Source organism: Candidatus Dormiibacterota bacterium (genome assembly GCA_035544955.1).
GTDB lineage: Bacteria > Chloroflexota > Dormibacteria > CF-121 > CF-121 > CF-13.
The window spans coordinates 1-56179 of the sequence record DASZZN010000012.1 but is presented as its reverse complement, the minus strand read 5'-3'; the positions used below and the strand labels follow the sequence as shown (position 1 = coordinate 56179).

The following is a 56179-nucleotide window of genomic DNA, read 5'->3' as shown; positions in this document are numbered from 1 at the left end:
CTGGTTGCCCCACTGGTGAACTCTTATAAGCGTTTCGTCGCCGGCTTCGAAGCACCGGTCGCGATCAGCTGGGCCCAGATGAACCGTTCGGCCTTGATCCGCGTGCCGCGTGCCGGCAGCGGCGATCGCGCGTCCGTGCGGATCGAGTTCCGGGCGCCGGACCCCTCGTGCAATCCTTACCTCGCGTTCGCCGCGATGCTCCACGCCGGCCTCTCGGGGATCCGTCAGAAGCTGCCCTTGCCGCCACCGGTCGAAGAGAATCTCTATGCGTTCGATCCCGAGCGCCTCGCCCGCCACCAGCTCGGCCACTTGCCCGCCTCGCTCGCCGAGGCCCTCAAGGACCTCCGCCAGGACGAGGTGATGCGCGATGCGCTGGGTGTCCACCTCCTCGAACGTTTCATCGAGGCGAAGGAGATGGAGTGGCAGAGCTATGAGAAGCAGGTCACCCCATGGGAGCTCGACGCATACCTCGAGGCTTACTAGCCGGCTTCACGGCCCCCTGCTGATCGCGGTCGTCCTGGTCCTCATCGTCCTGGCAGGGTTCTATGTCATCGAGGCGTTTATCGCCACCAGTCCGCTGCTCCGCATCGTGCTTCGCACCCTGCCGGTGCTCCCGGTCGCGATCTGGACGTTGTGGTTCGATCGGTCGCGTCCGTTCGAACGGCAGGCGCCCGTCCTTCGGCGGGTCGGCCGCGTCGGGCTACTGCTGGTGGTGATGGCGTTTGCGGTCGCCCTGCTGGGCTTGGGCTTGAACTGGCTGTACGATCCGGCTCGATTTATCTAGCCTAGAATGGGCGCCTGATCCGTCGGCACGAGAGACCAAGGAGGTCGGCAAAATGGCGCACCATCTCAAAGATCTGACGATCGAGCTCGACGAAAAAGTGGGAACCGTGGCGGCTGCGGCCGAAGCGCTGGGCAAGGCCGGCGTCAATATTGAGGGGATCTGCGGATTCGTCGTCGGTGGCAAGGGCGTGGGCCATGTTCTGGTCGAGGATGCCGGGAAGGCGCGTCAAGCGTTGCAAAGCGCGGGCGCTCGAGTCACCGGCGAGCAGGACGCCCTGGTGCTGGACATCGAGGACAAGCCCGGATCGCTTGGGAAGCTAACCCGGAAGATCGCCAATGCTGGCGTCAGCCTGAACGCCGTGTACCTAGCGACGAAGACACGTGTCGTGATCGGGGCGCAAGATATCGAGAAGGCGCGAGCTGCCGCAGGGGAAGGCGCCGCCAGTCGTCGATAGTCTCCAGCCGGAAGCCTGAGGGCTTGCAGAAAGCCGAAAGCCTCACGGGGTGAACACCGTCACGAATGAGTATACCCCACAACAAGGCACGTCGGGGCGCTTTGACGTCCCTCCATTCTCAGGGTTGAGCTTGAGCCTGGCCCTTCAAGGTCGATACCTCAATCAGTGACGACTTCCTAATAGGGAGCCGGACAAGGAGACATCAGATGTCAACAGAGCAGAACAAGGCGATCGCCCGGCGCATTCCCCTCGAGGTGTTCGAGCAGGGACGCCTTGCCGTAATCGACGAGATCGTCGCGCCCGATGTCAAAGAGCACGGCGAACCCCCGCCTGGCATGCCCGCAGGCCGCGAGGGACTCAAGGCGGTCGTATCGGAGATGCGCAAAGGATTTCCGGACCTAAAGTTCAGCGTCGATCTCCAGGTTGCCGAAGGTGACTTCGTGGCCGGCTATTCGACCGTCAGCGGCACCCATAAGGGTGAGGCCTTTGGGATGCCGGCCACCGGGAAGCGCGCGGAGTGGGCGGAGACGCACATCGTGAAGATCGTCAACGGCAAGATCACCGAGCACTGGGGAGTCATAGACCAGCTTGGAATGCTTCGGCAACTCGGCCTTGCCCCGACCCCGCAAGCGGTGACGGCCGGCCGCTAGAGAACCAATCCGCGCAAGAGGGGCGGTCAGGAGACCGCCTCTCTTAGGCACCAGCTGATGCTGGCTAACCGGAAGGCGCACCACGTCGCCGGCGAAGGCGCCGCCAGTCATCGATCGTCATCGCCCACCGCTGGTGATCGCGCCAGCGGCCCGCGACCTTCAAGTAGCGCGGCGAGAAACCTTCCAGCCGGAAGCCAGAGCGCTTGACGAGGGCAATCGACGCGGCGTTTTCCGGCTGGACGTTCGCCTCGACGCGGTGCAGCGTCATGCTCGTAAACGCATGTCGGAGCACCAGGCGCATACCGTCCGTCATGTAGCCCTGTCCGTCATGCGGCCGCTCGGCATAATAGCCGAGGTAGGCGCTCTGAAACATTCCGCGGACGATCTGACTCACGACGAAGACGCCAACAATTGCATCGTCGACGAGCCGGCAGACGATGAAGCACTTGACGTTGGGCTGGCGGCAGCGGGTCATCCACCTGGTAAAGGCTTCCGCGTCGGTGGGCGGCCGCACCCAGCCCCGATGGAAAGCGCGGCTCAGCCGGTTCGCCGCAACGATCTGCGGCCCCTCGCGCTTCGTGGGCTCGCGGAGGTAGACGCGTTCACCGACCTCGAGGGCCGTTTCTTGATCAGGTTTCGGCACGTCGTGCCCACCATCCCAGAATCCCATTCACGGCCCAGCCGGCGAGCCAGTTGGCAGCCAGACCGGCACGATCCGGAAACCAGGAGATGTAGACCGAGCGCTGATTGCTGGCAACCGCCTGGGCGACACGCCGCGCGACTTTCTCGGCTGACACCGGCGGCAGCACCTGGTGTGCCTGGCGGCCGCGGGTGCCGAGGCGGTTCTCGCCGAAGCTGGAACGTGTCGTCCCCGGGAAGACATTCATCACCTTGATGCCGCGATGCGACTCCTCCATCCGCAGCGCATCGCCGATCGCAGTCAGCGCGAACTTGCTCGCTGAGTAGTACCCGATCCGCGGAACGACTATGCGGCCGGCCATCGACGAGATGTTGATGATCATGCCGGAGCCCTGCGCGCGCATGATCGGGATCACCGCGCGGATGGCGGCCGCGGCGGCCAGTACGTTGAGCCTGAACAGCGTCTCCACGTCGGCGCTTGACGCATCGCTGATCGTCGCACTCATACCCTGGCCCGCGTTGTTCACCAGGATGTCGATCCCGCCGAGCTCGCGAATCGCCTCATCCGCCATCTGCTCGACGGCGCCCTCCTCCGTCACATCCGTCGGAATCACGACCGCCGTGCCGCCCTCCGATTTGATCTGCGCGGCGACCGCGTCCAGCCCTGGACGGTTACGCGACGCGAGCGCGGCCCGTGCGCCACGCCGGGCGAATTCGAGCGCGATGGCGCGGCCGATCCCGCTCGACGCGCCGGTTACGATGACGCGTGCGTTCTTCAGGCGCACGCGCTAATGCTGGCAGCCTCGACAGAAATCGGTCGCCTCGCCCCGCGCCGTCAGCTCCGAGATCCGATGTCCGCAGCGCGGGCACTTTCCCTTCGCCTTGCCGTGCACGGCCATGAAGCTCCGATCCTGCTTGTGCGGCTCGTAGCCCGGCTGCGCCTTTATCGATTCGATGGCCGAGCTCAGCACTTTGTGCGTCGCTGCGTAGAGCCGTGACAGCTCGTCGGGCTTGAGCGTGGTTCGCTTACGCAGAGGCAGGAGTTCGGCCTCATGAAGAATCTCGTCGGAGTAGGCGTTGCCAACTCCGGCGATGAACGCCTGGTTGCGGAGCAAATTCTTTAGCTCGCCAGGGTGACGGCGGATGCGCTGCGAGAATTCGGAGAAGGTCGCCGTTAACGCGTCCGGGCCGAGCTCCGCCCATCCCGGAATCGTCGGCAATGCCCCCGGCACCACCCAGTAAACGCGCCCCATCTTCACGGTGTCCAGAAAACGCAGCTCGTCGCCACCTTCGAGCGTGATGCGAAAGACGGTCGAGGCCGCGACTTTCTCGGAGGCCTTCGTCCACTGGAGCCGGCCGCCCAGCATCGGGTTGATGACCAGGTGCTGCCCGCTGATATCGAAGATCAGAAACTTGCCACGGCGCCAGACTCGCTCGAAGGTCCCGCCCACCAGTTGCCGGGCGTACTCGTCCGGCGGCGTCCGAAGCAGGAAGCTCAGCTTGGGCGAGGTCCAGACCTGGGCAATCTTCCTCCCCTCGAGTCGCGGGCCGAGGTATTCGCGCAGAACTTCGAGTTCCGGGAGTTCAGGCACTGGCGGTCAGGCTACCGCATAAATGGCGTGTAAATCTGTTGCTTGACAAGACTGGACGTCCAGTCTAGTCTCGTGACGACAGAATATGGCTCCAGCCAGGGAGCGGATCATGAGCGAGGCGACGCGGCTGCTGTCCCGCGACCTACAGGCGTCGGTGGACGAGATCGCGGCGGCGGCGGGCGTGTCGCGAACCACCTTCTACCGGGCCTTCCCATCACGCGCCCAGTTGCTGCACGCGCTTGAAGTGCAACCGGAGCCGGATACGCGACAGCGCGTCCTCGATGCATCGATCCGCTTGCTCCGCGCCCAAACCCTGAACGACCTGTCCATGGATGCGCTCGCATCTGAAGCCGGCGTCTCCCGCGCGAACCTCTATCGCCTTTTCCCCGGCAAGTCGGCGCTGTTCAAGGCCATCCTGCTTGCGTACTCTCCATTCGAGCCGGTCATGGCGGTCTTCGCCCGTGCCGGTGACCGCCCGCCCGAAGAGGTCATCCCCGAGATCGTGCTGACGGCGTATCGAACCGTCGCGGGACACACGGGCATCGTTCGCACCCTGCTGCTCGAGGTCACATCCATGACCCCGGAGTTCGCCCAGGCCTTTGCCGAAACGGGCTTGCGCGCCTTCGGAACGTTCGCTCAATATCTTGCCGGCCAGATGGCCGCCGGGCGCCTCCGGCGCATGCATCCGATGATCGCGGTGCAGAGCCTGGTTGGCGGCGTGATGTTTCACATGCTGGCCGCGCCCGTAATGAGCCAGGCGATGGTCGACGTTCCCGCCGGTGAGGACGTCGTGCTCCAGTTCGCCAGTGTCTGGCTGCGTGGCATGGGACCGGAGGCGCCGACTCGTGGCAACTGAGGCCTATGCGGTCGACACTGAGGATGTCGTCAAGCGGTTCGGCAGGCAGACAGCCCTCGACGGCGTCAGCCTGCGCGTCCGGCGCGGCGAGGTCTACGGACTGCTCGGCCCGAACGGGGCCGGCAAGACGACGCTGATTCGCAGCCTCGTCGGGCTGGTCGCCCCAGAGGAGGGCACGGTCACCGTGCTCGGCCGCCGCATGCCCCAGCTCGAGGTTCTGGCGCACGTGGGCTACATGACGCAGCAGGCCGCGCTCTATCCGGATCTCTCGGCCGAGGAGAACGTCCACTTCTTCGGCGCCATCAACGGGCGTGTCGACGGCGTTCGCGAGGCGCTCGACTTCGTCGACCTCTGGGATCGTCGGAAATCGGTCGTGAGCACGCTCAGCGGCGGGATGCGGACGCGATGCTCGCTCGCCTGCGCCCTGGTCCACAAACCGGATCTGCTGCTCCTCGACGAGCCAACGGTCGGCGTCGATCCGCAGCTGCGGGTCCAACTCTGGGACGGCTTTCGCAAGATGGCAGCCGGCGGGACCTCCATCGTCGTCTCGAGCCACGTCATGGACGAGGCCGAGCGATGCGACCGTCTTGGATTGATCCGCTTCGGCAAACTGCTCGCCGAAGGGACCGTCGCCGAAATCAAGGCGAGGGCCGGCGTCGATCGGTTGGAAGATGCCTTCCTCAAGCTCTCCGAGGCGTCGCTCGGATGAGCGCGAGCCGCGTCCGCGCGATCACGCAACGGCTCCTGCACCAGTTCCGTCGGGATCGTCGCACCCTGGCCCTTCTGTTCGGGGCGCCGCTCATCATCCTGGCCCTCCTCGGTTACCTACTCCGCGGCGGCGGCGACGTGCCGAAGATGGGCGTCGTCAACCTCGACGGTGGCGGCCTTGGCAGCGTCGTCGCCTCGGCATTGGAGAGTTCGAAAGCCGTAGCCGCGTCAGCAATGTCGCAGGTGGACGCCGAAGCCAAGCTGCGGTCGGGCGACATTGCTGGATATGTGCTGTTGCCGTCCGACTTCTCGGTTCAGGCCCAACAACATCACGTCATCGCCCCGGAGGTGCACCTTGAGGGAAGCCAGCCGGGCCTCTCGCAGAGCGTCGTGCAGGCGGTCAGTCAATCGTTCGTCGCCCTCGCCGGCCAGGCCGGCGGCATTCAGTTCGCACCGCGGATCACCTTCCTCTACGGTGGGCCTAGCTTCGACACGCTCGACTATTTCGGCGCCGCCTTCATCGGCCTGGTGGTCTTCTTCCTGGTGTTCGTCATCACCGCCGTGGCGTTCCTCCGCGAGCGCGGTCAGGGAACGCTGGAGCGTTTGATGGCGAGTCCGCTTCGTCGGGCGGAGATCGTACTGGGCTACATGCTCGGCTTCACGGTGCTGGCACTGGTGCAATCCGCTGAGGTGCTCGCCTTCAGTCTCGTCGTGCTGCACGTCCACAACGTGGGCAACGTTGCTTTGATCTTCCTGCTCGAAGCGTTGATGGCGATCGCGGCCGTCAACCTGGGCATCTTCCTCAGCATGTTCGCCCGCACCGAGTTCCAGGCGGTGCAGTTCATTCCCCTCGTCATCGTCCCGCAGATGCTGCTCGCGGGCATCATCTTCCCCATCAGCACCGAGCCCGGGCCGCTTCAGGCGCTGTCTCGCGTGCTGCCGCTGACCTATGCCGTCGAGGGGCTGCGGAACATCATGATCAAGGGCGCCGATCTGAGTTGGTCATCGCTGCAGCTTGACGTCGGGGTGGTCCTGGGCTTCTGTGTCCTCGTCATCCTCGCCGGCGCCGCAACTCTCCGCCGCCGCATCGCCTGATCGCATCTGACGGTACGTCTAACAGCGGCTTCTGTCGCACAATCACCTGGATCCCGCGCTGAGCGCACGGCGGTATAGATTTGGGTCGAATTGGTCCCTTTCGAACTGGCTGTCAATGGGAAGCTCCTCTGGGATCAAGAGGGAAACTTCGGTGAGCTGCGTCCGAAGGCGGACCGCACGCTCATCAGCTTCCTGCTGATTCATGACGACGAATATGCCGAAGGGCAAACTCTCCATGAGCGATGGACCTTCCGGAGCGAAGGGAGCAGCGATCGAGCGCGGGTCATCGCAAGGACCGCCCCTGATGAGGCTGAGGTTGCGATCTGTTCGGTGGAACCCCCCAGGGCCAGCATTGAGCTGTCGAACGGGGGAGGATTGCGACTCTCTTCCTCCTTCTGGAGGTGGCAATGGTTTTTGCGAGATGGTGACGAGACGGAACTCGTCCGGATTCGGCCCACCTGGGGACTTGGAAGCTGGCGACGAGCGAGCGTAAGGGTTTCCGAGAAGGGCAAAGCCTTGCGTGAGTTACCCCTACTCTTGCCCCTGACCTGGTTTCTATATTTCTACTACTTGGAGTTGGACAGCGAGTAGGGCATCAGCCATCGTCGATTGCCTGGCCATCACTATCGATAGTTGCGCGAGGTAGGGAAGACGTCTTCGTCGGGCAGGGACGGCGCGGCCTCGACGTGATCGACGAGCACGCTGAGCACCCCGTCCTGCTTTTGCAGCCTCCCGTCCATGATCAGGATCGGCTCCAGGTTGGCCACCTGCCGGTAGCGCTGATAGATCGGCGGCCGCAGGATGACGTCGACGTGGCCGAACTCATCAGCCAGCGTGAAGAACTTGAATTCTTTTCCCGTCGATGGCGATTGCCGCGTGATGACCAGGCCGCCGACGCGCACCTTCGCCCCATCGCGAACGCTCGACCGGATCGTCTTCGAGTCGATCACGTGCAAGGCATCGAACTGCGGCCGGTAGAAATGAATCAGGTGATCCGTGGTCGTTAGCGAGAGCATCCGGTAGTCGGTCGCGACCCGCTCGCGGTGGGTCATGGGCGCCAGGCTCACTGACTCTGACGGCTCGGCCAGCATCGGCGAGCGCTGCCAGTCGTCGGCATGTTCGTTGAAGCGCCAGACCGCCTCTCGCCGGTTCGGTTCCAGCGTGTCGAAGGCGCCGGCCAGCACCAGGTTCTGCACCTGTGCCCGGGTCAGGCCGTTCCGGGATTGTGTCGTCAGGCGGATGCGGCGGCAGAACTCCTCGAGGGAAACGACCGGACCTTTGAGCTGCGCCTCCTCGAGGACCTCGAGCGCCTTGTCGCCGACGCCATGCACGTAGTTGAAGCCGAGCCGCAGCGCGCCACCTTCGACGGTGCAGCGCACGTAGCTCTTGTTGATGTCGACCGGCAGGATCTTGACGCCGTGGTGCTTGGCGTCCTCGACGAGCACGTGCGGGTGATAGAAGCCCATCGGCTGGTGGTTGAGCAGCCCGGCGTAGAGCGCGGGCGCGTGATGCAGCTTGAGCCAGGCGGTCTCGTAGCAGGTGCGGGCGAAGGCGGCGGCATGCGATTTCGTGAACCCGAACTCGGCGAACGCGGCCAGCTTGGTGAAGATCTCCTCGGCGATCGGTTGCGGGATCTCGTTCTGGGCGCAGCCGCTAAGGAAACGCTCGCGGATCGCCGCCATCAAGTCGTGGGAGCGGTGGCTGCTCATCGCCCGCCGGAAGCGGTCGGCTTCGGCGCTCGAGAAGCTGGCGCAGTCCATCGAGATCTTCAAGATCTGCTCCTGGTAGAGGACCACGCCGAGCGTCTCCTCGAGGATCGGCTTCAGGCGCGGGTGGATGTACATCACCGGCTCCTTGCCCTGCTTGCGCCGGAGGTACGGATGCACCGCATCACCCTGGATCGGGCCAGGGCGGATGATCGCGACCTCGACGACTAAATCGTTGAAGGTCTCCGGCCGCGAGCGCGGCAGCGTTTGCATTTGCGCCCGGCTCTCGATCTGAAAGACCCCGATCGTGTCGGCCTGCGTACAGAGGTCGTAGACGGCCGGGTCTTTCAAGTCGAGCGCGTCGAGGTCGGGGCGCACGCCGGTATCCGCCTCGATCTGGTCGAGGGCTTCGGCCACCACCGAGAGCATGCGCAGGCCGAGCATGTCCATCTTGATCAAGCCCAGCTCCTCGACGTCGTCCTTGTTGAACTGCACCACCATGCGGCCCGGCATGGTCGCGCGCTCCACCGGCACGATGTCGATCAGCGGCTCGCCGGTGACCAGCATCCCGCCGACATGGATCGAGAGGTGACGCGGGAAATCGAGGATCTGGGTAGCGAGGTCGAACAATTGCTGCCAGGGCTTCGCGGCGTTTGCCGTCGGATAGCCGGCCGCCTGCGCGATCGTCTCTGGGCTTTCCGGGTGCCAGGCGGACGCCGACTTCGCCAGGTGGTCGATCGTCTCCTCCTTGAAGCCGAGCGCCTTGCCCACCTCGCGGATCGCCGACCGCTGACGGTAGGTCACGACGTTGCAGACCATCCCGGTGCGCTCCGGGCCGTACTTTTCATAGACGTACTGGATCACCTGCTCCCGGTGCGCGGTGGAGAAGTCGATGTCGATGTCGGGCGTCGTCGTCATCTCTTCGTGCAGGAAGCGCTCGAAAAGCAGGTTGTGCTCGATCGGATCGACCCGGGTGATACCGAGCAGGTAGGCGACGATACTGTCCGCCGCCGAGCCACGCCCCTGGCCCGGGATGCCGCGCGCCTGCGCGAACCGCATCAGGTCCCAGTTGATCAGGAAGAACTCGCTGAAGCCGGTCTTGTTGATGACGTCGAGCTCTTTCTGCAGACGGGCCGCGACCTCGGAAGTGACCGGACGATATTTCTCGCGGACGGCATCCTGGCAGAGCCGGTACAGGAAGGAGTACGGCGTCTCCCCCGCCGGGACCGGAAAGCCGGGAAAGCGTGCGCTCACCAGGTCGAAGCTGAAGCGGCAGCGCCCCGCAATCTCCGCGGCGGTAATCATCCCTTCGTCGACAACCTTCCGCGGGTACCGACTGAAGACCTGGCGAAGCTCGGCCCCCGATTTGAGGTAGTGCTCGGCATTGGGGTGCAGGTAACGCTGCGCCTCGTCGAGCGTGGTGCGATGACGGATCGCGGTGAGGACGTCGTGGAGCTTGTGCCGGTCGGGCGTCGCATAAAAGACCTCGTTGGTGATGACCAGCGGCGCCGCATACTGCCCGGCCAGGTCGAGCAGCCGCTGGTTGCGCGAGCGATCGTCCGGAGCCAGGTGGTCGTGCAGCTCGATGAAGACCCGATCGCGGCCGAAGATTTCCTGGTAAAAGGGCAGCCGCCCTTTGGGATCGGCGACCAGCGCGATCAAGTGCCCGCTCAGGGGCGCCAGCTGGTCCGCCGGCAACCGTGCCATGCCTTTCGCGTTGGGCATCTGCGCCATGCTGATCAAGCGGCAAAGGCTCGTGTATCCGAGCTTGTCTTCCACGAGCAGCAGCAGCCTGTCTCCCCAGCGGTCGTAATCCACCCGGTCTTTCGGCGGCGTGGTCCCGTCGTCGATCGTCAGCTCGCTGCCGACGATCGGCTGGATACCCGCGCGTTGTGCCGCGCCGAAGAACTTGACCGCGCCGTAGAAGCCGTTGCGGTCGGTGATGGCGAGCGCCGGCATCTCCAGGTCGCGGGCACGCGCCACCAACTCGTCCGGATGCGATGCGCCCTCGAGGAAGGAGTAGTTGGAGTGGCAGTGGAGCTCGGCGTAGGCGCTAGTCATAGACGCGCTCGACAAACCATTCCGCACTGGCCCGGTTGCAATAGCACTCCAGCGCGAGGTCATCGTCGATCAGCAGCCGCCAGTACTCGCGCGAGACCGGGCTGCGCCACCAGTCGCAGTCGATCCGCCAACGGTTGAGCACGCGGGTCACTGGCTGCCACCCGGCCGCCGACTCGAGATGCGTCGGCACGCCATCGGCATCGATGAGCACCCGGACCGGCCGTGCCGGCGCCAGCAGTTCCGTCACGCGGGTTTCCACAGGATCCGGTGGTCCGGGAGCGGCGCCGCATCGCGGCGGACCTGGGCACGCTGGATCAGGGACGGGCCGTATTCCTCCTGCAGGCGCGCGACCGCATCGGCGATCGCTTCCTTGAATGAGTCGCTGCGAATCAGCAGCCCGGGTTGGCGAACATAGGCCGCTTCCAGCCGGCCCGCGCGCAGCGTGATCCGGTCCAACGGCGCGACGATCGATGCGCGCAGCAGGCGCGGACGGATCCCGTCGAAAAGCTCGCCTGCTGTCGTCATCGGGTAGGCAAAGCGCGCCTCGATCACCAGCGCCGGCGCCGACTCCTGGTTGAGGGTGATGCGGACCGCGCGTGTCCCGAGTCCTTGCGAAAGTAGTGAGGCGCTCACCCGCTCGGCCAGCGCGCGGGCGATGAATTGCAGCGCCTGGGTGTTGTCGACCGGCGGCTCGAGTGGCTCGCTTTCCTCGATCCGGACGGCCGGCCGCCATAGCCGCAATCGGCGTCGGTCATCGCCCAAGGCCAGGTCATAGACCACGAGGGCTTTTTGGCCGAACTGGCGGCGAAACGCGGGGCGAGAGATCGCCTGCAGACGACCGATCGTCTTGATCCCAAGGAGCTCGAGGTATTCGCGCAGGTCGTCATCGAGCGGCAGGACATCGATCGGGTAGCGCGCGAGAAAGGCTCGCGTGTTCTCTTGCTCGACAATCACGGGGGCCGCAGCGGTCGCATGAGCGGCCGCCACCGCACTGACGAACATCGACGGCGCCACACCAATCGCCGGCTTGACGCGGATCGCGGCGTCGATGGCACGGCTGATGGCGGCCAGCAACTTTGAACGGTCGGGCCAGCGCAGGGCCAGGCGGTCGAGACGGAGGAAGGCACAGCCAGGATCCTCGCCGGCAGCCACGTCGGGGGTGAAGTGGTGCAGGGTCAGGAGCAGGGACTGGCGGACCCTGGCTGTGGCCTCCTTGTCGACCGGTTGAAAGGTAGCGTCGGGCGCAAACTGTTGAGCCTGGTTGAGACTCATCCCCTCGACCACGCCCTGCGCCCGCGCTTCGGCCGATGCGGTCGTCACCGAAGCGCGCTCGTGCGCGAGCCCGCCGAGGATCAGTGGACGGCCGCGCAACGCCGGCGCCGTCAACCAGGCGGCGACCAGCGATGGGTGGGGCGTGCGAACACAGCAAATCATGGGATCGGGTATGGAATGATCCATCGGGCCGTGAGGCCCGGTGGCGCCAGCCGGTTCTTGATGACGGCGGCATCGACCTGCAAGCCTTCCAGATCGCCGTCGCGGCGAAAGACCCAGGCGCTGCGCTGGAAGCTCAGGATCAGGCTGGCGTAATAGCGGATCGCGTCCTCGGCGTCAGCGTCGTGGATCAGCAAGAGCGTGCACTCGGCTTCAGCGGCGCGGTGCAGCAAGTGCGGCAGCTCGGCATCGAGCCCCGAGGATCGAGTGCGCGGCAGATCGATGACGATGAAGTCGACGCCGGCACGCGCCAGCACCCGCACACTGGCCATCGCTTCTTTGATGGACTTCGGTCGCACCACCAGCAGGTGGTCGAGCCGCGCATCGAAGTGGCTCAGAAATTCTGGATCGAGACGGCCTGGAATGTCGACGTAGGCAACCGGTCCCTCCCGGCTGGCGGCGGCGATGCTGCGCTGCGCCAGCGTTCGTTTGCCCGAGCCCCTCGGTCCCGCCAGCAAGCTCAGCCGGCCCACCGGCCACCCGCCGATCCCAGTTAACGCATCGAGCTCGGGGATCCCGGAGGATCGTGCCGGACACGGAGGTGCCGACGGGCGCGGCGCGGCGCTCCCGAAACGGGTCTGGAGCACCGTAATGGCTTGTTGCAGCCGATCTGGCATTTGAGCACGTCCCTAAGGAGAGATGGCGAGAACCGCTGTGACATCAGGCCTCCCCGGGGACGCAAGACCAGACGCTGAGGCTGGCTAGATCTTATCGAACAAATGTTCGCTCGTCAAGATAGTTCGACTTCGCTACCCGCGTCCGGCTAGCGCGCTTCCTGCAGTCCGACGCTGAACATCGCCTCGAGGTCGTGCTTCGAGTAGACCTTGAAGGCGACGTGCGTATGGGTCTTCACGATCCCCGGCACCTGCGACAGCCGCGAGGTCACGACGTCGGCGATCTCCTCGTGATTCTTGACCCGAACAATCACCACGAAGTCGAATTCACCAGTGACAGAGTAGGCCTCGGCGACGCCTGGCACGTCGGCGAGGGCGGGCCCGAGCTTCGCGATGGCAGACCGTTCCGCCTCGATGAGGACGACGGCGGTGACCACGAAGGGGATTCTCTCACCTCGTTTGGTAGGTCTCAAACTCTTGACACTACGAACATATGTTCGTATAATGTCATCGTGAAGATGGGGGTAGGGGGAGTGTCGGCGAAGACCAACTATCGGCTCGAGGATTTGGCGGTAGCCCTTGACGAGCACATCCGTCGCACCAACCAGCGGATTGACGACGAGCCTGCCCGGGTCAGCCGGCTCCGCCGTGCGCGGCGCCAGCTGGAGCTTCGGATGTGGAAGACGTCACCGCTCTTTTGCAAGACTCGATGAGCGTCGTCGCTAATCTGAGCCGCGACTCGGTTGACGTGCCGCTCCGTCGCGACGTCGATGAGTTCTTGGACTTGATTGTTTGCGGCCTGCCCCAGGGCGATATCTCCGGCAGGCTCAAGCGGCTCGGCTACGTGCGCGATCGTCTCAATCTCACCTTCTCGAAGGAAGCGGCACGCCTGTCGGCAGAGTTTCGTGAGGAGGAAACAGCGGACCGGCTCGACGCGCCGACCGCCGGCGAGTGGATCCGGCATAACTGCAAGATGAAGAGCGGCGCGGCCTACGACTGCATCAATGTCGGCGAGCAGCTACCCCGGATTGCGAAATGCGCGCAGGCCATGGTCGATGGTGAGATCGGTTTCGCCCACCTGTCGGTTATTGCCCGCACGGCGACCGCCCTTTCGAATACCACCCCTGAGTCTGTCTTCCAGGAGGATGACGTCCTCGAGCACGCCCGGGAATCGTCAGCCGGACGGCTCTGGCATTACTGCGAACGCCTCCGCCATGCGCTGGACCCGGAAAGCGTAGAGCGGGATCATCGCGTTGCTGTCGAGGAGCGACGCCTGAAGCTGAGCGTGTGGGAAGACGGGTCGCTCGAAATCAGCGGACAGCTGGACCCCGTTGGCGGCGCTGCGTTCCGCACTGCTCTCGAGCCGCTGGCGCAACCGATGGGCCAGGGTGACGAACGCTGCCTCGAGCGACGCCAGGGCGATGCGGTCGTCGAGCTATCGCTTCACTCGCTCGATGCCGGGCTCGTGCCGCAGCACGCGAGCCAGCGCCCGCATCTCCAGGTGACGACCACCCTCGAAACGCTGCAAGGATTGCCTGGATCCCCCGCAGCTGACCTGGAGTTCTCGACGCCGGTCTCATCAGTGACAGTGCAGCGGCTGGCGTGCGACGCGAGTATCGCGCGTGTGGTGTTTGGTCCAGGCTCGGTGGTGGTCGACGTCGGCCGTGCGGCTCGCGTGGTCTCCGGCGCGACCCGCCGCGCGCTGAACGCCCGCAACCAGCACTGCCAGTGGCCCGGCTGCGAACGCACGGCTTCCTGGAGTGCCGCTCACCACCTGGTCCACTGGATTCAGGGCGGGGCCACCGACCTATCAAATTTGATCCTGCTGTGCCACCGCCATCACTGGATGGTGCACGAAGGCGGATGGAAACTGGCCCGCTCGGATGACGACCGACTGCTGGCAATTCCACCGGTCTACGACTACTACTCGGCGCGCGCGCCCGATACGGTCCCCGTCGCCTGACCTCGACGCCCCTTCGCACAATGATCATCGATGGCAGGCGCAATCCGAATTGGCTGTTCGGGCTGGTCGTATCCGCACTGGCGGAAGCTCTTCTATCCAGAGAAGATGCCGGCGCGAGAGCACTTCGTGTTCTACGCGCAGCACTTCAACACGGTCGAGCTCAACAACTCCTTCTATCGGCAGCCCCCGCGGGAGCGCTTCGAGGCCTGGCGAGAGCAGGCGCCACAAGGCTTCCTGTTTGCGGTCAAAGGCAGCCGCTACGTCACCCACATCAAGCGGCTCGCGGTCGAAAAGAAGTCGATCGACCTGGTCGTCGACGCGGCACTCGGGCTTGGTGACAAGCTGGGGTCCGTCCTCTTCCAACTCCAGGCAAACTTCCATCTCGACCTGGAGCGCCTGGAGCACTTCGTCGCCATGCTGCCCAAGGACGTGCGCTTCACGCTCGAGTTCCGCCACGACTCATGGCTCGTGCCGGCGGTCTTCGACCTGCTACGCGCCCACCGGATCGCACTCTGCATCCCAGACCACCCCAGGATGCCCAAGTCGCTCGAGATCACGAGCGACTTCACATATATAAGGATGCATCTCCCCCCTCGAGGCCTTGGTTATGGCCGCAGCGTGCTAGAGCCGTGGGCCGACCGCGTCCGCGACTGGAAGCGCCAAGGGCTCGATGTGTTTGTCTATTTCAACAACGACATGGAGGGCCACGCGATCAAAGATGCGCAGACGCTGACCTCGCTCGTCACGGGTAGAGTTGGTGAGACGCGATGACCACGCCGAACTCTGGACCGGTCGCGTTCCGATCCTTTTCTGGTTAGAAGGGCGGCGTACCTCCGGTGTGGGTGAATACCTTGTTCACAATCGTCCATGACCTGTCGAGGCGGATCAGGGAAAAGTAATCGACAAAGGAAACGCTTCCCCAGCAACCTTCCTCTAACAGCGTCGCCACCGCGACATCGCCGACCTGGTCCACTGAGGTGATCCGCGCCCGGTAACGGCCGTCCGTGTCCATTGGTCCCTCGGCCGCCATCTTGAAGAGCTCCTCGATCGGAACATCGTAGCGGTGGCCGGCCAGCGCGCCATACATTCGGGCATCCGCGTGGAAGGCTCGTTCCAGTTTGGAGCGATCGCCCTTGGCTGAGCCGTCGACGTACAGCTGGATGACTCCCGCAATCGCCTCGTAATCGTCGATCGACGTGTCTGCGAGGTTCGCCGCCAATGTGGCCATCGTCGCTACCTCCTCCGCAAATCGGTGGATTTCCCCTCGCGAAAGCCTACGCCGATGGACAAGGCGTGAAGTACGGGAAGGCCGGGATTCGAACCCGGGGAGCGGAAACACCCGCTCAAGCGCTTAGCAGGCGCTCGCATTCGACCACTCTGCCACCTCCCCGCGGAGGCGGTAGCCAGTTTACCCTGTTTCTATGAAAGCTTCCGTCGATGAGCAATGGGCCTGTTACGGGCGCGCCCTGATCGGCTCGATGAGCGAGGTGCTGGGCGAAACGCCAGATGATATCCATGCCAATCTCCTCGAAACGGCCGACTACTGGCTGTCGGTTGGCCTCGTGCTCGGACTGCGGGAGCCCGACCAGGCGCAACAGCTCCTCCAGTTGATCGAAGCCTATGAGGCGGAGCGCGGCGAGCTGGCGCGAGACGCGAAAAGCCTCATCGGCCAGGTCTTCGAGTGAGGCGTCGCGGGCTCGTCTCGCAGATGTACGCCGCGGCCCGGCTGGCGAACGACGTCTCGACGCTGGCATCGGGCAATCCGCACCGGATCGCTCGACGGGCAAAGAACAAGATCGTAGGCCGGGCGCTCGGCCGCGCCGGCCTCTGGCGATCGCTCTGGCGCTGACCTAACGCTGCCGGGTCTCGCTTACTTGCCGGCGGATTCAACCGGGAGACTCAGCACGAACTCGCTCCCCTCACCGAGTTTCGACACGCACACGATTTCACCCTTGTGCAGGCGGGCCAGCTCTCTCGCCAGGTACAGGCCCAGCCCGGTGCCGGGCACGTCGTTGAGGGGAGCCAGCCGGCTGAAGCGCACGAAGAGCCGATCCATGTCCTGAGCGGCGATCCCGATGCCCTGGTCTCGGACGCTCAGCATGGCGACGTCGCTGGAGGTGGACAGTTTCGCCGTGACATCGCCTCCATTCGGCGAGTACTTGATGGCGTTGTCCAGCAGGTTGGCGATGATGATCTCGAGCCGCAAAACGTCACCGAGCACCCATAGCTCACCGCCGACGCGGTCGTCAAAGCGGACGCGATGCCGCGCCGTGGCCGTCGTTTCCGCAGTGACAACACTTCGACGGACGATCTGGCTCAGATCGACGCGCTTGCGCTTCAGCTGCACCCGTCCGTCTTCGAGCCGCGCGGCCTCCACCATCTCGTTGGCGAGGAGGTTGATCTGGGCGGCTTTCGCTTTCAGCATCGGCAATACAGGACGCAACCGCTGTGGGACCGGCCCCAACGATTCGTCTTCGATCATCGAGAGGTAACCGCCCAGCGTGGCCGCCGGTCCGCGGAGCTCGTGTGACGCCAGCCGTAAGAATTCCGACTTCGCCTTTTCCAAACTGGCGAGCTGGTCCGCCTTCTTACGCAGCCGGTTGGCTTCGAGTTCTTGCCGGCGTCGAGCCTCCAATTTTTCTTGCGTCTGCGCGGCTAGGACCAGGACATGGCTCACGCGACCGACCTTCAGCAGCGGATAGGCATCGATGTTCAGGATCCGGCTGGTGCTGGGGCCTTGCCCGCCCTCCGAGGTGAAGTAGCTCTGCGGTTCGCGGCTGACACGCACGAGCCTGAAGAGCTCGATGACGGCGTCATGCTCCGCCCGATTGAAAACCTCACCGACCAGCTGCCCCTCATCCGGCATTTGGTCGAGACCCAGCACCCGGGCGAACACCTGGTTGCCGTAACGGAACCTGAACCCGTCGGCCTCCAGCTCGAACAGCGCTATCCCGACCGGCAACACGTCCAGCACACGGGGCAGCAACCCGTTCGCCGGGCGTACCTTTCCCCGGGTGGGAATGGGGCGCTCCGCGGGAGCTGCGTCTGGGTGAATCGTTGTATTCAACACCTGATATCGCTATTCTAATCTTTTCATATAGGTGCGCGATCAAGGTCGGGGGTTATGGAAGCCGGACGCCACTGCTGGCTGTCGGAGGATGTGACATCAATCATATAAGATTCTGCAAGAATACCGAAGCGCGGGAATTCGACCGCCAGTACACTGTCGTGAGTGACGGACGCCTCGACGCCGCAGCGGCTTGCTCCCACCACTGACGGAGGCCCGGTCGGGCCGGTCATGGTCATCGGCGGCGCCGAGGACAAGCTGGGTGAGCGGGTCATCCTGTCGCGCTTCGTCCAGCTTGCCGGCGGCGATCATGCCCGCATCGCGGTGATCAGTACCGCCTCCTCCCTCGGCGACGCGGCGACCGAACTGTATGGCCAGATCTTCGCCCGGGTCGGTGTGGGCAAAGTCACGGGCCTCCGTCCGGAAACTCGCGAAGAGGCCAACGATCCGCGGATGGTCGAGGCGCTCAAGGCCGTCACCGGTATTTTCATGACCGGCGGTAATCAGCTGCGACTCTCCTCCGTGATCGGCGGAACCAAGCTCGGCGCCGCCATTCTCGACGCCCACGGCCGTGGGGTCGTGGTGGCCGGGACATCCGCGGGCGCGAGCGCGGTGGCGACCCACATGATGGCCTTCGGCAGCTCGGGCGCCACCCCGAAATACCGGATGGCGAACGTCTCGGTCGGCCTGGGGCTGGTCGTCAACGTCGTGGTCGATCAGCATTTCGAGCAGCGCACACGGCTCGGCCGGCTGCTCGCCGTGGTCGCGCAGTCGCCTTCGCTGATCGGGCTGGGCCTCGATGAGGACACCGCCGCCATCATCGACGCGAACGACGTGCTCGAAGTGATCGGCCGCGGCTCGGTGACGATCGTCGACGGCACCGATGTGATCACCGACGCCTTCCAGACGACCGGTCACAAGCCGATGATGGTATCGAACGCGCGCCTCCACTCCCTACCCTCCGGTTATCGATTCGACCTGCGCGCGCGCCGCGTCCTGCCCCTGGTCGTCGCCAAGAACGAGCACCTCGCCCAGCTGGCGCAGGGCCGCGTTCGGAAGATGGTGCGCCGTCTCGAGGATCGAAAGGCCTCGGAGTGAGCGAGTCGCGCATGGACACGCGAGTCGAGCGCGACGAGGACGCCAAGCACGAGCCTGTCGAGAACAAACCACCGCTAAAGCCCGACCTCAAGATCCTCGAAAGCCAGGTCCTTCGTGGCCCTAACTTCTGGTCGTACGACCCGGCGATCCGCCTGCTGGTCGACCTCGGCTCGCTCGAGCACTGGCCCTCCAACACGATTCCCGCCTTCAACGATGCGCTGATCGACCTGCTGCCGGGTCTGCAGGATCATGGCTGCTCGCTCCATCGCCCGGGCGGCTTCATCGAGCGGCTGCGCGACGGGACCTGGATGGGCCACGTCGCCGAGCACGTCGCACTCGAACTCCAGCGCGAAACCGGCGGGACCACGACGCGAGGCAAGACCCGGCGGGCCGGAACGCCCGGCTACTACAACGTGGTCTACGGCTACAACGAGGAACAGGTCGGGCTGGCGGCCGGGAAGCTCGCCGTCCGTCTACTCAATCACCTGGTGCAGGCCAACCCCACCTTCGACTTCGTCGCGGAGTTGGAAAGCCTGGTGCTGCTGGCCGACAAAGCGGCCTTCGGCCCCTCGACCCAGGCGATTCTCGACGAAGCCGCCCGCCGGGACATTCCCTACATCCGGCTGAATGAGCAATCCTTTGTCCAGCTCGGACAGGGCAAGTACCAGCAGCGGATCCGCGCCACCATGACCTCCCGCACCTCGGCCTTGGGCGTGGACATCGCGGGCGACAAGAAGCTGACCACGTCCTTGCTCGCTTCTGCCGGGCTGCCGGTGCCGCGAGGCGATACCGTCCAATCGGCGGACGAGGCCGCCGCGGTCGCCGCCCGCATCGGCTACCCGGTTGTGTTGAAGCCGCTAGACGGGAACCACGGGCGCGGCGTCAGCCTCGACGTGCGCACCGAGGAAGACGTCCGGCGCGGCTATGAGCGGGCCATCAGCCAGACGCGCAGCGGTGTTGTCGTGGTGGAGAGCTTCATCAAGGGTAACGACTATCGCGTGCTCGTCATCGACGGCCACATGGTCGCGGTCGCGGAGCGGGTCCCGGCGCACGTCATCGGCGACGGCGAGCACACGGTGCGCGAGCTGGTCGACATCACGAACCGCGATCCGAGGCGCGGCATCGGCCACGAAAAGGTGCTGACCCGGATCAAGATCGATGACGCCGCTGACGAGCTGGTCAAACGGCAGGGATTCGGCCTAGACGAGATTCCTCCCAAGGACGCCGTCGTCAAGCTGGCGGACACCGCCAACATGTCGACCGGAGGCATCTCGATCGACCGCACCATGGAGGCCGACCACGACAACGTCGAGATCGCGGAAGAGGCGGCGCGCGTGGTTGGTCTCGACGTGGCGGGCATCGACTTCCTCACGCCCGACATCTCCCAGCCGGTTCGGGAGACCGGCGGAGCGATCGTCGAGGTGAACGCCGCCCCGGGCTTTCGGATGCATACCCACCCCACCGAGGGCGAGCCGCAGTATGTGGCGAAGGCCGTCATCGATCTGCTCTTTCCGCAGGGAACGCCCTCGCGCATCCCGATCGTCGCCGTCACCGGATCGAACGGGAAGACCACCACCGCGCGCATGATCGCCCACATCGTCAGGGGCCTCGGCCACAAGGTCGGGATGACGACCACCGACGGCATCTATATCGACGGCCGGCTCGTCAAGCAGGCGGACGCCAGCGGCCCGCGCTCCGCCCGCATGGTGCTCCAGAATCCCCGTGTCGACTTTGCGGTCTTCGAGGTCGCCCGCGGCGGGATCTTGCGGGAGGGCCTGGGCTACAGCGCGAACGATGTCGGAGTCGTGCTCAATGTCACCGGCGACCATCTCGGCCTGAAAGAGGTCAACTCCCTGCGGCAGCTGGCCGCGATCAAGCGCGTGGTCGTCGAGGCCGTCCCCCGTGGCGGCACCGCCGTCCTCAACGCCGATGACGAGCTGGTGGCCGAGATGCGGACCCACTGCAGCGGGTCGGTGATCCTCTTCTCGATGCAAGACGACAACGAGCTGGTGGGTCGCTGGGTGCGCCGCGGCCGCAAAGCCTTCGTCATCGAGAGGCAGCCGGGCGGCGGCGAGATGATGGTGCTGCGCGAGGGCCGGCGCACAACGCAGATCGCCTGGATCCACCTGATCCCGGCCACCTTCGAGGGTCGGGCGCGGGCGAACGTCCAGAATGCGCTGGCCGCCGCGGCGGCGGCCCACGCCGCCGGCGCCCACCTTCACGACATCCGGCAGGGGCTGCGCAGCTTCCATCCGTCCTTCCACGAAGCGCCCGGACGCCTCAACATGTTCGAGCTGCACGGTGTGAAGGTGATCGTCGACTACGCCCACAACCCGCATGGCCTCGCGCTGGCCGGCGACTTCGTGGAGCGCCTGACGGCGCCCGGCGTCAATGGACCCGAGCCGGGTCGCCGCATCGCCGTGATCGCAACCCCGGGTGATCGCCGGGACGAGGACATGCGCGAGCTCGGGCGGGTGGCGGCGCGCGTCTTCGACATCCTGATCGTGCGCGAAGACGCGAACCCGCGCGGCCGGAAGCGCGGCGAGATCGCCGGCCATGTGATGGAGGGCATCAAAGCGGCCGCGGAGAGCCGCGTGCAGAGCGCAGAGATCATCATCGACGAAGGGCCGGCCATCGACGCCGCCCTCAGTCGCGCCACTGCCGGCGATGTCGTCCTGCTCTGCGTCGACAAGCCCGCCGACACCTGGCGCAACCTGGAGGCACGCCGGGCGCTGCCCGTCTCGCCCGGGACCTAACTCCGCGCTCGCCGCACCAGTTCCCGGATGCGGAGCGGCCCGACCGGCGCCCCGCCCCGGTCGCGCAGGTCCTGGAAGATCTCGGGGCGTTGCCCGAGCGCCGTGATCGCAATCACATCGTTGGGTGCCGACGCCTCCAACATCCACTCGAGCGCCTCGAGCTCGTTCGGAAAAACGGGCGCCTCCGGCTTCCCGCCGTCCGCAAGTCCCGCCTGCAGCCGATTTACCAGGTCCTGCGGATCGCGGCCACGCAGGTACCGATGAAGCTGGGCGATCGCGACCCGGTCGGGGCCACGCGCCGCGGTGTATCCGAGTCGGTGGAGGATGGCGTTGGTCCGGTCGCCGGCCGAGCCAAACGCCAGAAAGATGCCGGCAGCCGGCGCTCGCAGCCCCTGGCCGATCTCGATCAAGCCGCGCATGCCATCTTCGTTATGGGCGTAATCGACGACGACCACGCGGCCATCCACCTCGAAGATATTGGCTCGGCCCGGATTGCGCTCGGCGTCCAGCACGAAGGAGCGAAGCCCCTCGACGACGGCTCCCTCGGGGATCCCGGCACCGAGCGCGGCGGCCGCCGCAGCCATCGCGTTGCTGAGGTTGTGGCTGGAGATGCCGGCCAGTGTGACCGGCACATCCTCGACCGGGAGCAGCCGATGGGTATGCCGGCGAGATGTCATGACCACCAGGGCGCCGTCGAGAACCGAGATCGCCCGTCCACCCTCGGCCAGTGTCGTGCGGATCGCCGGGTGGTCCGCGTCCAGCGAGAAGAGCCAGGGCTGGCCCGACGCCAAGCGCCGCATCGCCAGCACCCTCGGATCGTCGGCGTTGAGCACGTCCCAGCCCTGCGGCCTCGTGATCCGGGTGATACTGGCCTTGACTTCCGCCAGCTGGTCGAGCGTGCGGATCCCGTATTGATCGAGGTGGTCCTCGGTCACGTTGGTCACCACCGCCACGTCGTTGTGGTCGGTGCCCATCCCCCGCAGCAGGATCCCGCCACGCGCCGTCTCCAGCACCGCGAGGTCGATACCGGGTTGCGCCAGCGCCTTGGCCGCCCCACTGAACCCGGAGTAGTCGCCTGCCTCCACCAGCTCGTCATCGCGATAGACCCCGTCGGTCGTCGTGTAGGCGACCGTGTGCCCGGCCGCCCGCGCCAGCTGCGCAATCAACCGCACCGTGGTGGTCTTGCCGTTGGTTCCCGTCACCGCGATGATCGGGATGCTGGGGCGCAGCACAGTCGGCGCCGGCCCGGGCTCCATCCTCTCGAGCCGATTGGCGGCCGCAGCGATAGCCCGCTCCAGCGATCGTCGACCGTCCAGGCATAGCTCGAGCAGCGGGGCGAGCTCGCGCGCGAACGCTTCCGCGGCTCGCTGCCGCCGCCACACAAAGGCGACGACGATCTGCTCGGCGTCCGGACCAGGCCGGCCCCGAATCGCGAGATGCGTGGCGGTGGCGTCAGCCAGGAGACGCGCGACGTGCACCGCGAAGCGGGCGACGTAGCGGCGTCGCTGATCGCTATTCGGCGCGCCCGCGGTGGCGACCGGCGTGAAGCCGGCCTGCCTCGTGAGCCGCTCGGCCCGTCCGTCCGGGAGGGCGAGCCAGGGGGCGACGCCCAGCGTAAGCTTGATCGCGGGCCGCGTGAAGTAGAGGTTGGGTCCGTCGAGCACCCGCAACTCGACGACAGTCACGGCTTCAGCAGTTAGCTGAGTGTTTCCCCGGCGCCGTTGACATGCTCATGCGCTTCCGACACGCGCTCGTGTAGGCGCTCCAGCAAGAGGCGATACTCCGTCATCAGGTGGCGAGTGCGTTCCCGCACGCGACGGTAGTCGCCGATCGCCGGTCGTGCCGCTGGCGTTTGCTCCACGAATGGCTGCAGCGCTGAACCGAGCTCCCGGATTTTTTCAGCCATCACCTGGAGGATCTCTTTCTTCAGCTGGGGCGACAGGCCCTCCATGATGTCGGCATATCCCTGCAAGAGTGAGAGGTGGGAGCGGACCGTGATGGCCACCTGGGACGCCGGCTCGTCGGCTGCCGGGCGCTGGGGTCGAAGTCGGAGGACCTTGTTACGTTGTGGCAGCGAGGCGCTCACGCGGTGAATACCATCCCGTAGCCACGGCGCGGTTCGCTGACCAGCCGGGCCGGGATCCCCGTGGTCGCCAGGTGGCGTCGCAGGCGCACGACGTAGGTGCGAAGTTGTTCGGCGGAAAGCGCGGGCGCCGCCCAGGCAAGGCTCACCAGTTGGGCCGCCGAGAAGAACTGACCGGGCCGCCGCGCCAGGAAGGAAAGCAATTGCGCCTCGCGACGGGTCAGCGTAAGCCGCCGCCCCGCATAGGTGAGCACGCGCCGCCGAATGTCGAGGTCGAGGCCGGCCAGATCCCACAAGCGCCGCTCCCAGAAATCGAGCCGCGACTGCAAGCGCCGCAGGTGCCCTTCCATCCCGCGCTCGTCCGCGTCGCTGGCCCATGACCTGTCGGTCTGACCGTTGCCACCCGCTTCTCGCCGCAGCCGGTTCAAGGTCCGGTCGGCGAAGGTGACCAGCTCGCGGTAGATCGTGATCCACTGGCGTGCATCGTCGAGGTCTCTGGTGTCGGGCACCTCGCCCTGGATCAGGTAGAGCTCCGTCATCCGCTGGCTGGGCATGCTGACGCGGGCCATGGCCCGATACTACGCTTCCTCACCTATATACGCGACACGAGCAGCGGGGTAGCATGGGCCCGCAGCGTGATCTTGCTGATGGAGGCCGTCGAGTAGCTCTTCCCAGACGTTAGGCGAGCGGTTCCTGGTTCAGCGTGGCGGTCAGGCGCACCGGAACCGCATGGGCCAAGGACTGCGCCGCGTGGCAGGCGCGCTCCGCATGGGTGACCAGTTTTCGAACGCTGGCGATCGGTGCGCTGCTGACGACGGACAGCTCGATCGTCACCTCTTCGAAATAGGCGGGGCGTCGTCGACATCGTATTTCTCGGTACCCATCATCACGTACTGCAGCGGCGAAGGGCCCTTCTCGGTGCCGCCGCGCGCGAGCGGCTCGTCTGACTCGACAACGAATTTCCCCATCCGTCCTTCCAGGTGGACATCGTCGAGGATCCGCGCGACGCCCGGGTGGTAGTCCGCCGCTGCTCCGGGTCTTGGCGCTCATTTCCCGCCGCAGGCGCGTAATGTCAAGACTACGGAATGATGACGTCCTGCAGCGTCACCGGATTGTGCAGCGTGTAATCGAGCTCGTTTGACTGCAGCACGCCCGCCGGCGTGAGCACGTCCATCGCTTTCGGCACCTTGTTGGGATCGAAGGTGCAGTGTGGGTCGGCGCTCGCCGTCGCGCAGACGCCGAACTGGTACGCCTGGGGCGTCGGCGCGAAGCCGCGCGCCTGGTCCGGGCTGAAGCCGTCCTGGCCGGTGAGGACCACCGTGAATCCCCAGCCGGACGCGGGCGCTCCGCCCAGGCTGGCGGTCGGCACGCTGAAGGTGATGAAGCGCGAGATCGCATTGGCGCTGATGGTCACCGTTCCCTTCGTGGTGCCCTGCGCATCGATGTAGCGCTGGCCGAAGCCCTGCACCTCGACAAGGCGGCTCCAGGCTGCGGCGGCCGCGATGGCGTAGTTGCGCTGGGGAAACGACGCGGCCGTCGACGTGTTCGCTGCGGCGGCAGTTGGGTCGTGCACGTAGACGTCGACCAGTTGCGCGCCGAGCGGACTGCCAAACGTTGGGGATAGGTCGCGCACTTTCAACTTGAAGGTGCTGGTCGCGCCGTCCGGACTTTCGATGACGCGGAACTCCTGGATGTCGAACGCGCCCGCATGGAAGTCGCCGGCCGTCGGATACGCATAGTTCCCGGGCCCGTTGTCGTCGCCAGTCGGGTCAGTGACGTCCAGGAGGACCGTTCCCGGCGTGAAGTCGAAGACGACGCTGCGGGTGACATGAGCGGTCGCGCCCGACGGGCTGACCGCCACGATGTTGAAGACGGTCGTTCCGCCGCTGACCGGCACGTTCAGGCTAAAGCTGCCGTCGGGCTGAACCACCGTCGTCGCCGTCGTGGTCTGACTGTTGTTATCGGTGTTCGTCGCCGCGACGTAGATCGTGTTTCCCGGCACCGACGTGCCGGCCACCGTGACAGGTGACCCGGCGACCGAGCTGTTGTCGGCCGGCTGGGTGACGGTCAGGCTGGTCTGGCCCTGCCGATGCGCGACATAGCGGCTCGCCACGGCGGCCGGCTGCTCGAGCACCTTGCCGGCACTCAGATCGCGCATGAGGCGAACGAACTGCGCGTCCGACCAGGTCAGCGGCGATGCCGACCCTGCCGGCCCGCCGTTACGGAACCCGATCGACGCGACGGTGGGATCCGTCCCGAACGGTGAGGCGGCGAGGTCGGGCAGCTCCCAGACCTGCTCCGGGATCAACCCCGGACCGGAGGCGCCGCCCAGCATCGCGATCAGACGCTGCCACCCGGCGGCGGCATTGCCGGTCGCGAGCTCGTACTCGCCCCGCTCACCCGCGAGCGCGGGCCACAGGTGGCCGGTGCCCTTGCCCGACGGTGCCCATGGGTGTCCATCGGTGGCGCCATCGCCATAGCCATCCCCGTTGTAGCGATGGAAGCCGGCGCCGGTGGACGTGTTGGCCTTGATGGTCGCATCGACGACCGGGAGCGACTGGGCGATCGTCGGATCGGAGGCCGGAGTCAGGCCGAGGCGCACCATCTCCAGGAACCCCTGGTCGATGATCGAGCGCTGGTCCAACGTCGGGCCGCCATTGCCAACGTTGTACGAGATCGCCGCGTTGGGATCGCCTGTCTTGGAGAGACGGATGTAGTACGGATGGCTCGCAAGCGGCCCGTTGGTCGTGACGGCCCAGCCCGGCAGGCTTCGCTGCCAGTCGTCGGCGACAGCGCGCGCCACATTCGCCGTTGCGATATCGCCATTGGCATCGGCAATCGTCGCGCCCGCCACGAGCCCGGCGACTTCGGCCGCGATCGTGGAGGGCGAGAAGCCGCCCTGCTCTTCCCAGCGCTCGGGACCGAAGGACGGGCCGTGCGCGATCAAGAAATCGATCGCCGATCGGATGTGGTTCTGATACAGGGCCGAGTCGGTCATGCCGAGCTGATAAGCCATGACGATCGGGTAGCTGACTTCGTCGAGCTGGGTGTTGAAGGAGTCGGGCGCCACCTTGCCGTTGAGCAGGCTATTGCGCGGCATCGACCCATCCGGGAGCTGCTGGCGCTCGAGGAGGAACCGCGCTGCGGCGCGTGCCGTCTGCACATCACCATCCACCATGAGCGCAGTCCAGGCCTCGTAGAGATCGCGCGCAAAGACCTCGCGGTACGAGCCGAAGTAGAGATTGTTGGGATCGCCGGCCGAGATCGCCTGGCCCCAGGGGGACGCCAGGCTGGCCACGATCGCGCCGGGGAAGGTCTTGTCCTCGCTGGCCTTGACGACATTGGCGCTCAGGTAGTACGCGTTCACGAGCTGGCGCCACTGGCTTCTCGTCAGGCCGGCCATGTGGGCAGGCGGCTTGATGAGCGAGGCGTCGTACGCGTGCCAGCCCGCCCGGAAAGAGCCCCGCACGTCCTCGAACTCGGCGTGCAGCGAGCCCGCGGCGGCCGCGACCGCCTGCGCCTGGGTCGTGCCGAAGCCGAGCGCCACGGTGAGGTCGCCCTCCTCCGCGAAGTCGAGCTGCGCAGTCTGGACGAGGTTGCCGTTGCTCGCGGTGTCGTTGGTGGAAGTCAGCGCGCGAGACGCATCAAGCTGGGTGAGACCGTCGCTGGCGGCGCCAGCGAAGCCGCTGCTGACCTGACGGAAAGGACGCGAGGCATCGAGCGCGCTGAAGACCGGGACCGCGTAGGTGCGGTTCACCGCCTGGCTCGTGGTCTTCGTGTCGAAGGCGACCGGCACTGCGTGCCCGGTCGAGGTATCGATGAGGCCCGAGTCACCGCCGCCGTTACCCGAGCCGCCACCGCCATTGCCGTTGATGCTCGGGTCGTAGCGAAGATAGACGTGGTAGTTTGCGTTGTCGCGCTCCTGCGGCTCGAACATGATGCGCATCAGCAGCGTGTTCCGCGCGGGATCCGTGAGATAGTCGGTCGTGATCCGGTAGCGTCCGCTCTTTGCCGTGCTGGTCACCTGGCATTCGAGCGACCGCGCATCCGGCGCCTTCACCGTGTAGGTCATGTCGCGCGTCTGCAGGTCGGTAAAGGTGCGCCCGTCCGTCACGACGAGCTGGAGGGTTTCGACATTCGTGTTGTCGGCGGTCGGGAAATAGACGTCGCTCAGGACACCGTTCGCGACCGTGAACCAGACCTTCGACGTGGTGTTCCGGGCGGTGCCCAGGCAATCCTTCCTCGCCAGGTCGAAGTGCGAGAGATTTCCCGGCCCGTCCGATGCCGCGTGGGATGCCCAACCGCTGATTGGCGGGAGCCCGGCCGGTAGGAGTGCCACCGCCAGCCCGACCGTGAGACTCAACTTGCGAAGTCGCGATACGCGGTGTCGAATCACGGCCTCTCCCCTCTCTGGTGCCTGCCGGAAACCCGCATAGACTAGCAGGCGGGGCGACCCGCATCAATGGGCATCATCCACGGCCTTTGTCGATTTGGCCGGTCGTTATTCGATGTCCAGGTAGAGACAATCCAGACAGGAGGACACAACGATGCGATTCATGATCCTGATCAAAGCCAGCACAGAGTCGGAGGCGGGCGTGCTTCCCGATGAGCAGCTTTTGACCGAGATGGGCCAGTTCAACGAGGAGCTGGTGAAAGCCGGCGTGATGCTCGCCGGCGAGGGGCTCCAGCCGAGCTCGAAAGGCGCGCGCGTCAAGTTCGCCGGCGCGAAGCGGACCGTCATCGATGGGCCATTCGCCGAGACAAAGGAGTTGATCGCCGGCTTCTGGCTATGGCAGGTGAAATCGATGGACGAGGCGATCGAATGGGTCAAGCGCATCCCCAATCCCACCGGCGTGGAGGGCGAGGTCGAGATTCGCCAGGTCTTCGAGGCCGACGACTTCGGTGCCAACTTGACGCCAGAGGCCAGACAGCGGGAGGAGCGCCTGCGTTCGCAGGCGGCCGCCAGGCAGTAGCGACGACGGCGACCGATACGGATCGCACGATTGACGCTGTCTGGAGGCTCGAGTCCGCCCGGCTGATTGCCGGCCTCGCGCGGATCGTGCACGACGTCGGCCTCGCGGAGGAGCTCGCGCAGGACGCGTTGGTTGCGGCGCTCGAACAATGGCCGGAGTCGGGGATCCCCGACAAACCGGGCGCCTGGCTCATGGGCACCGCGAAACATCGCGCCATCGACCTCCTTCGCCGAAGGAAACGGCTCGAGCTGAAGTACGAGGAAATGGGACACGAGTTGCTGGGCGTCGAGCATGAGATATCCGAGCGCGAATTCGAGGCCGTCATCGACATGGACGTCGGCGACGACCTCCTTGGTCTCATCTTCACCGCCTGTCATCCGGTCCTCTCCCCGGAGGCGCGCGTCGCTCTCACCCTTCGCCTCCTCGGCGGCCTGACAACGGAAGAGATCGCGCGAGCGTTCCTCGTTTCCGAACCGGCCGTGGCCCAACGGATCGTCCGGGCCAAGCGGGCGCTTCACGAGGCGCACGTCCGCTTTGAGGTCCCCCAGGGAGCCGAGCTTGCGACGAGGTTGCCGTCGGTCCTCGAGGTGATCTATCTGATCTTCAATGAGGGCTACACGGCGACGGCGGGTGACGACTGGTTGCGACCAGCCCTCTGCGAGGACGCGCTCCGTCTCGGCCGGATCCTCGCCGAGCTCACTCCCAGGGAGCCGGAGGTCCACGGCCTCGTCGCGCTGATGGAGATCCAGGCCTCGCGCATGCGAGCCAGAGTGGGCCGGACGGGAGACGCGGTCCTGTTGCTGGACCAGGACCGTGGGCGCTGGGATCAACTCCTGATCCGGCGTGGACTCGCCGCCCTCGAGCGTGCCGAGCACCTCGGTGATGGGCTCGGTCCCTATGCGCTGCAGGCCGCGATCGCCGCCTGCCACGCCCGAGCGCGCACCGCGGCCGAAACGGACTGGGCGCGCATCGCGGCGTTCTACGACGCCCTCGCCCACCTCGCGCCATCGCCTGTGATGGAGTTGAATCGCGCGGTCGCGCACGGCATGGCATTCGGCCCGGCGGCGGGCCTCGACCTCGTGGATGCGCTCACTGCCGAGCCCTCGCTGGCGAACTATCAGTATTTGCCGAGCGTGCGCGGCGACCTCCTCGCCAAGCTCGCCCGCTTCGATGAAGCCCGCGTGGAGTTCGAGCGCGCGGCGACGTTGACTCTCAATGCTCGCCAGCGCGAACTGCTGCTCGAGCGGGCAGCTCACTGCAACAGGTGAGCTTGCTCCTCTTGCGGCGCTAGAAATAAAGGCTGTTGCCGCTCGTCATAAGGCACATGGTCCCGGGCGACTCGACGGGTCTGCTGCCGAGCATGCCGAATGGGCTGACCTACGCGCTGCTGCGGCCGCTGCTCATCCCGTTTGCCCTCGTGTGCCTCGGCCTCGGTTTCGTGCTCTGGCGGTTCATGGGCGATATCCCAGCCGTACTGAGGATGGGCCTCGAGGTCTTGGTCGATTGGCTTCAACACGGTGGTCCTGGCCCACAGAAGCGCCGCCCGGAACCGTCGATCGCCTACCCGGTCGATGCCGGGGTCGATGCGATTCGCGCCGTCGATCCGGCGTTCTCGACGCCATCGTTCCTGGTCGAGGTCGAGCGGATCGGCGGCCTGGTCGTAGCTGCCTGGGCGAATCGCGACCAGGCGGATTGTCGGTGCGTCATGACCGACGACAGCTGGGATCTCCAGCAGGCTCAGCTGGCGCGGCCGGTTGGTGACGGCTGGCGCGCCTTCGCGCAGACCGTAACGGTGAAGGCCGAATCGATCGTCGCGGTGCGCAGCGATCCGGCCATCCACCGGATCAACGTTCGGATGCGCATGCTCTGCCCTCCTGGCACCGGCAAGGTGATTCGGGGGCGCCGCATCCTCGAATGGGTCGAAGACTGGACGCTGATCCGCCCCAGGTCCGGTTCGCCGGCTGCCGGGTGGCGGGTCGACGCGATGAACCACGTCGCGGTCCACCTCGAACGCGCGGCCTAATCGAAACCGACGCGCAGAGCGGCCTGGTCTGTCGCATACTGCACGGTCGAAAGGCGCCCTCAGCGCCTGCAGTTATCCACAGGAGGTCGCAGTTGACGTCGTACCAGCCGCTGACGTTCGTTCGCAAACGCACACTCGTGATCGGGTTGCTCTTGGCCGCCGCGCTTCTCTTCACCGCGTGGCAGAACGGGGGCTTCCGCTTTCTCTCCGGACAGCGGACGATCAATGCCGCGGCGGCGCCGGCCCACGTCACGCTCTATGTCAAGGTGGTCGGGAAGAAGCAGGGGACGTTCAAAGGGGATGGCCTGACATCGAAGGCGCACCTGGACCAGATGCTGGCCTCGGCCTTCGACTATGGCCTGGTCTCGCCCCGTGATCTTGCCACGGGGCAGGCATCCGGCAAGCGGCAGCACAAGCCGGTTGTCATCACCAAGGAATGGGGGCCGTCGATGCCGCAATTCCTCGAGGCCGCGGCTACCAACGAGCAACTCACCAAGGTGACGATGGAGTTCTGGGACACTGACAACAGAGGCGTGCAACGCGTCCACTTCGTGGTTACGCTGACGGACGCGAGCGTAGCGGAGGTCAGGCAGCGGCTCGCTAACGACATGCTCACCGAGGACCTGTCGTTCACCTTCCGAAGGATCACAGTCGAAGACAAGATCGGGAAAACGATCTTCATGGACGACTGGGCTGCTGTTGTCTAAGCCGTACGGCGTTCTCGAGAGGAGCCCCATCCCGGGGCTCCTCTTTTTTCGACAATGGTCGCGACGTGGTTGGAAGACTCGTGACCTGGTCGGTCGCCGCGCTCCTCAGCGCTGCCGCTTTCGGCTTCCTGCTTGGAGCGTCACGCCTCTACCTCGGTGTCCACTGGCTCACCGACGTTCTCGGCGGCTATGCGCTTGGGCTTGCACTGGCTGTCGCTCGTGATCGTTATGTCCCTGCTCCTCGAAGGCCGGCGACCGCAGCATTGATCGCGGCCGCCGTGGCCTGTGGGTCCTCCACCTCGAGCACCAGCTTGGCGAATTTCTCGTGGTCAAGCTCGATGACAACGGTTCGATCGGGATCGTGCACGTCCCAGAAGGCGTGCTCTCCGTCGAGGAAGACGAAGCTCCCGGCCATCACGACGTAGGGCATGTCGCTCCCCGGCACACGGATGCGCAACGGATTGCGCCATCGGCGACGCACCTCGGGCGGGCTCACCGCGGCGCCCTGCACATGCGCAAGCGGAATGCTCAGCTCACTCTTGAAGGCCAGCACTTGGTCCAAGCCCTGGATCCGGGCAATCAAGCGGTCATCCTGGATCTCGACCTTTGTCACGTAATCCTCATTTTGCCGGACTCGAGAAGCCGGCTGGTGGCCCGCATCAGTTCGCGATTGAGGTTCGCGTTGGGGGCATGGCCGGCGTCGTCAACGATGACCAGCTCGGCGCGGGGCCATACCCGGTGGAGCTCCCACGCGTTGCTGATGGTGGATTGAAAGTCAAAGCGGCCATTGACGAGGACCCCGGGAGTGCCCGCGAGCGCGGCCGCGCCGCGGAGTAGGACCCCGTCCTCGAGCCAGGCGTTGTGGCGGACGTAGTGCGTCACGATGCGCGCGAACGCCATCGCGTACGCGGGATCGGCGAATCTCTTCGCCATTTCGGTCGTCGGAGGCCACACCGGTGTCGCCGACTCCCACAGGCACCACGCTTCTGCGGCCCGACGGCGCACCAGGAGGTCTGGATCGTTCAGCATCCGATGGTAGGCCTCGACGATATCGCCGTTGCGTTGCCCGACCGGCACGGACATTCGCAAACGCTCCCATTGCTCGGGAAACAGGCGAGCCATGCCACCGCGGAACACCCAGTCGAACTCCGCGTGCCGTCCCGTAGTGATACCGAACAAAATGATCTCCGTAACCCGCTGCGGATAGGTTTCGGCGTAGGCGAGCGCCAGCGTGCTGCCCCATGACCCGCCGAAGACCAACCAGCGCTCGACGTTGAGGTGTTCACGCAGACGTTCGATGTCGGCGATCAAGTTGGCGGTGTTGTTTGCCGCGAGGTCCGTGTCCGGCTCGCTGGCATGCGGCGTGCTCCGGCCACAGTTGCGCTGATCGAACAGCACCAGGCGGTAGGCGCCCGGATCGAAGAACTGACGCCACCAGGGCGAGCACCCCGAGCCCGGACCACCGTGCAACACGACCGCCGGCTTACCCTGCGGGTTGCCGCACGCCTCCCAGTAGACGTCGTTGCCCTCGCCGACGTCCAAGAGGCCGTGGTCGTACGGCTCGATGGCGGTGGGATTCAATAAATGATCAGGGAACGGGCGCCCTTACGCGCGCTCATCTGGGCAAGGGCTTCTGGAGCGTCCTCCAAACCGATGCGATTGGTCACCAAATCGTCCGGGCGGATCCGACCGGCCTGGACGTGGTCGAGGAGGCGCGGCAGATCACGGCCGATGTCCGTCGAACCGAAGACACAACCGCAGAGGACCCGGGCCGAGTAAAAGAACTCCTGCGGATGGAATTCGACCGTCTCATCTTTTCCGCCAATCCCGACAACCGTCGTCCGGCCGCCCCGGCGTGTGGACGACCACGCCCGGCGGATCGTGGTCGCGCTGCCGACACACTCGAACGCATGGTCGGCGCCTCGGCCACCGGTGCGTTCGCGAATGCGTCGTACAACCTGATCGTCGGCGAGGAGAAAGTCCGTCGCCCCGTTTGTCCGGGCGAGCCCTTCTTTATCCGCGTCAATGTCAACCCCGATCGCAACCTCCGCACCGACGAGGCGGGCGCCCTGGAGAACCGACAGGCCCACCCCTCCGGTACCGAAGACCACGACCGACTCCCCTGTTTGGACGTGGGCCGAGTTGATAACGGCACCGATCCCGGTGAGCATCGCACAGCCTAGGAGCGCAGCCCCTTCGAGGTTGACGGTGGGCGGCAAACGGAGCACCGCGGCGCTGGGAACAACCGTCTCTTCGCCAAAGGTCGCGGTCCCCAGCCCGGCATAGAGCGGGGTCCCGTCCGCCAGCCGTGCGTAGCGCCGCTGCCAGGCTTTGGCCGTCTGATCACAGAGATAGGGTTCGCCATGTCGGCAGAACCAGCAGCTTCCGCACGACGGCGACCAGTTCAACAGCACGTGGTCGCCCGGACGCACATTGGTGACCCGGGGTCCAACCGCAACGACGGTGCCCGCGCCCTCGTGGCCGAGGACGGCGGGAACCGGCTGGTCAAGGGTGCCGTTGGCGAGCGAGAGGTCGGAGTGGCAGACACCGGCGGCCACCAGGCGCAGATGCACCTCGCCCTCCGCCGGCGCGGGAAGATCGATCTCTTCGATTGCCAACGGCGAACCGACCGACCTCAGGACGGCTGCGCGCGTCACGGCTGCGTCATTCGCCGCCATCGATCGGAAGCACCTCACCGTTGATATAGGACGCCGCGTCCGAGACCAGGAACGCGATGGTGGCGGCCACTTCGTCGGCGGTCGCGAACCGGCCGAGCGGATTGCGCTCGAGAGCACGCCGGGCGATCTCCTCGTTTCCCCAGAGGGCAGCGGCGAATTCCGTCTTAACGATGCTGGGGGCAACGGCGTTGACGCGGATGCCGTGAGGCCCGAGCTCGGTGGCAAGCTGCCGGCTCAACATGATGAGCGCCGCCTTGGTCACCCCATACGGGCCGAGCCCAAACTCGGGCCGCAGCCCGGCGATGCTGGCCACGTTGACGATGGCGCCTCCGTGCGCCCGCATCCACGCGTCGACGACCAATTTGGTGAGCACCAACGGGCCCCGGAGGTTGACCTCGAACGTCTTATCCCAGGCGCTGAGCTCGACGTCGAGGATCGGGCCGAAGTGCGGATTGGTCCCGGCGTTGTTCACCAGGATGTCGATCCGCCCGAAGCGCGCCATGACCTGGCTGACCAGCCGCTCCGAATCCTCAGCCCGGCCCACATGAGCGACGATCGGCGTGACCGCTCCGGCATGGCGCGCATTGATCCGATCCGCGGCCGCCTGGAGGCCCTCGAGTTTCCTGCTGGAAGTGACGACCCTGGCGCCCTGCTCCGCCAGCGCAGCGGCGGTCGCTTCGCCAATGCCACGGCTTCCGCCCGTCACGATCGCTACGCGATCGGTGAGGTCGAAATCCGGCATTGCCAGATACTATCCGTTGAGATGGACTTCGACCACTCGCCGCTGGTCAAAGCGCTGCAGAAAAAACTCGACGACTTCATGGCCGAATTCATCTATCCAAACGAGAAAGCCTACGCAGCCCAGGTGACGACCGAAGATCGCTGGCGACCGCCCCCCATCGTCGAGGAGCTGAAGCCGAAAGCACGGTCGGCGGGGCTGTGGAACCTCTTCCTTCCCGAGTCCGACCTCGGTGCGGGGCTCACTAACCTCGAGTACGCACCGCTCTGCGAAATCATGGGCCGCGTCCCATGGGCCTCGGAGGTCTTCAACTGCTCGGCGCCTGACACCGGGAACATGGAGATCCTCGACCGCTTCGGCACTCCCGAACAGAAGGATCGATGGCTGCGTCCGCTTCTGAATGGAGAGATTCGCTCCGGTTTCGCGATGACGGAGCCTGATGTCGCGTCCTCAGATGCCACCAACATCAAGAGCCGCATCATTCGCGAGGGTGACGATCTCGTGATCAATGGCCGGAAATGGTGGACATCGGGCGGTATGGACCCACGCTGCCAGCTCTTCATCTTCATGGGGAAGACGGACCCGGAGAATCCGGATCGTCATCGGCAGCAATCGATGGTCCTCGTGCCGCGCGACACGCCCGGTATCAAGATCTTGCGATCGTTACCCGTGTTCGGTTTCGATGACGCCCCCCACGGGCACGCTGAGGTCGACTTTGTCAACGTCCGGGTGCCGGCTTCCAGCGTCCTGCTTGGCGAAGGACGCGGCTTCGAGATCGCCCAGGCGCGCCTGGGCCCCGGCCGAATTCACCACTGCATGCGACTGATCGGGCTGGCGGAAGTGGCCCTAAAGCTCATGTGCAAACGGGTGATGAGCCGGGTGGCCTTTGGCAAGCCCCTTGCCCAGCAGTCGGTGTGGCTGGAGCGAATCGGGCAGTCGCGCATCTTGGTCGACCAGGCCCGCCTGCTGACCCTGAATGCGGCGTACAAGATGGACATCGCCGGCAACAAGGCGGCGCGGACCGAGATCGCGATGATCAAAGTGGCGGCTCCGAACATGCTCTGCACGGTTCTCGATTGGGCGATCCAGGCGCATGGCGCGGCCGGCGTTTCCGACGACTTTCCGCTGGCCCATGCGTATGCTTACGCGCGCACGGTCCGGATCGCTGACGGGCCGGACGAGGTTCATCTCAACCAGCTCGGCCGGCTCGAGCTTGGCAAGTACTGACGACGTCGTCGGAGCGATACGTTCGCTCCAGCAGGCGTACTTGATCGGGGTCGAAGGCGTCACGGAGGTCTGGCTCGTACGGCACGGGGACGTCTACGACCAGGACGAGGTGGTCTCGGATCCACCGCTGAGCCCGCTGGGCCGACAGCAAGTGGAACGGTTGGCCCAACGCCTGAAATCGGTCAATGTCGACGCCGTCTACTCCAGTCCACTTCGGCGCGCGTTGCAGACTGCGTCAGCGCTGGGCGACCGGGTCGAGACCGATCCGAGGTTGACGGAGGCCCGTGCCAGCTACCCCAACGGCAAGGTCGAGCTCCAGGAAAGTCCTGATGCCCTGATCGAGCGGATGCGAAGCGCCGTCGACGCGGCCGTGGCCGCGCACCCCGGAGGGCGGGTCCTGATGGTCTCGCACGGGATCGCGATCCTGAACTACCTCTGCGACGTCCTCCGGCTCACTCCTGGCACCCTGCGGCTCTTCCCCGATTTCACGAGCGTGAGCGTGATCCGCGTCAAGGGAGACCGTCGGGTGGCAGGGTCGCTGTGCGACACCGCCCACCTGGAAGCGGCGTCATGACCGAAGCCGAAGAACGCATTCGCGGAGACCTTGCCGCCCAGATCAAGGAGCCGGTGCGCGAGGTTCGACCCATCCCCGAGGGTCACTCCGGCTTCACCTACTGGGTCGAGCTCGAGGGACGTCGCGCGGTCCTGCGCCTTCCTCCGCCGGGTGCGCGCATCGCCGGCCCGGCGGACATCCCGCGCCAGACGAGGATCATGGCGGCGCTGCACGGGCAGGGGCTGCCCGTCCCCACCATCGTGGCAACCTCAACGGACCCGGTGGTCGACGGAAGGCCATTCGTCCTGATGGAGGCGATCAATGGCGACCGCGTCGAGCAGGCGATCGACGCCGGGAGCAATCCGCTCCAGCTGGCATCATCGGCGGTGGAGGTGCTGCGCCGCTTCCAGGCGGTGCCCTGTGAGAAGACCGGTATCGGCGGTGAAGACCCGATGCCGCTCGAGGGAGAGGTCGCGCGCTGGACGTGGCTCATGGAGCGGGCCCCTTCGGAGCTCACCGGGCAGGCACCGCGGCTCGCCCAGCTGCTGCTCGAGCGGCAACCCCGTCCCGAACCGCCGGTTCTCGTCCACGGCGATTACCACTTCGGCAACATGCTCTTCGACCGCGGACGCGTGGCGGCCGTGGTCGACTGGGAGATCGCCCAGCTCGGCCAGCCTCTCCTCGATCTCTGTTGCATCAGCCTCTCGCACGTCGCGGCCGATAGCGTCCGCGAGATGTACGGCGCCGACCCGGACGACTACCGCTGGTACCTGGCGTTGACCTATTACAAGTACGCAGCGATCTTCGGCTACAACCTGATGCTGCATCGCCGCGGCAAGCGGCCCGACCCAAGTTACGAACAGCGAACCGACACGATCATCGGATTCATCGATCAGGGCGTCGGCGTGCTCGGGTAGCCGTGGACATTCGAGGTCGCGTCGTGGTCGTGACCGGAGGCGGCGGCGGCATCGGTAGCGCGCTCTGCCGGCGCTTTGCGGCGGATGGGGCGAGCCAGGTGGTCGTGTCCGACGTCGACCGCGACGCCGCGGAGATGGTGGCGGCGGAGATCGGCGGCACGGCCGTGCCCGCCGATGTCACGGTGGAGTCCGACGTTGTGGATCTGGTTCGCGGAACCGTGACGGCGCACGGCCGGATCGATATCTATTGCTCCAACGCCGGCATCGCTTTTGGCGGTGGGCCCGAGGCTTCCGACCAGGCCTGGCGGCAGAGTTGGGACGTGCATGTCATGGCCCACGTCTACGCCGCGCGCGCCCTGCTCCCTGGGATGCTCGAGCGAGGCGAAGGTTACATCGTGGGCACCATCTCGGCCGCGGCGCTGCTCAACCACGTCCTGGCGGCGCCCTACGCCGTGACGAAAGCCGCCGGACTCTCCTTCTTCGAATGGTTGGCGATCGCCTACCACGAGCGGGGGATCCGAGTCTCCGCGCTCTGTCCCCAGGGGGTGCGGACCGCGATGCTGGCGCAAGAGGGCGAGCGCAACTTCCTGACAGCCGGCGCGCTCGACCCCGATGAGGTTGCCCAGGCCGTCGCCGAGGGCGTGCACGACGAGCGGTTTCTCATCCTTCCCCATGCGGAAGTCGGCGAGTTCTTGCAGCGCAAAGCCTCCGACTACGACCGCTGGTTACGGGGCATGCGTCGCCTGCGCGGTCGAATCCTGGAGGAGTAAGGGCCGCCGGATCACGCCGGCGGCCCTTTCTGCGGACCTGCTGGGTCTTACGGAATCCCGTTTGCCGGAGGCCTCGATGCCGATCCACTGTACGGGCTGATCGGGCCTGAGTCCGAGGACGTGTTGACGGGACCGGTCGTCGTTTCCGTCCCGTCCGCCGCGATGGTGACGAGCTGCACCCCCAGGAAGCCGAGGTGGTTGGTGGACGAGAATCCGAGCGGCGCGAGACCCGGCCCGCCACTCAGCTGGTTCGTCTCGAGAGACTTCACCAAGCTGGCGCGGGTCGGATTGCGGCCTGCCGCCTTGAGGGCCTGCGCGAGTGTGTACGCCTGCGCCATGCCGTAGAGGACGTTGCCATCCCAGGGCAGACTCGCGATGTGATCGTCGTGGATCTTCTTGAACAGGCTGATCCATGGATTCGAGCTGTCGCCCGGCAGCGGGAGGTAGGTGTCGGTGACCATGCCGGCGAGCAATTGTCCCCCGGCCGCGCCCTTGGAGAAGGACTTCAGCAGGCCGGTCAGGGTGGTGATGTCGGAGCCGACATTGCTCACGACCCAGATCGGATGATAGCCTGCCCCGGCCGCGGCCAGCATTGCCAGCGCGGTGAAGGCCGGAATCGAAAAGGAGACGACGACCTGCGCGCCGGACGCCTGCAGGGCGGCGATCTGTGGCTTGACGTTCGTGTTGGTCGGGACATAGTACTGGCGGTTCGCGTCAGGGACTGACGACGCGCCGAGCTGCGCATCGAGACCTTTGACGCCGTCGAGGCCGAACTCGTCGTTCTGGAAGAAATACCCGACCTTCTTGCCGCCGAGACTCTGCTGGATGTACTGGCCGAGGATCTTGCCCTCGATGGTGTAGTCTGGCTGCCAGCCGAAGGTGTAGGGGTGATTCGCGACGTCGTTCCAGCAGTTGCAGCCGCTGGAGACGAACAGATCAGGCACTTTCTGGGTGTTGATGTAATCGACGACCGCCTGATGCGTCGGCGTTCCCAGGGCGCTGAACAGGGCGAAGACCTTGTCCTCCAGGATCAGCTTGCGGGTGAGGCTGGCGGTGTTCGTCGGATTGTAGCCGTCGTCGTAGTACGTGTAGGTGATCGTGCGCCCAAAGATTCCGCCGTGGGCATTCAGGACCTGAAAGTACGCGCTCGAGGCGGCCGAGATCTCCGAATAGCCCGGCGCTGCCCGACCGGTCAGCGGTTGCGTGCTCCCGATCGTAATCGTGGTCGCGGTGATGCCCGGCGCGGACGCGGTATTCGTGCCGTTGTCGGAGCTGGTTGAACTGCCGCAGGCCGCGAGCAATCCCGCGACACAGACGATCGCCATCCCTCTAATCCGCAGCGCGTTGCCGCCCATCACACTTTTCAATCGAACCTCCTTCCTTTATACGGGGTGCGGGGTCTCGGCGACTAGGTACCTGGTGCGGGATCGTCCCAATCCACCACCCCCTTTTGCCCACCCCCCGGGGAGTGTCCCCAGCGAGCCCGGCCGATTGCGAGAATCCGCTGTAGGGCACCCTGGATGCCATGGGGAGCCACAAGCATGGCGATCACAAGGATGCCGCCGTAAATCGCGAGCGGCAGATTGTCGGCGACGGAGCTCGGAAGTTTCAGCGTGCTCGCCATGCCACTGGTGAGCCACGGAAGGTAGACCAGCACGACGGAGCCCCAGACGGCACCGGCCAGGCTGCCCAACCCGCCGATGACGATGGCGGTGATCAGTTGCAAGGAAAGGCTGAGGCTGAATCCGGCCGGCGACGTGATCCCGGACCAGTACGCGAAGAGCGCGCCCGCCAGGCCCGCACACGCCGCGCTGATCACGAAGGCGAGCACCTGCGTGCGAGCGACATCGATGCCGGCGAGGGCCGCGGCCGCTTCATTGTCGCGTACCGCCTTGAAGGCACGGCCGGGAGCGGTGCGGAGCAGGTTGGCCAGCAGCAGCATTGTCATCAGCGCGGCGGCGAAAGCGATCCATGCGAGCCAGCGCTCAGCCGGAAAGTCGGCGCCCAGCCAATCGGGGGGTGCGGATGGCGGCACGGTCAGGCCAGTATCGCCGCCGAAGATGCTCTTGTAGCGGGTCGCCACCTGAGGCAGCGCGACCGCGAGCGTGAGCGTCGCACCCGCGAGGTAGGGACCACGCAGGCGGGCCGCGGCATACCCGAACACGATGCCGATGAGCCCGGTGCTCAGTACCGCGATCAGCAGGACCACGATGACGGGAAACTGGCGATGATCCTTCAGCAGCAATGAGGCGGTGTACGCGCCGACAGCCATCAACGCGCCGTGACCCAGCGACAGCTGCCCGTTCAGCCCCGTCAGCAGCGTGAGGCCGGCAGCCGCGACCGCGAAGATGGCGACCGCGGTCAGGTTGTAGTCGGCGTAGGCTCCAATCTGCGCGCTGAGCAGCAGCAGTACGACGGCCGCTCCCAGCGCGATCAGCAGGTGTCGACTCAGGGTTGGGCTGACCATGCGATCCACGCGCGAACGGACGGCCACCATCTCAGACCTGCCGAAGCCGCTGCACGGCGAAGAGGCCGCGCGGCCTCACCATCAGCACCGCGATGAGGATGACCAGGGCCCCCACGGTTTCGAGGTCGGAGCCAAAATAGCCACCAACATAACTGAGGGCAAATCCCATCAGCAACCCGCCGACGACGGCGCCCACCGCGCTATCGAGTCCGCCGATCACCGCCCCGGTGAAACCGAAGACCAGGACATCGTCCATGAAGTTGGGATAGAGCAGGAGCGAGGGCGCAATCAAGACGCCGGCAAGCGCCCCGACCAGCGACGCGAGCGCCCACCCCAGGGTGAGCATTCGTCCGACCCGGATACCGAGAAGGCCCGAGACTTCGGGATTGAAGGCCGAGGCGCGCATCCGCAGGCCCAGGTTGGTCCTTTGGAAGAGCACAAAAAGAAGGACCATGACGCTAAGGACTGCGCCCAGCGTGAAGGCATCGAACGGAGAGAAGGCGACCTGCGAGTTTCCGACATGCAGGCCGACAATCGAGAAGGCGGGAGGGAAGGACTTGATCTGGCCACCGAAGAGCATGGGAGCGAGGGCCTCGAGGAAGAGCAGCAGCCCCAGCGTCAGGATGACCACGTTGAGAGGAGGCGCCGACTCGACGGGGCGAACGATGACGCGCTCGGTGACCGCGCCGAGCAGCAACCCGCTCATCAGGGCAACCGCGAACGCCACCCAATAGGGGGCACCGCGATCGACGGCGAAGAGCGCGAGGTAGGTGGTGAACATCGCCATCGCGCCCTGGGCGAAGTTGATGACCTTCGTGGCACGCCAGATCATCACCAGGGCGAGCGCCATGGCGGCGTAGATCGCGCCCTGGGTCAGGCCCGTCAGGGTCAGGACGATAAACCGGCTCACGACTCAAAAACCCAGGTAGGCATGGCGAAGTCCCTCCTCGCTCAGGAGCTGGTGGGCTCGGCCCCGAGCCACCACCTTCCCCAGGTGAAGCACGATGCCTTCGTCGGCCACTGACAAGGCACTCTTTGCGTTCTGTTCGATCAGGAGCACGGTCAGTCCGCGCTCCGTGACCAGCGCCCTGATGCGAGCCATGATCTGGACGAGCACGAGCCGGGCGAGCCCGAGCGACGGCTCATCGAGGAGGAGCACCCGGGCGCGCGCGACCAGCGCCCGACCGACCGACAGCATCTGCCGTTCGCCCCCCGAAAGGCTGAAGGCCGCCAGGTGCCGCCGGCTGGCCAGCGGGGGGAAGAGGTCGTAGGCCTCGGCCAGCGCCTTTCGCTGGTCCGGTGGATCCCGCCGCCAGAGACCCCCGAGCCGGAGGTTCTCGTCCACCGTCAGCTCGGCGAGGACGCCCTGACCCTGGGGCACATGCGCGACCCCGAGGCGCGCGATCTCATCGGGGGCGAGGCGCGTGATATCGCGACCGTCGAGGCGGACCGACCCGCTCCGCGGCCGCGTCAGGCCGGAGATCGTCCGAACTAGGGTCGTCTTGCCGGCGCCGTTGGCACCGAGGACCGCCGTCATCGACCCGTCGGCTACCGCGAGGGAAACACCGTGCAGCGCGACCACCGGACCGTAGGCGACGGTGAGGTCGATGACCTCAAGCACCAGGCGATGCCTCCGGCGTGGGGACATCCTCGCCGAGATAGGCCGTCGCCACCTGCGGATTGCCCCGGATCTCCTTCGGTGTGCCTGACGCGATCACGCGGCCCACGTTGAGCACGACGATGCGGTCAGAGATCGCCATCACGAAATCCAGGTGGTGCTCGACGACGGCGACGCACATGCGGTTGCGAAGCTGCGTGATCAGCTGGGCGAGATCGTCGATGTCCTGAGCAGATAGGCCGCTGACGGGCTCGTCCAACAGCAGCAGCGACGGCTCCGCCATGAGGGCCCGAGCGATGATGACCCGTTTCTGTACGCCGTAGGAAAGCGTTGCCGGGTAGGCGCTCGCGTAGCCGGCGATGCCGAGCCGATCGAGGATTTCGTGGGCCTTCGAGGCGAGCTCGGCCTCGATCCGATCCGAGCTCGGCAGGGCGAGCAGCGACGCCAGCAGGCTCGGACGCAGATTCGACCCGGCCACGACATTCTCCTGGACCGAAAGCCCGGGCCAGAGCCCAAGCCCCTGAAGCGTGCGGGCAATGCCCAACCGGGCCAGGCGATGGGGTGCCGTGCCGAGCAGCGCCTCGCCACGGTAATTGATCCTGCCAGAATCGGGACGCAGGAATCCGCAGACGGCGTTGAAGAGCGTCGTCTTGCCGGCGCCGTTGGGTCCGATGATCGCGACAACTTCACCCGCATCGATACGAAGGGAGACCTGATCCAGCGCCAGGATCCCCCCAAAGCGGACGGTCAGGTCTGCAACCTCGAGGGTTGGCCGCGAAAGCTCTCCCACCCTTTTCTTCTCCCTAACGAACGTTCGATCAGACAGTATGCACCGACGAAGGGTCAAGTCAAGACGCCGCGGCTCAGCTCGTGCGGTTGGTCTCCCAGCCTCGGAGCAACGCCAGCGCGGCGCGCGCGTAGAGGTCCGCCACCCGCTCGAGATCCTGTTCGTCGCGCGGTTTGTACCAGTGAGGCAAGCCGTTGATCATGTCGACGATCGCCATCGCGGCGAGCTTGGAATCCTCTACCCGAAAGACGCCCTGCGCGCAACCGGCGTCGATCACGAGGGCCATCGTATTCCGGTACTCGCGGCGCAGGCCGTTGACCTGGGCGAGTTGGTTCGCCGGCAGGCTGCGGCGCTCGCGGATGTTGACCACAACCTCTCCTTTCCGCCGGTGCCCGAAGAGAACATGCCGGCGAACGGCGGACGCGATCGCCTCCTCAGGCGGCCGGTTGGCGACCAGCTCGGGCATCACCTCGGCGTTGAAGTCCGTCTGCATTCGCATACAGATCGCGAAGAGGATGTGCTGCTTTCCGGGGAAATGATGATAGAGCGAAGACGGCCGGATCTCCAACTCGGCCGCGAGATCGCGCACGCTGGCGGCCTCGTACCCCTTCTCGGTAAAGAGCCGCGTGGCGGATTCGAGGACCTGGTCGATCCGTAGAGTGCCACCCAGCGTTGCCCGGTCGACGTTCCTCATCGCCCCTTCCCTTGACAGCATCATACTGGCCAGTTCATATTGTCGATCGAACGATCGTTAGGGAGTAGGGGCCCCGCTCCGGCGTGAAAGAGCGGGGAGACATTAAGGGGAACGGACTATGGATTTCGGGCTGACCAACGAACAGCGGATGATCCTGGGAACGGTCCGCGAGTTCGTGACCAAGGAGCTGTTGCCGCTGGAGGCGGAGGCGCAGCGCGCCGAACTCGACGGCCGGTCCTTTCCGGAGCCCGCTGACATCCGCCGGCTGCAGCAGCGGGCAAAAACGGCTGGGCTCTGGGGCCTCCTGACGCCGGAAGAATACGGGGGCGCCAACCTCGGTCTGCTGATGACCTCGCTGATCAGCATGGAGACGTCGAGAGCGCTGATCCCCTTCTCTTACGGAGGACACGCGGATAACATTCTTTACTCTTGCAACGCCGAGCAAAAGCAGCGGTACCTCTGCCCCACCATCGACGGCGATCGAACAAGTTGCTTTGCGTTGACCGAGCCCGACACCGGCTCGGACGCGACCAACATCCAGATGCCGGCGGTCCGCGACGGCTCGGACTGGGTCCTCAACGGCCGGAAGGTCTTCATCACGAATGGTCTCGAAGCGGACTTCGCGATCGTCTTTGCCGTCACCGACAGGGGGAAGGGTCACCAGGGTGGCGTCACCGCGTTCCTCGTTGATCGAGCGATGGGATGGAGCAGCCAGCCGATCCAGACGATGGGCGCGTGGCGGCCGGCGGAGATCAGCTTCGACGGGGTCCGCGTCCCCGATGACAACGTCCTCGGTGAAGTCGGAAAGGGCTTCCAGCTCGCCATGGCCTGGATTGGCCAGGGCCGGATCATCATCCCGGCCCGGGCCATCGGCCAGGCGCAACGGCTGCTCGAGATGGCGCTGGATTATTCGCGCCAGCGGATCGCGTTTGGCCGCCCGATCGCCGAGTACCAGGCGATCCAGTGGATGCTGGCCGACAGCGCCGTCGAGATCGAGCAGGTGAAGTGGCTGGTGCTCAATGCCGCCTGGAAGGCCGACCAGGGTGGGGACGCTCGGCACGAGGCGTCGATGGCGAAGCTGGCGGGCGCCGGCATGATCTGGCGGGTCGTCGACCGGGTGATGCAGATCCACGGCGGGATGGGCTACACGAAAGAGATGCCGATCGAACGCGTGATGCGCGATGTGCGCGTCTACCGGATTTACGAGGGAACCGATGAGATCCAGCGACGGTCGATCGCGCGCAACCTCTTGAAGGGACACGCTACGCTCCGCGCATGGAGCTGACCGGGATGCGCACGTGATCTTCCGAAGCCCCTACCCGGATGTCGACATCCCGGATATCTCGCTGCCGGCCTTCGTGCTCGCCGGTGCCGCCGCGCTGGGGAACAAGCCGGCGCTGATCGATGGGCCGACCGGACGCACGCTCACGTACGCAGAGTTGGCCAGGTCAGTCCGCCGGGTGGCGGCCAGCCTCGCGCGCCGTGGGTTCAAAAAAGGCGACGTCTTCGCGATCTACAGCCCGAACGTTCCCGAGTACGCGGTCGCCTTGCACGGGGTCGCCACGCTTGGTGGGATCGCGACGACCTCAAATCCATTGTCGACGCCTCGCGAGCTCGCGCTTCAGCTCAACGACGCCAAAGCGAAGTACCTCGTCACCGTCCCCCAACTCCTCGACCACGCGCTCGAGGCGGCACGCCAGGCAAAGGTCGAGGAGATTTTCGTCTTTGGCGAGGCGCCAGGGGCCACGCCGTTCGCGGCGTTGATGGAAGCGGAGGACGCGGTCCCGACCGTGGCGATCGATCCCCGGAAGGACCTCGTGGCGCTGCCCTACTCGAGCGGGACGACCGGCCTGCCGAAGGGTGTCATGCTCACCCACCGAAACCTGGTCGCGAACATCGTGCAGACCTCCGCGGTCGTTCAGGCCACCGAGGACGAACGCTCGATCGCGGTCCTGCCCTTCTACCACATCTACGGCTTCACGGTGCTGCTGAACATCAGCCTCTACCAGGGCGTGACCATCGTCACCATGCCCCGCTTCGACCTGGAACTCTTCCTCCGGCTGATGCAGGACTACGCGATCACGCGCGCCAACGTCGTGCCACCCATCGTTCTGGCCCTGGCCAAGCACCCATTGGTCGCCCGATATGACCTGCACGCCTTGCTCTCGATCAACTCGGGCGCCGCCCCGCTCGACGCCAATGTTGAGCAGGCGTGCGGCGACCGCCTGAAATGCTTCGTCGCCCAGGGATACGGGCTCACCGAAACGAGCCCCGTGGTGTCGACCACGCCCGTCGAGCCCTTGAAGCGGCGCGGCGGCTCGGCCGGCCTCCTCATCCCGAACACGGAATGCAAGGTCATGGATCCCGCGAGCGGGGCCGAGCTAGGACCGGGAGGGCAAGGGGAAGTGTGGATCCGCGGACCCCAGGTGATGACGGGGTACCTCAACAATCCGGAGGCGACCGCGGCCATGCTCGATGCGCAAGGTTGGCTGCATACCGGGGACATCGGGTCCGTGGATGCCGATGGCTACCTGCATGTCGTGGACCGGCTCAAGGAGCTCATCAAGTACAAGGGATACCAGGTCGCGCCCGCCGAGCTCGAGGGACTTCTCCTCACGCACCCGGCCGTGGCCGACGCCGCGGTGATCCCATGCCCCGATCGGGAAGCCGGCGAAGTACCAAAGGCGCTGGTCGTGCTCAAGGGTGCCGTCACGCCGGACGAGCTGATCGCATTCGTGAACCAGCAGGTGGCGCCGTACAAGAAGATCCGGCAGCTCGAGATCGTGAGTCAGATCCCGAAGAGCCCTTCGGGGAAAATCCTGCGCCGTGTGCTGGTGGAACAAGAACGGACGCGGACCGCGTCATGACAACCGCGGACACTGGCTTTCGCCCTGGCGAGCGGTTCGCAGAAATGGACTCGTGGCAACAACCAACGCCGGGGGAGCCGGGGATCTGGAATGCGCTCGGCTGGCGGCGTGCCGAGCTCGAGGCAGGACGCGCCGTGCTGGAGTGGGAGCCGAACAGCGATCAGGCATTTCCGGCGGGCGACGGCTGGATCGTCCACGGCGGCATGGTGACCGCCATCCTCGACAGCGCCATGGGCAGCGCGACCTGGAGCCTTCTCGACCGGGACGAGGTCTACCTCACCGCCGACCTGAGGACGGAGTTCTATCGGCCGACCCGGCCGGGGCGAATCCGCGCGACCGGCTGGGTCGTGCGCAAGACTCGACGAGTGACCTTCGCCGCGTCCGAGCTGCATGACGAGGACGGCACGCTGCTGGCGAGCTGCCGCGCCACGAACATCACCATCGACCTGCGAGACGAGCCGCATCGCGCGCGTCGCGGTCCGGCCAGGCCCGTCTCCAGCTGATCGATGCCCGAGACATCGTTTCCGTTTGGGCCGGCGACGCAGGCCGAGATCTACGTCAGTAGCGCGGACGACCTTCCCCTCGACCCGGATGAGTGGGAACGCCGAGCCAAAGCGGTCCTCGAGCCGGGCCCCTTCGACTACATCGCCGGCGGTGCCGGCGGCGAGTCGACGATGCGGGCCAACCTGGACGCCTTCGGGCGCTGGCGTTTGCGTCCCGCGATGCTCGCCGGCAACGAGCAGCGAGATCTCCACGTCACCGTGCTCGGTACGTCGTCGCCGGCGCCGTTTTTTCTGGCGCCGGTCGGCGTGCTCGCCGCCGCCCGTTCCGACGGCGACCTCGCGGTCGCCCGTGCCTCAGCGGCCTCAGGCGTTCCATGGGTCGTCAGTACCGCAGCGTCATCACCGATGGAGGCGATCGCCGAGGCGATGGGCGCGGCGCCGCGCTGGTATCAGCTCTACTGGGTGAACGACCGCGAGGTGGTGGCCAGCCTGGTGCACCGGGCGGAGGCGGCCGGCTATGCCGCGATCGTCCTGACCCTGGACACGCTGCAGCTGGGCTGGCGCGTTCGGGATCTCGCAAACCAGTACCTGCCGTTCATCCTCGGCGAAGGCATCGGCCAATTCACCAGCGACCCGGTGTTTCGTTCGCGCCTTTCGGTCTCGCCGGAAGAGGATCCGCGGGGCGCTGGAGCGGCCATGGTCGGGATGTTCTCCAACCTGGGCCTACGCTGGGACGACCTCGCGTGGCTCCGCGAACGGACCCGCCTGCCTTTGCTCGCCAAGGGCGTCCTGCGAGCCGACGACGCGCGGCGAGTCCTCGACGCCGGATTTCAGGGCGTCATCGTTTCCAACCACGGTGGCCGGCAGGTGGATGGGGCCGTCGCGGCGCTCGATGCGCTGGTCGAGGTTCGCGACGCGCTGGGAGACAACACGGTGGTGCTGATGGACAGCGGGATCCGGCGCGGCGCCGACGTCATCAAGGCGCTCGCCCTAGGCGCGAACGCCGTCCTGCTGGGCCGGCCCTATGCCTACGGGCTCGCGGTCGCGGGCCAGACCGGCGTGGAGCGCGTCATCCGCAACCTGATGGCCGAGATCGATCTGACGCTCGCGCTGATTGGCGGCCGCGACGTAAAGGCCCTGGACCGATCATGGATCACCCTCCGGCCCTGACCAGCGAGCTGATCGGACGCGAGTCCGAGGTCGCCCTCTTCGAGGTGGAGCGAGGCGCCATCCGAAAATTTGCCGACGCTGTGCAAGACCAGACGCCGTCATGCGTGCGCGGCGATATCGCGCCGCCCACCTTTCCGACCACCTTTCGGATGACGATCCCCGGCGTGACCTTCGACCTGGCGCGCGTGCTGCACGGCGCCCAGGAGTACCGGTATGAAAAGCCCCTTCGGGCGGGCGATCGCGTGCGCTGCCGAGTGCGAGTCGCCAACGTCTATCGGCGTCAGGGCCGCCTCGGCGAGATGACGTTTCTCATCCTGCGGATGGAAGGCACGGATGAGTCGGACAGCCCCGTGTTCAGCGGAACGACCACCGCCATCCTGCGATGACCGGTCCGCTGCTTGCGGCGCGGCCGGACCTCGAAAGCGGCAGTGTCCTGCCGGACCTTCGCAAGCCGCCGATCACCAAGATGCAGCTCGTAAAGTACGCGGGCGCCTCGGGCGACTTCAACCTGATCCACACGGACGACGAGACGGCGCGAACGGTCGGACTCGAGGGCGTCATCGCGCATGGCATGCTGAGCATGGCGTTCCTGGGCGAGTATCTGTGCTGGCTGGCCGGGCCGGAATCGGTGCGACGGCTTTCAGTCCGCTTCGTCGAAATGGTCCGGCCCGGTGACACGCTGACCTGCCGGGCCCGCGTGAAAGAGCAAACCACACGCGATGCCGGGCGGCGGCTTCACCTCGAGGTCTGGGCGGAAAATCAACGAGCCGAACGGGTCACCGTCGGCGAGGCGGAGGTTGACATCACATGAGCGGACGATTCGAGGGGCAGACCGCGTTGGTGACGGGCGGCGGGCGAGGGATCGGGGCAGCCACGGCGACGCGTTTCGCCGCCGACGGCGCGAAGGTCGTGATCTCCGACCTGGATCTCGAACCGGCGGAAGCGGTCGCCGCGCAGATCCGAAGCCACGGCGCAGCGGCTCTGGCGGTCGCCTGCGACGTGACGGATCGCCTCTCGGTGGAAGCCCTCGTCGACCGCGCCGTGAAGGAGTACGCGAGCCTCGATATCCTCGTTACCTGCGCGGGCATCCTCCGCGACAACCTGGTTCACAAAATGACCGATAGCGACTGGGACCTTGTCGTCGACACGCACCTCAAGGGCACGTTTCTCTGTGCGCAGGCGGCGCAGCGGGTGATGGTCCCGGCACGACGGGGCAAGATGGTGTTTTTGTCGTCCAATTCGGCGTTGGGCAACCGCGGGCAGGTCAATTACTCGGCGGCCAAGGCGGGCATCCAGGGAATGGCGCGGACGCTGGCGATCGAGCTGGGTCCCTTCAACATCAATGTCAACACGGTCGCACCCGGGTTCATCGAGACCCGGATGACGCAGGCGGTTGCGCAACGCACCGGGATCGACTACGCGGACTTGAAAAAGGCAGCGGCCGAACGCACCCCGTTACGTCGGATCGGCCGGGCCGACGATATTGCCGGCGTCATCACTTTTCTCTGCAGCGACGATGCGAGCTTTGTGACCGGGCAGACAATCTACGCAACCGGCGGACCCTAACTGGGAGGCGAGCCATGAGCATCGCGGCGGGCAACTTCGTGGTGACCACTCGGCAGGGCCGGGTTCGCGGTCATGTGACCGACGGCGTGGCGGCGTTCAAGGGAATTCCCTACGCCCTGCCACCGTTCGGACCGAATCGGTTCCAACCTCCACGGCCTCCGCAGACGTGGGACGGTGTGCGCGACGCGCTCGAGTATGGCCGCGTCGCGCCGCAACCGCCTTACGCACCGCCCTTCGATCAGCTCCTTGGTGATCAAGGCCGTCCGCGAGAGGACTGCCTCAACCTCAACGTGTGGACGCCAGACCCGAGCAGTGGCGGTCTGCCCGTCATGGTGTGGATCCACGGCGGCGCCTTTGTCCGAGGCTCCGGTGCGCTCCCAACCTACGATGGCACCCGCTTTGCTCGCGATGGCGTGGTCTGCGTCACGCTCAACTACCGACTGGGAGCGGACGGCTTTCTGTACCTCGGCGACGGGATCGCGAACCGGGGGCTGCTCGACCAGATCGCCGCGCTGCAATGGGTGCAGGAGAACATCCGGGCTTTCGGCGGTGACCCGGCCCGGGTCACGATCTTTGGTGAGTCGGCGGGCGCGTTCAGCGTGGCCACGTTGCTCTCGATGCCACGTGCGGAAGGCCTGTTCCAACGAGCGATCGCGCAAAGCGGGGCGGGACACCACACGAGCTCGCTGGCAACCGCCCAGCTGGTCGGGCGCAATCTTGCCGACAAGCTCGGCGTGGCGCCGACGATGCCGTCGATCGCGGCCGTCCCTCTGGATCGCCTCGTCGAGGCGCAGGCCGCGTTAGGGCAGGAGCTCGCCATCCGGCCAGACCCCGCACGATGGGGCGAGGTGGCGGCCAATGGGATGATCTTCGAGCCGGTCGTCGACGGCGAGGTGGTTCCGGCAAGGCCCATCGAGCGTGTCGTTGCGGGAGCAAGTGCTGACATCGAGCTGATGGTCGGCACGACCACGGAGGAGTGGCGCTTTTTCCTCGTTCCCGGGGGCGCGATCGACCGCGTCACCGCGGACCGTCTGTCGAGCATGGCCCGCGTCATGGGCCTCGATGTCGAGCAAGCCCTGCCGGTCTACCGCGCATCCCGACCGCAGGCAACAGCCGGCGACCTTCTCGCCGCGATGATCACGGACTGGTTCTTTCGTATTCCTGCCATCCGGCTCGCAGAGGCCCACGCCAAGAACGGTGGGTCGACGCATATGTATGAGTTCGCCTGGCGCTCGCCGCTCTTCGACGGTCGGTTTGGAGCTGCGCATGCGGTCGAAATCGGATTCGTCTTCGATAATCTGCGACGCGAAGGCGCCATGGGCCTGGCCGGCGACAGACCGCCGCAAGCGCTTGCCGACGTGATGCACCGCGCGTGGGTCGGGTTCGCCACTAATGGATCACCCGGATGGTCGCCCTACCATTCACTCACGCGGTCGGTGATGCGCTTCGACGAGGCGGGCGGGAAGGTCGTGAACGACCCGGCGGCTAACGAGCGCCAACTCTGGGACAGCATTCGCTGACGCATAACTCTCCTCGGAGAAAGATCAGATTGGGTCGAAGAAATGTCGCTGACAACGGTTAAGAGCGCGCACACCGTGTCAGCAACTGTTGACCGCTTGATCGCGGCGCTGGGAAGGCGGGCGCTAGGCCGGTCGTTCCAGCAGCATCTTGAGGAGGGCGAGATCTTTCCGATTTGCGCGACGCATGGCCGCCGCCATGAAGGGCGCCGCGATCTTGGAGAACCCCGCGGGTTCGCCGCGATTGCGCAGGGTCATCCGCGTCTGCCTCTCGCCTACCGGCTCCCAGGTATAGGTGGTCTCCATCGGGAAGGCGCCTTGAGCAGTCTTCATCACGAGGCGACGGCCCGGAACGAGGTCGATCACCTCGTAGGTGTAGGCGAGCCGGCGGCCGAGGAACTGCGCGACGAAGGCAAGCTGTGATCCGATGCGCATCGGCGGCGGCGTTTTCCACTCGACTGACTTGATGTTGACGTACCACCGCGGCGCATTGGATGGATCGCCCGCGTAGGCAGCGACTTGGGCGGGCGGGCGATCGATCACCGTCTCGGTGAGCACGTCAACCGGCACGATACAGTCCCTCCTTCTCGTGCAGACGGCCACCTAGGCGGTCGAGCATTGCGTCCCATCCCCCACGATGCCAGCGGGCGGCTTCATCGGGTAATTGCGCGTGGACCAGGCGCAGGTCGGTGAGACCGTCGCCGGCGTCGCTGAGCTCCACGGTGATGACGCTGGGCACGCTGCCGGTGTAGGGCGAAACCCAGGTGAAAACCAGGCGGCGCGGAGGATCGATTTCCAGGTATTCACCGGTGTGTTCGATCACGCGGCCCTCGCCCTTCATGACGATGCGCAACCGCCCACCGACACGAAGATCGACGTCGGCTTCGATGGTGCCGATCGGCGTCATCCACTCCTGCAGCAGGTCGGGCTCCGTCCACCAGCGGAAGACCTCGCCGATCGGGGCAGGCAGGCGGCGATGGATCTCGATCGCCTGGGCGTCGATCACCGCCGCTTCCGGGCGCGGAGCCTGGCCTCGAGGAGATCGAGACGCTCTTCCCAGAACTGCCGGTACGTGCCGAGCCAGCCCGCCGCCGAAGCGAGTGGCGCCGGCTCGAGGGTAAGGCGATGCTCGCGACCCACGATCGTTCGCCGCACGAGGTGCGCATCTTCGAGGACGCGAATGTGCTTGGAGACGGCCGCCAGGGAGATCGGGTGCGCCGCGGCGATCTGGGTCACGGTCGCGTCACGCGGCCGGAGTTGATCGAGAACCCGCCGGCGCACCGGATGGGCAATCGCCGCGTACACGGCATCGAGCTGTCGAGTAGAATATTCAACCACTTGGTTGAGCGTACTAGAGCGGGGCTCTGAGGTCAAGACACAGGAGGAGGAACCGATGTCCGAGAGCAATGCGAGAACCAAAACGGAGTCGCGGGCGGTCGCCCTCGCCCGGTCCCACCTGGAGGCGTGGACCAATCACGACTTCGACACCGTGCGCGGCAACCTAGCGAAGGACGTGCAGTTCTACAGTCCGGCCGCGAACCTCGTGGGCATCGACGAGTACATGGACGCCCCGAGAGGCCTGACGCAATTCGCACGACAAGTCGTGCCCGGCAGCCTGCGCCTGATCGCCACCATGGGCGATGAGCGGAACGCGCTGATCATGTATGAAGTCAGCACCGAGGGCGGCCCGATCGGGCCGAAGCTGTTGCCCTCCGCGCAGACCTGGCTATTGGACGACGACGGAAAGATCAAGGTCGAGCGGATGGTCTCCTACGTCGCTTCGCGCGCGATCTGACCGTCCGCCAGACAATCGGGCAGCGGATTCTGCCCGAAAGTCTGGCCGGGCACTAACTTGCCGCGGGGTGGCAACCGGGGGATATTCAGCGCTTCAACGCCGGCGCCCTGGGACTCGGACCTGCGCCGCAGCCGGAACCGCATGCCACCAGCTGGGTGACCCTGACGCTGATTCACATTCCCGGCCCGCCGGCAGGCTTTTACGTGCTTACCGCCTTTCCGACCGGCGTCCCCGGCGGCCTTGGAGGCTGACATAGCCGGCGAAACACCGCGGCTCTCAGCCCACGCGAAGGACGCGTTGGAGGCGACCAGGTCGTTCGTCCACGGCTACTGGGCCGATACCGATGGTCTCGAGCAGGTCAGAAGTGAGCTGGCCCACGTGGCACGCCGGAATCCCCATCAACTAGAGCAATCGCTCGCCGCGTTGCAGGTCGTCTTGCGGGAGAACTATCCCGACGGCACACTGGCGCGACTGGTCGCTTGGGACGCGAATTGGCCGCTGGAAGACCCGTCGGATAACGGTGCGAAGGCTTTCCTCACGCAGGTTGCTGGCATCGTCCGCGACGTTATCGATTCGACAACTTGACAGTGAGCCTGGTGCCAAGAGCCAGCTGAGCGGGCCGCTAACACGGAACAATCGCTGGCGTAATTCAAAACCTCCGCTCCGCGGCGCCCGGCTGGCATCATGAACGGTATGCCCTTCTTTGGTTATCACATGCCCAGCTTCACGTTTCCGGGTGTTCCCCCGGACCAGCTCTTCGATCACGCAGCCGGGCTTGCGCGTTCGGCGGAAAACGCTGGCTTCGAGCTGGTGACGGTGATGGACCACTTCTACCAAATCACTCCCATCGGCAAGGAGGAGGAGCCGATGCTCGAGGCCTATTCGACGCTTGGGGCGCTGGCTCGGGAGACGAGCCGCATACGTCTGGCAACGCTCGTGACAGGCGTGACCTATCGCAACCCGGCCCTTGTGGCCAAAATGGTTACGACGCTCGACGTGATATCGAAGGGGCGCATGATCTGTGGCATCGGCGCCGCCTGGAACGAGTCCGAGCATGTCGGGTTCGGCTTTCCGTTTCCGCCGATCCGCGAGCGTATGGACCGGCTCGACGAGGCGCTGAACATCATCAAGCTAATGTTCACCCAGGAGCGGCCGTCCTTCAGCGGCACGCATTACCGCATCGACCGCGCGCTCAACAACCCACGCCCGCTGCAACCTGGTGGACCGAAGATCATGGTCGGCGGTGGCGGCGAGAAGCGCACCTTGCGCCTGGTCGCGCGCTACGCCGATATGTCGCACTGGTTCGGCCCGTTGGCGGACATCAAACGGAAGATTGAAATCCTGAACCGCTACTGCGAAGAAGAGGGCCGGGACCCGGGCACCATCACCAAGACCATGGGCTCCCCGGTCGTCCTGGTAGAAAACGAGGGACAGGTCAAGACCGTGATGGAACGGATGCCGCCCGAGCGGCGGGTAATGTTCCAGCCGGCCACCCCCGAACAGGCTGCCGAGATCCTGCAAGACTTCATCGCCGCCGGCATCGAGGGCTTCACCTTCGGCAACCCTACGATGCGGACGCCGGACGAATTCGAGCGCGCGCGCCGCCTGATCGCCGCGGTCACGAAGGCGTAGTTCTATCGCTGGCTAATCCGCCCCTTCTGCTGCGCGGCGTGCCTGGTCGGCGTGGTCGTGGCAGTGGGCAGCATATATCTCGAGCCACTTATCGACCGAATATGCGCCCAGTTCGCTGTGCGTGCCGGCCCGCTCCCACTCCGCCTCGCTAAGGGCCTCGAGGATTGACGCAGTTGATTCCCGTGCAGCCCTAATGGCGTCGAGTGATGGCTGCACTGGACGGCGGGCGTAGTGAAGACGTGCCGCGAACAAGTCGGGATCGTAGCCTGTGATCTGGGGATTATCCTCGGCGACCAGCCGGCGAAGGCGGATGGCCGAGGTCATTTCGCTATCTGCCGTGTGGTGCACCACCTCGCGTGCCGAGAAGCCCCCGTCTGCGGGCTTGTGGTCGAGCTGCCTCTCGCTCAGGCGAGACACCGCGTCCGCCAACACGGCGGGGCCTTCCCGATACCGGGTGATGAGCTCCGCGCGGTTCGGTTTCGACATTGCTTTCCATAGAGAGTAATGCGCCAGGGACTCGTAGCCCCGGTACCGGCGGCTGAACCGCTAGATTGAGGGCGAAATGACAACAGATACGAGTGTCTCCACGATCGCGCACGTGAACGGCATCCAACTCGCTTATCAAATCTTCGGAACGGGCTCCCCACTCGTCCTGCTGCACGGCGGCTTCGGGTCGGTTGAGATGTTCGGCCCTAATGTGGAGCTTCTTGCTGGCGGGCATCGCGTCATCGGCGTGGATCTCCAGTCCCACGGCCGATCGCCCGCCGTTGATCGGCCGATGCGCTTCGAGACGATGGCCGATGACATCGCGGCGCTGATTGCGGAACTCAAGCTCGAGCGTGCCGCGATCATGGGTTTCTCGCTGGGCGGCGCGGTAGCGTTGCGCACGGCCATCCAGCATCCCGAATTGGTGGAACGGCTCGCTCTGGTCTCAACGGTCTTCAAGCGCAGCGGTTGGTATCCGGAGATGACCGCGAGTATGGATGCAATGGGACCTGAGGTGGCGGAGCCCTTGAAGCAAAGTCCGATGTACGAAGCGTAGTGCGGATTGCGCCGCGCAAGGAGGACTGGCCACTGCTCGTCACGCAGCTCACGACCGCCATGAAGCTGGATTACGACTGGTCAGCAGAAGTCGCCAGGCTGCCAATGCCGGTGATGATTGTGGCCGGAGATGCCGATGGACTCCCACCGTCACACGCCGTTGAGTTCTTCGGGCTGCTAGGTGTAGTTCCCACGGACCTTGTTGACAACTGAAGAGCCTCCTTGCACGGTTTGGGGTGTGAACAACAACCAGACCGAGAGGAGGCTCAGATGCAGCATAGGCCGCGACTCACCCCCTTTGGAAGACTGTTGCTGGTC

The 56179-nt window shown here is 65.7% G+C and carries 63 protein-coding genes, 1 tRNA gene and 2 pseudogenes (1 of these 66 cut by a window edge); 36 read left to right on the top strand and 30 right to left on the bottom strand.

The window, feature by feature from the left end; all coding sequences use genetic code 11:
- The 4 genes from glnA to VHK65_04290 all read left to right on the top strand — a co-directional run.
- A protein-coding gene (glnA, locus tag VHK65_04305) for a type I glutamate--ammonia ligase (protein ID HVS05371.1) crosses the window boundary here: on the top strand, positions 1-483 show its 3' portion. It extends 897 nt beyond the left edge of the window; only the last 483 of its 1380 coding nucleotides appear in the window; the start codon falls outside the window, past its left edge; the stop codon is at positions 481-483.
- On the top strand, positions 431-784 hold the full coding sequence (locus VHK65_04300) for a hypothetical protein (protein ID HVS05370.1): 354 nt from the start codon (positions 431-433) through the stop codon (positions 782-784). Before glnA ends, VHK65_04300 begins: the two co-directional genes overlap by 53 nt.
- Positions 785-836: 52 nt before the next feature.
- Complete coding sequence (locus tag VHK65_04295) at positions 837-1238, top strand: amino acid-binding protein (protein HVS05369.1); 402 nt, start codon at positions 837-839, stop codon at positions 1236-1238.
- A 206-nt stretch (positions 1239-1444) separates the two neighbouring features.
- Positions 1445-1888: an ester cyclase gene (locus VHK65_04290; GenBank protein HVS05368.1), complete on the top strand. Its 444-nt coding sequence runs from the start codon at positions 1445-1447 to the stop codon at positions 1886-1888.
- A gap of 64 nt (positions 1889-1952) precedes the next feature.
- On the opposite strand, the gene VHK65_04285 is transcribed toward VHK65_04290, so the two are convergent.
- From VHK65_04285 to VHK65_04275, 3 genes are read right to left on the bottom strand one after another with little or no spacing between them, the layout of a single operon-like run.
- Positions 1953-2531, bottom strand: coding sequence for a GNAT family protein (locus VHK65_04285; protein HVS05367.1), 579 nt, complete (start codon positions 2529-2531; stop codon positions 1953-1955).
- The gene (locus VHK65_04280; protein HVS05366.1) at positions 2518-3312 is read right to left on the bottom strand and encodes an SDR family NAD(P)-dependent oxidoreductase; all 795 of its coding nucleotides are present in this window, start codon (positions 3310-3312) and stop codon (positions 2518-2520) included. The genes VHK65_04285 and VHK65_04280 overlap by 14 nt, the downstream gene beginning before the upstream one ends.
- A gap of 3 nt (positions 3313-3315) precedes the next feature.
- Entirely contained in the window at positions 3316-4119 is an 804-nt protein-coding gene (locus VHK65_04275; protein ID HVS05365.1) for a DNA-formamidopyrimidine glycosylase family protein, read from the bottom strand.
- A gap of 109 nt (positions 4120-4228) precedes the next feature.
- Here VHK65_04275 and VHK65_04270 point away from each other — a divergent pair, with 109 nt between their 5' ends.
- Genes VHK65_04270 through VHK65_04260 form a run of 3 tightly spaced genes read left to right on the top strand, consistent with a single transcriptional unit; the run spans position 4229 to position 6778 of the window.
- Positions 4229-4975, top strand: a complete 747-nt coding sequence (locus VHK65_04270; GenBank protein HVS05364.1) for a TetR/AcrR family transcriptional regulator — start codon at positions 4229-4231, stop codon at positions 4973-4975.
- Complete coding sequence (locus VHK65_04265; protein HVS05363.1) at positions 4965-5684, top strand: ABC transporter ATP-binding protein; 720 nt, start codon at positions 4965-4967, stop codon at positions 5682-5684. The genes VHK65_04270 and VHK65_04265 overlap by 11 nt, the downstream gene beginning before the upstream one ends.
- A complete protein-coding gene (locus VHK65_04260) occupies positions 5681-6778 on the top strand; it encodes an ABC transporter permease (GenBank protein ID HVS05362.1) in 1098 nt (365 codons plus the stop codon). The genes VHK65_04265 and VHK65_04260 overlap by 4 nt, the downstream gene beginning before the upstream one ends.
- A 623-nt stretch (positions 6779-7401) precedes the next feature.
- On the opposite strand, the gene VHK65_04255 is transcribed toward VHK65_04260, so the two are convergent.
- The 5 genes from VHK65_04255 to VHK65_04235 all read right to left on the bottom strand — a co-directional run bounded on the left by VHK65_04255 (position 7402) and on the right by VHK65_04235 (position 13087).
- Positions 7402-10545, bottom strand: coding sequence for an error-prone DNA polymerase (locus VHK65_04255; GenBank protein HVS05361.1), 3144 nt, complete (start codon positions 10543-10545; stop codon positions 7402-7404).
- Positions 10538-10792 (bottom strand): hypothetical protein, encoded by a 255-nt coding sequence (locus VHK65_04250; GenBank protein HVS05360.1) that lies wholly within the window; start codon positions 10790-10792, stop codon positions 10538-10540. The genes VHK65_04255 and VHK65_04250 overlap by 8 nt, the downstream gene beginning before the upstream one ends.
- A complete protein-coding gene (locus VHK65_04245) occupies positions 10789-12003 on the bottom strand; it encodes a hypothetical protein (protein ID HVS05359.1) in 1215 nt (404 codons plus the stop codon). Before VHK65_04245 ends, VHK65_04250 begins: the two co-directional genes overlap by 4 nt.
- A complete protein-coding gene (locus VHK65_04240) occupies positions 11976-12653 on the bottom strand; it encodes a hypothetical protein (GenBank protein ID HVS05358.1) in 678 nt (225 codons plus the stop codon). Before VHK65_04240 ends, VHK65_04245 begins: the two co-directional genes overlap by 28 nt.
- Before the next feature lie 146 nt (positions 12654-12799).
- Positions 12800-13087, bottom strand: a complete 288-nt coding sequence (locus VHK65_04235; protein HVS05357.1) for an Lrp/AsnC ligand binding domain-containing protein — start codon at positions 13085-13087, stop codon at positions 12800-12802.
- 75 nt (positions 13088-13162) lie between these two features.
- Here VHK65_04235 and VHK65_04230 point away from each other — a divergent pair, with 75 nt between their 5' ends.
- Genes VHK65_04230 through VHK65_04220 form a run of 3 tightly spaced genes read left to right on the top strand, consistent with a single transcriptional unit; the run spans position 13163 to position 15384 of the window.
- Positions 13163-13363, top strand: a complete 201-nt coding sequence (locus VHK65_04230) for a hypothetical protein (GenBank protein ID HVS05356.1) — start codon at positions 13163-13165, stop codon at positions 13361-13363.
- Positions 13360-14613, top strand: coding sequence for a DUF222 domain-containing protein (locus VHK65_04225; GenBank protein HVS05355.1), 1254 nt, complete (start codon positions 13360-13362; stop codon positions 14611-14613). Before VHK65_04230 ends, VHK65_04225 begins: the two co-directional genes overlap by 4 nt.
- Positions 14614-14643: 30 nt before the next feature.
- Positions 14644-15384: a DUF72 domain-containing protein gene (locus tag VHK65_04220; GenBank protein HVS05354.1), complete on the top strand. Its 741-nt coding sequence runs from the start codon at positions 14644-14646 to the stop codon at positions 15382-15384.
- Between the two features lie 43 nt (positions 15385-15427).
- Here the strand turns inward: VHK65_04220 and VHK65_04215 are convergent, their stop codons facing one another.
- Positions 15428-15841: a nuclear transport factor 2 family protein gene (locus VHK65_04215; protein HVS05353.1), complete on the bottom strand. Its 414-nt coding sequence runs from the start codon at positions 15839-15841 to the stop codon at positions 15428-15430.
- A 73-nt stretch (positions 15842-15914) separates the two neighbouring features.
- Positions 15915-16003: transfer RNA gene (locus tag VHK65_04210), tRNA-Ser, on the bottom strand.
- Between the two features lie 31 nt (positions 16004-16034).
- Here VHK65_04210 and VHK65_04205 point away from each other — a divergent pair.
- Together VHK65_04205 and VHK65_04200 are read left to right on the top strand one after the other, a co-directional pair.
- Positions 16035-16298 carry a hypothetical protein gene (locus VHK65_04205; protein HVS05352.1) on the top strand — a complete coding sequence of 88 codons (264 nt, stop codon included), beginning with the start codon at positions 16035-16037 and terminating at the stop codon, positions 16296-16298.
- Positions 16295-16462, top strand: coding sequence for a hypothetical protein (locus VHK65_04200; protein ID HVS05351.1), 168 nt, complete (start codon positions 16295-16297; stop codon positions 16460-16462). The genes VHK65_04205 and VHK65_04200 overlap by 4 nt, the downstream gene beginning before the upstream one ends.
- Positions 16463-16483: 21 nt before the next feature.
- On the opposite strand, the gene VHK65_04195 is transcribed toward VHK65_04200, so the two are convergent.
- The gene (locus VHK65_04195) at positions 16484-17683 is read right to left on the bottom strand and encodes a HAMP domain-containing sensor histidine kinase (GenBank protein HVS05350.1); all 1200 of its coding nucleotides are present in this window, start codon (positions 17681-17683) and stop codon (positions 16484-16486) included.
- 162 nt (positions 17684-17845) lie between these two features.
- Here VHK65_04195 and VHK65_04190 point away from each other — a divergent pair, with 162 nt between their 5' ends.
- Both VHK65_04190 and cphA read left to right on the top strand, forming a co-directional pair.
- Positions 17846-18778 (top strand): cyanophycinase, encoded by a 933-nt coding sequence (locus VHK65_04190; protein HVS05349.1) that lies wholly within the window; start codon positions 17846-17848, stop codon positions 18776-18778.
- An 11-nt stretch (positions 18779-18789) separates the two neighbouring features.
- Positions 18790-21534 (top strand): cyanophycin synthetase, encoded by a 2745-nt coding sequence (gene cphA / locus VHK65_04185; protein ID HVS05348.1) that lies wholly within the window; start codon positions 18790-18792, stop codon positions 21532-21534.
- On the opposite strand, the gene VHK65_04180 is transcribed toward cphA, so the two are convergent.
- The 5 genes and pseudogenes from VHK65_04180 to VHK65_04160 form a co-directional block, all read right to left on the bottom strand.
- Positions 21531-23219 (bottom strand): Mur ligase family protein, encoded by a 1689-nt coding sequence (locus tag VHK65_04180; GenBank protein ID HVS05347.1) that lies wholly within the window; start codon positions 23217-23219, stop codon positions 21531-21533. The two genes, cphA and VHK65_04180, sit on opposite strands and share 4 nt — an antisense overlap.
- Positions 23220-23230: 11 nt before the next feature.
- Positions 23231-23620 (bottom strand): hypothetical protein, encoded by a 390-nt coding sequence (locus VHK65_04175; protein ID HVS05346.1) that lies wholly within the window; start codon positions 23618-23620, stop codon positions 23231-23233.
- On the bottom strand, positions 23617-24186 hold the full coding sequence (locus VHK65_04170) for a winged helix-turn-helix domain-containing protein (protein HVS05345.1): 570 nt from the start codon (positions 24184-24186) through the stop codon (positions 23617-23619). Before VHK65_04170 ends, VHK65_04175 begins: the two co-directional genes overlap by 4 nt.
- Positions 24187-24295: 109 nt before the next feature.
- Positions 24296-24688, bottom strand: a pseudogene (locus tag VHK65_04165) (OsmC-related (seleno)protein).
- Positions 24689-24695: 7 nt separating this feature from the next.
- A complete protein-coding gene (locus tag VHK65_04160; GenBank protein ID HVS05344.1) occupies positions 24696-28013 on the bottom strand; it encodes a glucodextranase DOMON-like domain-containing protein in 3318 nt (1105 codons plus the stop codon).
- 151 nt (positions 28014-28164) lie between these two features.
- Here VHK65_04160 and VHK65_04155 point away from each other — a divergent pair, with 151 nt between their 5' ends.
- From VHK65_04155 to VHK65_04135, 5 genes and pseudogenes are all read left to right on the top strand, one after another.
- Positions 28165-28590 carry a YciI family protein gene (locus tag VHK65_04155; protein HVS05343.1) on the top strand — a complete coding sequence of 142 codons (426 nt, stop codon included), beginning with the start codon at positions 28165-28167 and terminating at the stop codon, positions 28588-28590.
- A 29-nt stretch (positions 28591-28619) separates the two neighbouring features.
- A complete protein-coding gene (locus VHK65_04150) occupies positions 28620-29858 on the top strand; it encodes an RNA polymerase sigma factor (GenBank protein HVS05342.1) in 1239 nt (412 codons plus the stop codon).
- A gap of 35 nt (positions 29859-29893) precedes the next feature.
- A complete protein-coding gene (locus tag VHK65_04145; protein ID HVS05341.1) occupies positions 29894-30613 on the top strand; it encodes a Tim44-like domain-containing protein in 720 nt (239 codons plus the stop codon).
- Positions 30614-30705: 92 nt separating this feature from the next.
- Complete coding sequence (gene tssD, locus VHK65_04140; GenBank protein HVS05340.1) at positions 30706-31320, top strand: type VI secretion system tube protein TssD; 615 nt, start codon at positions 30706-30708, stop codon at positions 31318-31320.
- Positions 31321-31385: 65 nt separating this feature from the next.
- Positions 31386-31526, top strand: a pseudogene (locus VHK65_04135) (phosphatase PAP2 family protein).
- 20 nt (positions 31527-31546) lie between these two features.
- Here the strand turns inward: VHK65_04135 and VHK65_04130 are convergent.
- The 4 genes from VHK65_04130 to VHK65_04115 are packed head-to-tail and all read right to left on the bottom strand — an operon-like array spanning position 31547 to position 34740.
- A complete protein-coding gene (locus VHK65_04130; GenBank protein ID HVS05339.1) occupies positions 31547-31933 on the bottom strand; it encodes a hypothetical protein in 387 nt (128 codons plus the stop codon).
- Positions 31930-32901: a prolyl aminopeptidase gene (gene pip / locus VHK65_04125; GenBank protein ID HVS05338.1), complete on the bottom strand. Its 972-nt coding sequence runs from the start codon at positions 32899-32901 to the stop codon at positions 31930-31932. Before pip ends, VHK65_04130 begins: the two co-directional genes overlap by 4 nt.
- Positions 32898-33977: a zinc-binding dehydrogenase gene (locus tag VHK65_04120; GenBank protein ID HVS05337.1), complete on the bottom strand. Its 1080-nt coding sequence runs from the start codon at positions 33975-33977 to the stop codon at positions 32898-32900. The genes pip and VHK65_04120 overlap by 4 nt, the downstream gene beginning before the upstream one ends.
- 7 nt (positions 33978-33984) lie before the next feature.
- Entirely contained in the window at positions 33985-34740 is a 756-nt protein-coding gene (locus VHK65_04115; protein ID HVS05336.1) for an SDR family oxidoreductase, read from the bottom strand.
- Between the two features lie 21 nt (positions 34741-34761).
- On the opposite strand from VHK65_04115, the gene VHK65_04110 reads away from it, so the two are divergent.
- The 4 genes from VHK65_04110 to VHK65_04095 are packed head-to-tail and all read left to right on the top strand — an operon-like array spanning position 34762 to position 38204.
- A complete protein-coding gene (locus VHK65_04110) occupies positions 34762-35964 on the top strand; it encodes an acyl-CoA dehydrogenase family protein (GenBank protein ID HVS05335.1) in 1203 nt (400 codons plus the stop codon).
- Positions 35951-36538: a histidine phosphatase family protein gene (locus tag VHK65_04105; protein HVS05334.1), complete on the top strand. Its 588-nt coding sequence runs from the start codon at positions 35951-35953 to the stop codon at positions 36536-36538. Before VHK65_04110 ends, VHK65_04105 begins: the two co-directional genes overlap by 14 nt.
- Entirely contained in the window at positions 36535-37434 is a 900-nt protein-coding gene (locus VHK65_04100) for a phosphotransferase (GenBank protein ID HVS05333.1), read from the top strand. Before VHK65_04105 ends, VHK65_04100 begins: the two co-directional genes overlap by 4 nt.
- A gap of 2 nt (positions 37435-37436) precedes the next feature.
- Positions 37437-38204 carry an SDR family oxidoreductase gene (locus tag VHK65_04095; GenBank protein ID HVS05332.1) on the top strand — a complete coding sequence of 256 codons (768 nt, stop codon included), beginning with the start codon at positions 37437-37439 and terminating at the stop codon, positions 38202-38204.
- 47 nt (positions 38205-38251) lie between these two features.
- Here the strand turns inward: VHK65_04095 and VHK65_04090 are convergent, their stop codons facing one another.
- From VHK65_04090 to VHK65_04065, 6 genes are all read right to left on the bottom strand, one after another.
- Positions 38252-39562 (bottom strand): ABC transporter substrate-binding protein, encoded by a 1311-nt coding sequence (locus VHK65_04090; protein HVS05331.1) that lies wholly within the window; start codon positions 39560-39562, stop codon positions 38252-38254.
- Positions 39563-39612: 50 nt separating this feature from the next.
- Positions 39613-40671, bottom strand: a complete 1059-nt coding sequence (locus tag VHK65_04085) for a branched-chain amino acid ABC transporter permease (protein HVS05330.1) — start codon at positions 40669-40671, stop codon at positions 39613-39615.
- Between the two features lie 31 nt (positions 40672-40702).
- Positions 40703-41581, bottom strand: a complete 879-nt coding sequence (locus VHK65_04080) for a branched-chain amino acid ABC transporter permease (GenBank protein HVS05329.1) — start codon at positions 41579-41581, stop codon at positions 40703-40705.
- A gap of 3 nt (positions 41582-41584) precedes the next feature.
- Entirely contained in the window at positions 41585-42292 is a 708-nt protein-coding gene (locus VHK65_04075; GenBank protein HVS05328.1) for an ABC transporter ATP-binding protein, read from the bottom strand.
- The gene (locus VHK65_04070) at positions 42285-43079 is read right to left on the bottom strand and encodes an ABC transporter ATP-binding protein (protein ID HVS05327.1); all 795 of its coding nucleotides are present in this window, start codon (positions 43077-43079) and stop codon (positions 42285-42287) included. Before VHK65_04070 ends, VHK65_04075 begins: the two co-directional genes overlap by 8 nt.
- A gap of 73 nt (positions 43080-43152) precedes the next feature.
- Positions 43153-43770: a TetR/AcrR family transcriptional regulator gene (locus VHK65_04065; protein HVS05326.1), complete on the bottom strand. Its 618-nt coding sequence runs from the start codon at positions 43768-43770 to the stop codon at positions 43153-43155.
- 118 nt (positions 43771-43888) lie between these two features.
- Here VHK65_04065 and VHK65_04060 point away from each other — a divergent pair, with 118 nt between their 5' ends.
- The 8 genes from VHK65_04060 to VHK65_04025 are packed head-to-tail and all read left to right on the top strand — an operon-like array spanning position 43889 to position 51396.
- Positions 43889-45055 carry an acyl-CoA dehydrogenase family protein gene (locus VHK65_04060; protein HVS05325.1) on the top strand — a complete coding sequence of 389 codons (1167 nt, stop codon included), beginning with the start codon at positions 43889-43891 and terminating at the stop codon, positions 45053-45055.
- Positions 45056-45068: 13 nt separating this feature from the next.
- Positions 45069-46637 (top strand): 4-coumarate--CoA ligase family protein, encoded by a 1569-nt coding sequence (locus tag VHK65_04055; GenBank protein ID HVS05324.1) that lies wholly within the window; start codon positions 45069-45071, stop codon positions 46635-46637.
- A gap of 44 nt (positions 46638-46681) precedes the next feature.
- Positions 46682-47140, top strand: coding sequence for a PaaI family thioesterase (locus VHK65_04050; GenBank protein ID HVS05323.1), 459 nt, complete (start codon positions 46682-46684; stop codon positions 47138-47140).
- Positions 47141-47143: 3 nt separating this feature from the next.
- The gene (locus VHK65_04045) at positions 47144-48310 is read left to right on the top strand and encodes an alpha-hydroxy-acid oxidizing protein (GenBank protein ID HVS05322.1); all 1167 of its coding nucleotides are present in this window, start codon (positions 47144-47146) and stop codon (positions 48308-48310) included.
- Complete coding sequence (locus VHK65_04040; protein HVS05321.1) at positions 48289-48696, top strand: MaoC family dehydratase N-terminal domain-containing protein; 408 nt, start codon at positions 48289-48291, stop codon at positions 48694-48696. The genes VHK65_04045 and VHK65_04040 overlap by 22 nt, the downstream gene beginning before the upstream one ends.
- The gene (locus VHK65_04035) at positions 48693-49121 is read left to right on the top strand and encodes a MaoC/PaaZ C-terminal domain-containing protein (GenBank protein ID HVS05320.1); all 429 of its coding nucleotides are present in this window, start codon (positions 48693-48695) and stop codon (positions 49119-49121) included. The genes VHK65_04040 and VHK65_04035 overlap by 4 nt, the downstream gene beginning before the upstream one ends.
- Positions 49118-49876 carry a 3-oxoacyl-ACP reductase FabG gene (gene fabG, locus VHK65_04030; protein HVS05319.1) on the top strand — a complete coding sequence of 253 codons (759 nt, stop codon included), beginning with the start codon at positions 49118-49120 and terminating at the stop codon, positions 49874-49876. Before VHK65_04035 ends, fabG begins: the two co-directional genes overlap by 4 nt.
- A 14-nt stretch (positions 49877-49890) precedes the next feature.
- Positions 49891-51396, top strand: a complete 1506-nt coding sequence (locus VHK65_04025; protein ID HVS05318.1) for a carboxylesterase/lipase family protein — start codon at positions 49891-49893, stop codon at positions 51394-51396.
- A 123-nt stretch (positions 51397-51519) separates the two neighbouring features.
- On the opposite strand, the gene VHK65_04020 is transcribed toward VHK65_04025, so the two are convergent.
- The 3 genes from VHK65_04020 to VHK65_04010 are packed head-to-tail and all read right to left on the bottom strand — an operon-like array spanning position 51520 to position 52731.
- A complete protein-coding gene (locus VHK65_04020) occupies positions 51520-51963 on the bottom strand; it encodes an SRPBCC family protein (protein ID HVS05317.1) in 444 nt (147 codons plus the stop codon).
- A complete protein-coding gene (locus tag VHK65_04015) occupies positions 51953-52399 on the bottom strand; it encodes an SRPBCC domain-containing protein (GenBank protein ID HVS05316.1) in 447 nt (148 codons plus the stop codon). The genes VHK65_04020 and VHK65_04015 overlap by 11 nt, the downstream gene beginning before the upstream one ends.
- Positions 52396-52731: a metalloregulator ArsR/SmtB family transcription factor gene (locus VHK65_04010; GenBank protein HVS05315.1), complete on the bottom strand. Its 336-nt coding sequence runs from the start codon at positions 52729-52731 to the stop codon at positions 52396-52398. Before VHK65_04010 ends, VHK65_04015 begins: the two co-directional genes overlap by 4 nt.
- Before the next feature lie 55 nt (positions 52732-52786).
- Here VHK65_04010 and VHK65_04005 point away from each other — a divergent pair, with 55 nt between their 5' ends.
- The 3 genes from VHK65_04005 to VHK65_03995 all read left to right on the top strand — a co-directional run bounded on the left by VHK65_04005 (position 52787) and on the right by VHK65_03995 (position 54820).
- Positions 52787-53188 (top strand): nuclear transport factor 2 family protein, encoded by a 402-nt coding sequence (locus VHK65_04005; GenBank protein ID HVS05314.1) that lies wholly within the window; start codon positions 52787-52789, stop codon positions 53186-53188.
- 240 nt (positions 53189-53428) lie between these two features.
- Complete coding sequence (locus VHK65_04000) at positions 53429-53773, top strand: hypothetical protein (GenBank protein ID HVS05313.1); 345 nt, start codon at positions 53429-53431, stop codon at positions 53771-53773.
- A gap of 99 nt (positions 53774-53872) precedes the next feature.
- Positions 53873-54820 carry an LLM class F420-dependent oxidoreductase gene (locus VHK65_03995; GenBank protein HVS05312.1) on the top strand — a complete coding sequence of 316 codons (948 nt, stop codon included), beginning with the start codon at positions 53873-53875 and terminating at the stop codon, positions 54818-54820.
- A 12-nt stretch (positions 54821-54832) separates the two neighbouring features.
- On the opposite strand, the gene VHK65_03990 is transcribed toward VHK65_03995, so the two are convergent.
- Positions 54833-55306: a DinB family protein gene (locus VHK65_03990; protein ID HVS05311.1), complete on the bottom strand. Its 474-nt coding sequence runs from the start codon at positions 55304-55306 to the stop codon at positions 54833-54835.
- 112 nt (positions 55307-55418) lie between these two features.
- Here VHK65_03990 and VHK65_03985 point away from each other — a divergent pair, with 112 nt between their 5' ends.
- On the top strand, positions 55419-55862 hold the full coding sequence (locus VHK65_03985) for an alpha/beta hydrolase (protein HVS05310.1): 444 nt from the start codon (positions 55419-55421) through the stop codon (positions 55860-55862).
- Complete coding sequence (locus tag VHK65_03980; protein HVS05309.1) at positions 55862-56074, top strand: hypothetical protein; 213 nt, start codon at positions 55862-55864, stop codon at positions 56072-56074. Before VHK65_03985 ends, VHK65_03980 begins: the two co-directional genes overlap by 1 nt.
- Positions 56075-56179: the final 105 nt, after the last annotated feature.

What these genes read in the sequence shown, in the direction of transcription:
- VHK65_04300 (HVS05370.1), top strand. Translation starts at nt 431, where the DNA reads ATGAGAAGCAGGTCACCCCATGGGAGCTCGACGCATACCTCGAGGCTT.
- VHK65_04295 (HVS05369.1), top strand. Translation starts at nt 837, where the DNA reads ATGGCGCACCATCTCAAAGATCTGACGATCGAGCTCGACGAAAAAGTG.
- VHK65_04290 (HVS05368.1), top strand. Translation starts at nt 1,445, where the DNA reads ATGTCAACAGAGCAGAACAAGGCGATCGCCCGGCGCATTCCCCTCGAG.
- VHK65_04270 (HVS05364.1), top strand. Translation starts at nt 4,229, where the DNA reads ATGAGCGAGGCGACGCGGCTGCTGTCCCGCGACCTACAGGCGTCGGTG.
- VHK65_04260 (HVS05362.1), top strand. Translation starts at nt 5,681, where the DNA reads ATGAGCGCGAGCCGCGTCCGCGCGATCACGCAACGGCTCCTGCACCAG.
- VHK65_04255 (HVS05361.1), bottom strand. Translation starts at nt 10,545, where the DNA reads ATGACTAGCGCCTACGCCGAGCTCCACTGCCACTCCAACTACTCCTTC.
- VHK65_04245 (HVS05359.1), bottom strand. Translation starts at nt 12,003, where the DNA reads ATGGATCATTCCATACCCGATCCCATGATTTGCTGTGTTCGCACGCCC.
- VHK65_04240 (HVS05358.1), bottom strand. Translation starts at nt 12,653, where the DNA reads ATGCCAGATCGGCTGCAACAAGCCATTACGGTGCTCCAGACCCGTTTC.
- VHK65_04225 (HVS05355.1), top strand. Translation starts at nt 13,360, where the DNA reads ATGAGCGTCGTCGCTAATCTGAGCCGCGACTCGGTTGACGTGCCGCTC.
- VHK65_04220 (HVS05354.1), top strand. Translation starts at nt 14,644, where the DNA reads ATGGCAGGCGCAATCCGAATTGGCTGTTCGGGCTGGTCGTATCCGCAC.
- VHK65_04215 (HVS05353.1), bottom strand. Translation starts at nt 15,841, where the DNA reads ATGGCCACATTGGCGGCGAACCTCGCAGACACGTCGATCGACGATTAC.
- VHK65_04205 (HVS05352.1), top strand. Translation starts at nt 16,035, where the DNA reads ATGAAAGCTTCCGTCGATGAGCAATGGGCCTGTTACGGGCGCGCCCTG.
- cphA (HVS05348.1), top strand. Translation starts at nt 18,790, where the DNA reads ATGGACACGCGAGTCGAGCGCGACGAGGACGCCAAGCACGAGCCTGTC.
- VHK65_04170 (HVS05345.1), bottom strand. Translation starts at nt 24,186, where the DNA reads ATGGCCCGCGTCAGCATGCCCAGCCAGCGGATGACGGAGCTCTACCTG.
- VHK65_04155 (HVS05343.1), top strand. Translation starts at nt 28,165, where the DNA reads ATGCGATTCATGATCCTGATCAAAGCCAGCACAGAGTCGGAGGCGGGC.
- VHK65_04115 (HVS05336.1), bottom strand. Translation starts at nt 34,740, where the DNA reads ATGCCGGATTTCGACCTCACCGATCGCGTAGCGATCGTGACGGGCGGA.
- VHK65_04110 (HVS05335.1), top strand. Translation starts at nt 34,762, where the DNA reads ATGGACTTCGACCACTCGCCGCTGGTCAAAGCGCTGCAGAAAAAACTC.
- VHK65_04100 (HVS05333.1), top strand. Translation starts at nt 36,535, where the DNA reads ATGACCGAAGCCGAAGAACGCATTCGCGGAGACCTTGCCGCCCAGATC.
- VHK65_04085 (HVS05330.1), bottom strand. Translation starts at nt 40,671, where the DNA reads ATGGTCAGCCCAACCCTGAGTCGACACCTGCTGATCGCGCTGGGAGCG.
- VHK65_04065 (HVS05326.1), bottom strand. Translation starts at nt 43,770, where the DNA reads ATGAGGAACGTCGACCGGGCAACGCTGGGTGGCACTCTACGGATCGAC.
- VHK65_04060 (HVS05325.1), top strand. Translation starts at nt 43,889, where the DNA reads ATGGATTTCGGGCTGACCAACGAACAGCGGATGATCCTGGGAACGGTC.
- VHK65_04050 (HVS05323.1), top strand. Translation starts at nt 46,682, where the DNA reads ATGGACTCGTGGCAACAACCAACGCCGGGGGAGCCGGGGATCTGGAAT.
- VHK65_04045 (HVS05322.1), top strand. Translation starts at nt 47,144, where the DNA reads ATGCCCGAGACATCGTTTCCGTTTGGGCCGGCGACGCAGGCCGAGATC.
- VHK65_04040 (HVS05321.1), top strand. Translation starts at nt 48,289, where the DNA reads ATGGATCACCCTCCGGCCCTGACCAGCGAGCTGATCGGACGCGAGTCC.
- VHK65_04035 (HVS05320.1), top strand. Translation starts at nt 48,693, where the DNA reads ATGACCGGTCCGCTGCTTGCGGCGCGGCCGGACCTCGAAAGCGGCAGT.
- fabG (HVS05319.1), top strand. Translation starts at nt 49,118, where the DNA reads ATGAGCGGACGATTCGAGGGGCAGACCGCGTTGGTGACGGGCGGCGGG.
- VHK65_04025 (HVS05318.1), top strand. Translation starts at nt 49,891, where the DNA reads ATGAGCATCGCGGCGGGCAACTTCGTGGTGACCACTCGGCAGGGCCGG.
- VHK65_04005 (HVS05314.1), top strand. Translation starts at nt 52,787, where the DNA reads ATGTCCGAGAGCAATGCGAGAACCAAAACGGAGTCGCGGGCGGTCGCC.
- VHK65_03995 (HVS05312.1), top strand. Translation starts at nt 53,873, where the DNA reads ATGAACGGTATGCCCTTCTTTGGTTATCACATGCCCAGCTTCACGTTT.
- VHK65_03990 (HVS05311.1), bottom strand. Translation starts at nt 55,306, where the DNA reads ATGTCGAAACCGAACCGCGCGGAGCTCATCACCCGGTATCGGGAAGGC.